We start from the raw sequence: 57,671 nt of genomic DNA, 5'->3' as shown, positions 1-57,671 counted from the left end.
TTAGGTGTCCGCCTGATTCAACGTAGCTCACGACATTTTGCTGTTACAGATATTGGTATGAATATCTACCGCCATGCACAAGTCATGATGAATGCCGCTCAAGCCGCACACGATTTGGTTGATCATCTCAGCACACAGCCGCGCGGCTTAATTAAAGTCAGCTTACCTGTTTCCATCGCGCAAAATGAAATGACCAAAATATTGCCTGAATTTTTAAAGCAATATCCAGAAATCAAAGTGCAAATGATGGTGACCAATCGGCGCGTAGATATCATTAATGAAGGCTTCGATCTTGCTCTACGTGTCCGTTCAAATTTAGACGATGACCCGAATTTAGTCATTCGTAAATTTGAAACAATTGAGCAGCACTTATTTGCCAGTCAGGCGTATCTGAATAAATTTGGTGAACTCAAACAACCTGAAGATTTATCTCAGCATCAAATATTAAGTATGGCGGATGAGCATCTCGATCAACATATTATTGTGACCGATGCACAGCATCATCAGAAAAAAATCAAAGTTAACCCAACCGTGATGGGCTCTGACCTGTCTATGTTAGCTGCACTGGCCTGCCAAGATTGTGGCGTGGTGTTATTACCCGACAGTATTGTGTCCGATCACGTGAAATCAGGTGCTTTGGTTCATGTACTACCTGAATGGAAAGCTGCACATGGTATTTTCCATGCAGTTTATCCATCTCGTCGTGGCTTACTACCTGCTGTACGTGTATTCATTGATTACTTAGTTGAAAAACTCAGCCAACATGAACACGCTAAATTTTAAGCAAAAAAAAAGCTTACCCATGTGATGGGTAAGCGAAAACTTAAAAACTAAGTAAAATCAGAAACTACAGCAGAATCTGTAGGGCTATTGTATAAATAAAATACATCTTTATTAAATCGTTAATAGCTCTAACTGATTTTTTGAGCTATAGGCAAAGCCTTACAAATTAAGGCTTAGATAAATCCAGTTAGTCTTAAAAACGATAACACCCATAACCACCACGAACTCCTAGACTAAAGTCAAAAAATATACAAATGTATAATTTTATTTAACTTCAATCATTTAGACACAGCAAATATGGCATTAACATCACTACAGAGCTTAGATCGCGGGATATGCGCCTGTACCCTCTGGCCATGGAGATAACAACTCAAAACCAGTATCGGTTACAACAACCATATGTTCCCACTGTGCCGATAAAGAACGGTCTGCAGTAATTACTGTCCAGCCGTCTTTTAACTCTTTAGTACGCGCTTTACCGCTATTAATCATCGGTTCAATGGTAAAGACCATGCCTTTTTTCAGAATGACACCTTGACCCGGTTGACCATAGTGTAAAACGCTTGGTTGCTCATGATAAACTTTACCAATCCCGTGACCACAGTATTCACGTACAATGCTGTAGCCTTCACGATGAGCAACTTGTTGAATGGCATAGCCTACATCACCCAATGTTGCTCCCGGTTTAACTGCATGAATCCCTGCAACCATCGCTTCGTAAGTAGTTTCGACTAACTTTTTAGCCGCAGGCGAAACCTCACCCACATAGTACATACGACTGGTATCACCGAAATAACCATCTTTAATGATAGCAACATCAATATTGATAATGTCACCGTCTTTCAATACGGTTTCTTTCGAAGGAATACCATGACAAACCACTTCATTCGGTGAAATGCAGGTGGTTTTGGTATAGCCATAGTAGCCAACGTTGGCAGGAATCACTTTAAGTGTGTTGACGATAAAATCATTGCAGATATCGTCTAGATATTCAGTGGTCACGCCCGGCTTGACATACTCCCCGATCATCTCTAAAACCTGAGCAGCTAAACGACCTGAAATGCGTAATTTTTCAATATCTTGCTCGGTTTTAATCGTGATTTTGGAAGCTTTCATCTGAATATCCTCAAATTTGAATACACCGAATTATAGACCTTTTAGATTTTTTTTGTTTTATTCAGCCAATATTTCTGCATTTATTCGGCTTATAGCATCCTATTTAGTGCTGAAAATTAGAACAATTGATTTATATCTGATAAATCTTAATAGCTAAACATATTCCTATAAAAAATTTATATACAATAAATTTCTTTTATTTATCATAAACATAAATAAAACATTATTTTATCTGTCAATATATTCATAATTCGTATTATAAAAACTATCTATACGATTTATAAATTTTGCTCCAAAAACGAGCTTAATTGCACTAAAATTGCCTTTTTTCACAGTTCATCTCCCCTTTATGACAAGTCTTCGTACACGGGATATTGTTGCCTTAGGTTTTATGACCTTTGCACTATTTATTGGTGCAGGTAACATTATTTTCCCACCAATTGTCGCACAGCAAGCGGGTGAACATGTTTGGTTAGCTGCATTTGGTTTCTTAATCACCGCAGTTGGTCTACCTGTCATCACGATTATTGCTTTGTCGCGTGTTGAAGGTTCTATTCAAGTTTTAAGTTCGCCTTTGGGTAAAGCAGCCAGCATTATCCTTACTGTCGCGTGTTACTTAGCTGTTGGACCTTTATTTGCAACACCTCGTACAGCTACCGTTTCTTATGAAATTGGTTTCTCTTCTTATTTTGGTAACAGCGCAAACAGTCTGCTGATTTATAGCGTGATTTATTTTGCATTGGTGACGATTGTTTCACTTTACCCAAATAAAATTTTAGATACCGTAGGTTATTTCCTTTCACCACTCAAGATTTTAGGCCTCGTTATACTGGGTATCTCTGCGTTCTTTATCCCTGCCGGTGTGATTCCACCTGCAATTGATAACTACGTAACTGCACCAGTTTCTGAAGGTGTAGTAAATGGTTATTTAACCATGGATACCTTAGGCGCTTTAGTTTTTGGTATTGTGATCGTCAAAGCCATTACTTCACGCGGCGTAACGGATAGTAAGCTCGTCACCAAATATGCTGTCATTGCCAGTATTATTTCTGGTATTGGTCTTACCCTGGTTTATATCAGCTTATTCAAACTCGGTATGGGCAGCCATGATATTGCTCCAAATGCAACAAATGGTGCAGTGATCCTGCATGCATATGTACAACATGCTTTTGGTGATATGGGCGCTTATTTCCTATCTGCAATGATCTTTGTTGCATGTATGGTGACCGCGATTGGCTTAACCTGCGCATGTGCTGAATATTTCTCAGAATTGACTAAAATTCCATACAAAGTTTTTGTGTTCATTTTAGTTGGTTTCTCACTGCTGATTTCAAACTTAGGTTTAACCAAACTCATTGCAGTTTCAGTGCCTGTTTTAAGTGCGATTTATCCACCTGCGATTGCCGTTATCCTACTGAGCTTCTGCTCTAAATGGTTTATTTCACCATCAAGAGTTATTGCGCCTGTTACCGCATGTGCGTTTATTTTCGGTATTTTTGACGGTTTAAAAGTGGCTGGTTTCGAAGATGCACTTCCAAGCTTTATTGCCAATCTACCGCTTGCTCAACAAAATTTAGCATGGCTGATCCCTTCTGCGATTGTGCTGATTATTGCTGCTGTAATTGACAAAGTTAAAAAATAACCTTTTTTGACCTGTCTAAAATCGGAGTTTTACCCGAATGACGATTTTACCTGTGACCAATAATTGTCGAGTTTTACCCAAACTGACATTTATTTGTCCTACTACAGCGCAATAACCCTAAGTCATTGAACTTTTAAATAAAGTTTTATTTTCATGATGAGAAAAAAAGCCAGCCCTTTGGCTACAAAATATAATAATAGTTAAAATACAAATACTTTCTGCAAAATACACCGTACACAAACTCCATGATTAAGCCCGATTCAGACTGTAAGCTAGGCGGTTTCTTGTCATAAAGCCGATATACCCGTGTTGGTATATATATTGCTTATTCATACATAGATATTATGCATCGACCATTTTACTCACCAGTCAACACCTTTAGATTCATAATATTTAGTATATGAATAAAATGATTATTCTTATATGATGATCTAACATAGTTTTATGACAAAATAATGACATTTACTATTGAAATACTTCTAGTTTCGAAGTACAACAGTAGTTCAAACCTGACCAAAATCATGGGTTTTGGCTAAACAACAACACGGAGGGGTGGAGATGTTATCAGTACATTTCAAAAAGCAATTCTTCATTAACGCTCTGAAGGCAAATAAGAACATGGTGACCTATACAAGCACCACTATTGCTCTCATGCTGACACTACTTATTCAAGGCTTAATACAAGGAAATTTAAGACCTGAATACTTTGCTTATGCGCTTATTGTCTCGGTGGCCTTTTATTTATGGGCAGTCATTGACCACAAATATCGAAAGCAAAAATCAACAGAATTTTAAGTTAGAAGATGGATGAGGCATCATCCATCTTGAAAAAAGAAAAGATGCCAATCCCTACCTTCTCGATCATTTAACCCTTTTTAAATAACAATACAAATAATCCCTAAAATAACCAGAAAATCATCAGCCTTTTCTCATGAATTTTCGATTCTATTTAACTTCAAATTTTGTTTTTATAAATTCTTCTACATAACCATCGTCTGCACTTTAAAAGCGTTTATCTCCTGATTAGCTTCCAATCTCATTCAAACCATTTCTGATTCATATACTTTGCTTAAAACCAAAATTTAACAATGACTCCGAAGAGCAATCCGAGTGTTGCAATTAATTCACCAATCACCAATCCAAGCATTGCCATACTCATCATCCATTTAGGCAAATGCCATTTACCTAAGACGTGAGGGACTTTAAATTGATTGGTGGTATCAGCTAAAAAGCCATGCAGTATATAGCTTAAAATCGAAAAGCTAAAAAAGAACAGATTGATGATTACAAAGAGTAAATTGAGTGTATGTGGAAGTGCTGAAAAATAGGCCAATACCGCCAAAATGAGTGTCGCTGGGGCGTATAACAAACTGCTCCGATGTGCTATATCGACATAATAATGCGCACGTGCCAGTTCAGACTGTCTTATTTGTGCATATTTCCACACACCCGTGAGCATACCTACCCATAAATAAATCCCACTAAAGACTATCGCAATTTTTACTGCACCCGAAAGTTGAAGCATGTCCATTTTTAATTTACATCCATTGTTCAATTACACGCATTATTTTTATCTGTATTTCTTCTCCAATAATACTTACTTCAAACCTGTTATGACATGACTTTAGAGTCATACTCTTTTCAGGTTTCTTTTTGGAACTTGTGTAAATTAGAGTCATCGGAACACACCCATGAAGTTTGAATCATGTCATCATCTGAAAAACTCACGATTCATTGCCAAGACGGCTATTCACTGAGTGCGCGCTATTATCCACACCAGACAGAGCTCAAACAGGTTTTACCTGTGTTGATTTGTCCAGCCACAGGCATTACCAAGCAATTTTATAATAGTTATGCAACATGGTTGAGCCAACAAGGCTATGACGTTTTAGTTTTTGATTTTCGTGGTATTGGTGAGTCGCTACACAGCCCTCTAAAAGAATCGACAGCAAGTATTGTTCAATGGGGGCAGCTTGATATCCCGGCGGCAATCGACGCTTTAATCAGTAAAACGCAAGCACCTAAAGTCATATTACTCGGCCATAGCGCAGGCGGACAATTATTAGGTATCGTGCCAAATTTTGACAAAGTTGCCAAAGTGGTTGCTGTTTCTGGCTCTACAGGTCATGTAAAAAAACTTAAAGGTCGTACCAAACTTTTAGCTCCAGTGATGTTTAATGTGATCTTCCCGATTGCACGCTATACCATTGGCTATGGCCCGACCAATGCAATTGGCATGGGTGAAAATTTGCCAAAAGATGTTGCTCGTGAATGGGCTGAATTTTGTAGCAAACCCGGTTATGTCATCAATGCCTTAGGCAAAACTGTTCAGCATGATTTTCATCAACAAGTGAGCTGCCCGATCACTGCCGTATGGAGCTCTGATGACGAAATCGCCACGGAAGCCAATGTCAAAGACTTGCTGCGCTTATACCCGAATGCTTCGACTCAAATGATTGAGTTAAAACCGAAAGAAACAGGTCATAAAGCCATCGGCCATATGTTGATGTTTAAATCGTCACATCAAAACCTATGGCCGATCATTGAACAACAGTTACACGCTTAAGTTTTTACCACTCAGTCAGTAATCCGGCTGAGTGGTCTTTTTATGGACTGCACAATAATTTCTACTTTTAGATTCATTCAAACTGCCTGACAGCTTACATATTCTATTTTCTATCTTTAAAATCTGCACTGAACGTCTAAGTGTACTTATTTTCATCAGCCGACCATTGCAAAAAATGATATAACTATTTTTTCTCAATTATATTCTATTTTGGCATGAGTGAAGCACGACACAACCTCGACAGAATTGATCGTTTAATATTATCCGCATTAAGAGAAGATGGACGACTCACCATAGCCCAGCTGTCTGAACGTGTTGGTCTCTCCTCTTCGCCGTGTTGGACACGCTTAAAGCGTTTAGAAAATTTAAAAATTATCGACGGCTATACAGCCAACATCAACCCAAAATCGATTGGGATCAATGAATTATTCTTTATTGAAATTACATTAGAACGTCACGACGATGAAATTTTAGATCAATTTAGTGAAACTTTAGCCAATATGCCAGAAGTAGTAGAAGCACATTTAGTCACTGGCGATTATGATTATTTGGTGAAAGTTGCAGTTAAAAATGCTGAACACTATGAGCGTTTTTTACGTAAAAATTTATATTCTATGAAAGGTATACGCCATACCCGCTCTATTTTTGCGCTACGACAATTAAAATCTGCCAGCAGTGCTGACCTTATGATGATTGAGTAATGAGCCAATATAGATCTAATCTATAAGATGACTTTAAAATTTAAAGGCAATTGAGTTCAGCACTCAATTACCCTATTTATGTGTTCTAATCTATATAGCCATCTTTTTTCAATTTTTTATCTGTCAAATACTCACGTATGACCAATGTTGCAATAATAATGATGGCTTCTAAGATCGCTACTGTGATGGTTATTTTGGTAAATACTTCGACACTGAGCAACACAAACCATAATTGAGAGATGGCTAATAAACCCCATAAAACTGAAATAATAAGTGCACTAAAGACACCGTATTTCATTTTTCTCTCTCCAAAACAACTACATAAGCTTCGCGCTTCCAAAAAAGCAGCATACGACGGATATCCTTTTCCATCGTAATCACCGCCCAACCTTGCTGTGCATTTTGATTTAAAAAATTGGTGAATTTAACAGGATCAACTTTTGAAGAGCCAAGCAGCAAAGATCCCAGCATACCTTCTTGATAGATAACAACTTTATATTCTTTCATCAATATAGTTCTTTATGGTTATAGTGAAGTGAACAAATGTTCATGGCAAAGTATAGCGATCGCTTTTTCCTAAAACAACAAAGTTTTAACTGTCAATTTACTCAGCATTTTTTTCAATTTTATGCTTTAATATACACAGTATGAGATGAGCCTTATATGAGTATCACGCGAGTGATACGACTAGCCCCAACCATGGGGCTTTTTATTGTTTTGTACTTAGCTCACATTGTTGTATTTCATTGTTCAATTTTGACAAAACAAGACTGTGAATTTCACATGTTTTCACAGGGTCTTGCTCATAAGCCGAATTAAACCATGCAGCAGCTTTTTCAAAATCTCGCTGTACGCCTAGCCCACCTAAATAAAAACTTGCAACGCTAATTTTTCCGTTCAAATCATTTGCTTCCGCAGCCTTTAAAAACCACGGATAAGCCTTTTTATAATCAGGCTTTGCATCAATACCTTGATAATAAATCATACCCAAACGGGACTGATATTGAGCCAAGCCTTGTTCAGCCAACAACATCGTTGGCTTTTCAGCAAGCTGCATATTTTGCTTCGTATAGTAATAATAGTCGGCCAATTGTTCGATATCTTCTTGCTTGCCTTTATTTGCAAATTCAATTAAAAGACTTTCCAATTTTTTCTCATTCCTTGGAATGAGTTCATATTTATTCATGATCAAAAGCATACGCTTTGAATCTTCTAAATTTCTTTCAGCACCAATCTCAAACCATTTTGCAGCTTCCACATAATCTACTTTTACACCGACACCTTTGTAATATATCAATCCCAAATTTTGATTTGCAGAGCGGTGCCCTAAGGCAGAAGCACGTTTATACAACGCTATGGCTTCGGGCAGATTAATCTCCACACCTTCTAGCCCCATATGTTTCAGTACAGCCAAATCATACAGCGCCTGCTTTTCGTTATTTTGCGCTTGAACTATGGTCTTTTGGACATCAATTTCAGCTGAATAGGTTATAGAAAATGGAAGTGCTGTTAATACAAATAGCATGAACAATTTGATGTAAGGCAAATGATATTTTAAAACTTTCATTGTTTATTATTCTTGATCAATAAGATGGTGAAAAATGAAATGCTAAAACACTCTATCTAGATGCTTTAGCATTTTTTAAAGCTATATATAGTATTAACCAAAGAAGCCTATCGTTGCCTGAATGACCACAGCATTGACAATATCTACAAAGAATGCCCCAGTCAAAGGTATGATTAAAAAGGCTTTATGTGATGGCCCATAAGTATTGGTTACTGCTTGAATATTAGCAATCGCTGTCGGTGTTGCACCCAAATTTACACCACATTGCCCTGCACAAAGTACTGCTGCGTCATAGCTTTTTCCCATGATCCTAAAAGTTACAAAGTACAGATACAGTGCTAAAACGAGGGTTTGTACCAGTAAAATAATCACCAGCGGGCCTGCAAGATCTGCCAATAACCAGAGCTGCAATGACATCAGCGCCATGGATAAAAATAATGCCAAGGATGCGTTACCAAATACATCGATACAGCGATCAAACATTTCAATTTTAAAGCCAAGTTCAAGGGTGTTTCTTAAAAATACACCACACGCTAAAGCCCAAACGAAGGTAGGTAATTCAAACCACTGTCCACGAGCAAACTCTGTCATGAAATAAGCAAAGCTGATACAGATGGCAAACATCCCCATCGTTTTGACGGCATCATCTGCGGTAATTAAACGAGTTTTTTCAGGATATTCGAAAGGCGCCGTTTCAGATGCAGGCGGTGCTTCATTACGTCCTGATGTGGGTACAAGTTCTTCTGCCAACTGAAAACGGCGGATGAGGAATTTCGCCACTGGCCCGCCCATCATGCCGCCAATGACCAAGCCGAAGGTTGCACTTGCCATACCGAGTACGACTGCACCTTGTATACCATGATCTTGTTCAAAGACTGTGCCCCATGCGCCTGCAGTGCCATGACCGCCCGTAAGCGTAACGGAACCTGTAATTAAGCCGATAAGTGGATCTAGTCCCAAAACTTTGGCCAAACTGATACCGACGATGTTTTGCAGCATGACAAATACAATGACACAGCCTAAAAATAGTACCAGCGCCTTTCCGCCTTCTTTGAGTTTTCCAAGACTTGCGCTCAAACCTACAGAGGTAAAGAACATCAACATGAATATTTGCTGAATTTTGGCATCAAAGTTTACGGTGATATTAAAGTTTTTAAATAATATAAATGTGATAACCGCAGCGACCAAACCGCCTGCTACAGGTTCAGGAATGTTGTATTTTTTCAGGATTGAAATTTTGTGTACGAAGAAATAACCGATAAATAAAACCAAAACCGCCACGACAATTGTCAAAAAAGCATCTAGCTCATAATTCATAATTTAATCTTAAGTGCTCAATTTTATTTACCTTTTTACATAATCATTGGAGTTTTTTCAGCTAGAAAAATGTAAATAAGCTATTTACCCCCCCTTCTTCTACTACACATTTTTGAAGCCTAATAAGTGAAATAAATAAAAATGCTCAGCGTATGTGATGTGCTAAGCATTGGTTATTTATGACTGAAAAACAGGAATTTTGAGACATTATTTGATATCGAATACCCAGTTATGCGCTTCTTTATCACTGGTGGTTTCACAGACATAGTAATCTTGATCCCACGCATCTTGGTTAAAGATTTCTTTTTTGTGGTAAGTCATCTGTTTGCCATTTTCGACGCAAACAAAGCTTTCACCTTGGTCTTTGACTTGGGTTCCGTTAAGGAAACCGCCAATGCAGAGGAAGCGAGATTGTTTAGGCATTCAATTTACTCATCATACGATTCATAAAATTATCATAATTACCTATTTGATGTTTCCAAAATTCATCTTTCTCAATATTTTTTATAAAATTAAGAGGGTCAATATTTTTCACATCACTTTCTTCATCGAATGAACTATTTACAATCGAATCCATAAAATCAACTTTTCCATTTAAAGATATAATTATTTCATCCATTGATATTTTTAAATGATTATCAAAATAGTGATGATCAAACTCTAAGGTTGTATCTATAATCCAAGAGTGAATTTTTACATCATCTAAATTTTCAAAAAATTGATTTAAAAAACCATTTTTCACAAATTCAACTTTTTTGGAAAGTTGATAAGCAGCCTTATTCAGAGTGAAATTTCGATATTCATAAATTTCTTGAATACTACTTTTAATATAAGTCGATTTAACTTCTACGACGATAACATGATTTTCACATATAGCAATAAGATCAATTTCACCAACTTCTCTATCTACAGGTTGATATTGGCAAAATACATTAAACCCAGCATTCTTAAACTTCTCAGCTAAATTTAATTCAATATTATCTGTTTCACTTTTAAGTTCTAAACGATTTTTATGCAGCTTACGCACATAATTAATCATCATCGTATTTACATTTTGAAATGCAGTTAGCCATGGAAATTGAAAAACGAAATTATCAATTTTGTAAAATGGCTTTTGTTGAAATGTTGAATGATAATCTTCACTATACAAATCACAAGTCCAAAAATTCAAAATTTGTTCCATTTTCTTTTTTTTGACAGTATTTGAACTGCCTTTTACCCATGATGACATTCTTTTAATCTTATCTTCTTGCCTTGCAAATGTGAAAGGCATTCTATTTTCACCTATTACAAAACCATGCATAGCTAGTTCTGTTAAAGCATGCAAATTACTTTCAGCATGAGGTAAAAAACCTATAAATTTTTCTATATGATCTTTTAAATAATGAGCTTGTGATAAAGTCATAGTAATCATGATTTCATATGCATCTAATTTTTGTTGATTAATACTGAAGTCTAAAATTCCATAAACTTGTTCTAATTGTTCTTTAACAGCAAAAGCCTTAGATAAAGCAACTGCATTAGCTTCTAAGTTATGACCAGTATTTATAATGCTATATATAACATCGGAATTTAACAGTTTTTTAGTACCAATACCCAACCAATAACTTATGAGTAATGAATTTTTCTCTGACCAATTATCTTTTTTATCTTTTGTATTAGTATAAATCAATTCTGAATTTTTCAGCTCGTAATTTACCTGCTTATCAAAACTAAACGACTCTAGTACATTTCTTTTATAATTAATAATCTCAATTTTGATAGCCACAAGCTTTTTATACAATTCATACTGCTCTTGAAGTAACGGAGTCATTCCTTCCCCGATTAAGAAAGGCATTAATTTATTTTTCAGTGCTAATCCTATTGATTGATCCGTCAGTTTTTTAGTATTTTTTTTAGAAAATTTAACTATTTCATCAAAAGCTTTCCAAACTGTTTCTGCTGAATTATTTTCATTTTCATCAAACTGATAAGGCAAATAATTAAAGTAATCCTGATTTGGAATCAAATATTCATATGCATATAAACTTCCAAAAGCCATAGCCGTAATTTGACCAATATTTAGCCTATTCTTAATATCTTCATAAATGTCTAATCGATGCTTATATTGTGATTGTAAATACTCTTCAGTCTGAAAAAATATAGACATTTTTTCTATATTAACTTCTTGTTTAATTTCATTTAGTACAGACCAGGAATGATGTTCCGTATTAAGGATTATGCCAGAATAACGCACAGCTAAAATAAAGCTTTGAACATCAAGTTTTAAATAATTTAGACAAATACTTTTATCAACCAAATTAAAGCGAATATATTGGCTTAGTGCGAGAATATAATTTTCGCTTTGTGCATCATCAACTGTCAAAAATTTAATAAAACTTGATTGCCAAAACATATCAAATTTATTTTTAAATGTACCAAGCTTGGGTTGTGAACTTTTATATAAGAGGTTTTGGACAATTTTTTCTTTTGCTACTTCAAAACCAAACTTTGCTACAAGAAATTCAAATTTATTTTCGTAATAATTTTGCATAAAAAATAAGGGCTGATTACTCAGCCCTCATTTTTAACTCAATTTAATTTATTTTTCAATAAATTAGCTTAATTGAGCAGCAGCAATTTTCTTAGTATCAACGTCTTTAGCAGCGTCAGTATAGTCGCCCATTTTGTCGAAGCTTAAGTATTGGTAGATGTCGGCAGACATGCTATCAATTTGAGCTGCGTATTCTTGGTACTCAGCTGGAGTTGGTAATTTACCAAGTACAGCAGCAACAGAAGCAAGCTCAGCAGAAGCTAAGTAAACGTTTGCGCCTTGACCTAAACGGTTCGGGAAGTTACGAGTAGAAGTCGATACACAAGTAGTGTTCGGAGCTACACGTGCTTGGTTACCCATACATAATGAACAACCTGGCATTTCTGTACGAGCGCCAGCTTTACCATAGATGTTATAGAAACCTTCTTCCATCAATTGACGTTCGTCCATACGAGTTGGAGGAGCCAACCATAGACGAGTAGATAAAGAACCACCAGGAACTTTGTCTAGAAGTTTACCAGCCGCACGGAAGTGACCAATGTTAGTCATACATGAACCAACAAATACTTCGTCAATTTTTGTACCAGCAACGTCAGAAAGCAATTTAGCGTCATCTGGGTCGTTCGGGCAGCAAAGAACTGGTTCAGTAATTGTAGAAAGGTCAATTTCATACACTTTAGTGTATTCAGCATCTGGATCTGCTTTGATTAGGCTTGGGTTAGCCAACCATTTTTCCATGTTCTCAACACGACGAGCCATAGTACGCGCATCGCCATAACCTTCAGAAATCATCCACTTAAGCATAGTGATGTTTGAACGAAGGTATTCAGCAACTTTCTCTTCAGAAAGTGTGATAGAACAACCAGCAGCTGAACGTTCAGCAGAAGCATCAGAAAGTTCGAACGCTTGCTCAACAGTTAAGTCAGTTTCCATTTCTGTTAAGTCGATTTCTAGAATACGACCAGAGAAGATGTTTTTCTTACCTTTCTTCTCTACAGTTAAGTCACCTTCTTGGATCGCTACGTAAGGAATTGCATGTACTAGGTCACGTAGAGTGATACCAGGTTGCATTTTACCTTTGAACTTAACAAGAACAGATTCAGGCATATCTAGTGGCATAACACCAGTCGCTGCAGCGAACGCTACAAGACCAGAACCCGCTGGGAACGAAATACCGATTGGGAAACGAGTATGCGAGTCACCACCAGTACCTACTGTATCTGGAAGAAGCATACGGTTTAACCAAGAGTGAATAATACCGTCACCTGGACGTAGAGAAACACCACCACGGTTCATGATGAAATCAGGAAGCGTGTGTTGCATTTGAACGTCAACTGGTTTTGGATAAGCAGCTGTATGACAGAATGACTGCATAACGAGGTCAGCAGAGAAGCCTAGGCAAGCAAGATCTTTAAGTTCGTCACGAGTCATTGGACCTGTTGTATCTTGAGAACCAACAGTAGTCATCTTAGGTTCACAGTAAGTACCTGGAAGTACACCTTGACCTTCAGGAAGACCACAAGCGCGACCAACCATTTTTTGAGCTTGAGTGAAGCCTTTACCAGTAGCTGCAGGTTGAACTGGAGTACGGAATAAAGTTGAAGGTGCAAGACCAAGAGCTTCACGAGCTTTAGTTGTTAAACCACGACCAACGATAAGGTTGATACGGCCACCAGCACGTACTTCATCTAAAAGAACTGGAGTTTTAAGTTCAGATTCAGCGATTTGAGCGCCGTCTTTGAACGCAGTTACTTTAGCAGCAGCGTGGTCGATTTTAAGCGTGATTTCGTCGCCCATGTTCATATTTTGAACATCGATTTCTACTGGCAATGCACCAGCATCTTCCATAGTGTTGAAGAAAATCGGAGCGATTTTAGAACCTAAGCAATAACCACCGTCTTTTTTGTTCGGAATGTGAGCAATTTCGTCACCAAAGAACCAAAGTACAGAGTTAGTTGCTGACTTACGAGAAGAACCAGTACCAACAACGTCACCTACGTAAGCAACTTGGTTGCCTTTCGCGATAAGCTCTTTGATTTGGCTAAGTGGACCAACTTCGCCAGGAACTTCTGGATTGATACCGTCACGTACGTTTTTAAGCATTGCGTTAGCATGTAACGGAATGTCTGGACGGCTCCACGCGTCTTGTGCAGGTGACAAGTCGTCTGTGTTCGTTTCGCCAGTTACTTTGAAAACTGTAAGTTTGATTTCTTCAGGAACGTCTTTACGGCTAGTGAACCATTCAGCATCTGCCCAAGATTGCATAACTGCTTGTGCATTCGCATTGCCCGCTTTTGCTTTATCAGCAACGTCGTGGAAGGCATCAAATACAAGAAGAGTTTTCTTAAGTGCGTCAGCAGCTAATTCACCAAGCTCTGCATCATCAAGAAGTGCAACTAAAGGAGCAACGTTATAACCACCAAGCATAGTACCTAGTAGGTAAACCGCACGTTCTTTAGTTACTAGTGGAGAAGTCGCTTCACCTTTTGCCAAAGCAGCTAAGAAAGCAGCTTTAACGTATGCAGCTTGGTCAACACCCGCTGGAACACGGTTTTCTAGTAAATCAACTAAAAATGCTTCTTCGCCAGCTGGTGGGTTTTTTAATAATTCAACTAATGCAGCTGTTTGAGCATCGTCAAGTGGCTTCGGTGGGACTCCGAGTGCGGCACGTTCTTCAACGTGTTGGCGGTAAGCTTCTAGCACGGTGTTATTCCTCTTTTTTAAAAAATTATTTACGCATTCCTGCTTTAAATAAAGCTACGCAAATAATATGGACTGCTAAATTTTACTAAAATTCCAGTTAAAAGTTAATGCACTACAAGTGTTTCTTCGTGATGCCCGTTATTTTATAAATAAATGATCCTCATATTGTTTATACATTAAGCAAAATCAATACTTAGAACACGCTTTTCTTGCGTATATTAACTTTTGACTAAAATTAACCATCAAAAAAAGGCAACTAAATGTTGCCTGTTTTTATCAGTATTGGATATTCCACCTTAGTGTACAGTGGTTGCAGTGATATATTGCTGAAGTTCTGCTCGATCGCCTGTAAATCTGAGGTACCATTCGTCCTGACATGTGGTTTGATGTTGATTACTTGCAAAGCTGATATCGACCAAATAGCGTTGAGAAAATTCATCTACTTTTTGGCGTAATGTGACTTTATCTCCAATGCTGAGCACGTAGTTCCCATCACCGATAATTGCTACGCCTTGTTCATCTTCTAGGAGTAGATCTGAGTGATGCATATAACCTATAACGTCCATATTCTGCTCCTCTACTGTTTTTTATTCTCCATTTCATTATTCATTAAAAAGATTTGCTTTTCTATATTTATGATTTAGCAAGTTGTCACAATTTGTATTTCGCTCTGCTTAGGCTATTTAAAAATCTTTAAGCATCTCATATTCAAAGTAACCCGAAGATAAATATGCATTCGCAAAATAAGCATGAACTCAATCATATGGCTAAACAACGGATAGTTGCCCCGTTGTAACTACTCACTGATGAATACAGCCTTTAGGTTTTGCTTTACGCGCTTTCTCGCATAAAAAACCGTTCCTTAGAACGGTTTATAATCTGGCATTTCAGTATGCGGTGTTGCGATACATTTTTCAGTAAACTCAGCACGAATTTTTTCACGTGCTTTTTCAACATCAGTATTAATCTCAGCTTGCGGCAAGGCATAAACTTCATCAATGATGTTCAGGATAAATCCTTTGGTGGTTTCATCCTCAATTTTGTTGGCATGCTCAACTGCTTTGTCTTTTTCAATTGCATTTTGACGATCTAACATAATCGTACGTGCAGCATTACCTACACTGCGGCAGTAACCCTGCCACTGCTCTTCAGGGGTTAATGGTTTTTTTTCAGCACAGCCGACCAAAGCCACCATAACGGATAAAGCAAATAACTTTTTCATGAACTTCTCCTTACGAGGGGCAATATAAAAGATCGTAATGGATTTGTCATTTAAATTAGTCGTAGCCGAACAAACAAAAAAAGCCCTTTCGGGCCTTTTTTATGTGTTTAAATTAACCACAAGTTGCTTGAATAATCTTTTTATTGATTGGATTTACAGTGACGGTGACGCGCTCTACACGATAATCCATTGTTACTGGCTGCCCAGGTTTTACTAAACGGACAATTTGAGCTTGGCTAATCGCCTTGATCTGATCTTCAGTCAATTTTGCTTGGCCAATCAGCGTCTTAGCCTTATCAGCTACACATTCAGTTTGGCTACTACGGAATAATGCCCACTCTTCAACCACTTGTCCGTTTGGCAGATGGCAATACCCGACCTGAGCATTTGCTTCATCACGAATTTCAAGTTTACCTTTTTGTTCTACACAATACTGGCTGGCTGGATTTGCCATACCAATTTTTTCTGGTGTCGTTTCAGTTTGCTGTGTTGTGCTACAACCCGCCATAAATGCTGTCAGTGCAGCTAAAATCCATATATTTTTCATCAAGTCTATTTCTGAATATAAAAATTTAACTTATCAAGTTTGTGCCAAATAAACGAGTTGTTTATTGAAATTTTTAGCTGTCATTCCACTTTCTGTAATTAGGCAGCAATGTGCCCTATGTTCAAAATACAGAACGTCATTTTCTTTGAACTGATGATGATTTTTGCAATATTTAAAACGACTAAACTTGTCGCAGCTTTGATTTTAAAGGTTTTATAAATTTGAAAAATGACCTGCTCAACGCGTATGCTAAAAAAAGTACTTTTCTTCAAACACGCCACGTTGCGTAGGAGCAAAATATGTCAAAAAAACTGCCGATTTATTTTTCGGACGAAGCTTGGTCGTCTTTGCAACAGCTCATGGGCGCAGATGGCAAACCCAGTCCCACCATCAATGCCCTGCTTGAAAGGCAATCTCAAGAACTATCTATGGATCCATTTTTGGATTCTTCGCTCAATGTTCAGCCTGTTCAGAAAAATACCCGTATTGAACTTCCCGTTGCCTTGGAACGTATTCCTGCTGGCCCAGCTTTCGCCAATAAAGATGTTTTTGAAAAAGTCTTAGACCTAAATGATTATTTGGTAATTAACCCGCTCGCTACATTTATTGCGCATGTCGATAGCGAGTCTTTACTCAATGCCGGTTTTGAAATTAATGATACTTTTTTAGTCGATCGTAGCTTAGAAGCCAAACATGGCGATATCGTGGTTGCACTGATTGATAATCGTGAAATCACCTTAAAGCGATTGATGATCACCGCAAAAATGTCAAAAGAAGAAATTGCCGACATTTTTGGTGACCCCAATAAAGTCTTACCCAAAATTTGGCTAAAAGCAGAAAATCCAGCCTATGCGCATATTATCCCTTCAGATAGCGAATCTATCGTTGTTCAGGGTGTTGTGACCTTTAATTTAAAGCAATTTTATAAGCGCTCATCACACACCTAAACACAAGAATTCACCATGAAAGCTGCAAATAAAATATTTGCGTTAGTTGACCTTAACAACTGCTACGTCAGTTGTGAGCGTGTCTTTAACCCAAAGCTCAATAATGTCCCTGTCGTCGTGCTGTCCAATAACGATGGCTGTGTTGTATCTCGAAGTCAGGAAGCCAAAGATCTCGGGATTAAAATGGCTGTGCCGGTCTATCAAATTCAGGATTTAATCCAACAGCATCATGTTCAGGTGTTGTCGAGTAACTATGCTCTCTACACCGAAATGTCTAATCGATTTATGAATATTTTAGGCCTGTATGTCGGCCCCGAAGACCGTGAAGTTTACTCGATCGATGAGTGTTTTTTAGATTTCACTGCCTATCAAGAACTGTTTGATTTGAGCCTATATGCTAAAGAAATACGAGATACGATCCTAAAATGGCTAGGTTTAACCTGCTGTGTCGGGATTGGTCGCTCTAAAACGGAAGCCAAAATGGCCAACCATTTTGCCAAAAAAAATGCGTATTTAAACGGTGTGTGCAATTTAGTTGAAATGGACCCTTGTTCCTCAGAACAACTCCTTGCGCAGACACCAGTCAATGAAGTTTGGGGCGTCGGTCGCAATCATACAAAAGCCCTGAATCAGCTTGGCATTCATTATGTTTTAGATCTAATCAATGCACAGCCTAAAGATATTCGAAAAAAATTTAGTGTGGTGATGGAAAAAACCGTCTTGGAACTGCAAGGTCTATCTTGTCTGTCTATTGAAGAAGAAGCGCCGAGCAAACAGCAAATTATCAGTAGTCGTTCCTATGGTCAGCCTGTCTACGAACTGGAAGATATTAAGGCCTCTATTCGTGTATATATCGCGCGAGCCGTCACACGTTTAAGAGCAGATCATTCTCTATGTCGTATGGTGGGAGTTTTTATTCAAACGAGTCGCTTTAATTCTGCTGAAAAATACGCACCTTATCTGGCCATTACACTGAATGAGCATACCGATGACTTAATTAGCATCACCCAAGCAGCAACGCGTGCCGTCGAAAAAATCTTTAAAGCGGGATTTAAATATAAAAAAGCCGGTGTGGTGTTATTAGAAATTATTCCAAAACAAAACTTTACCCCAGATTTGTTTTGCGATATGGCGTTAAGACAAAGCCGTTTGAAACTGTCCGACACCATCGACGATATTCAAAAAAAATTTGGGCATCATTTTGTCTCGATCGGCTTAGCGCAGGACGATGCTGCAACATGGCGGATGAAAAAAAATCTGTGTTCCCCCGCTTACCTGAGTAATTGGAACGAACTGCTTCGTGTAAAATGAAATACTATGTTGTAGCGCCTCTTAGTCCTTCTATTGTTTTAACCGAAATGATCATTTGCAATTGCTGAATATTTATTTAGTATTTAAATGAATATTCATTTTTATATTCTCCTATTTTAAATTATGTCTGATGTTCAATTAACGCTGAGCGAATACCTATCTGCGGTCAAAGAAGTCATTCAGTTGGCTTTTGATGATGCCGTGTGGGTCAAAGCCGAGATTCGAAATTTAAACATCAAAGGTGGACATTACTATCTAGAATTAGCTGAAAAAGAACAAGAAAGCGATAAAGTCATTGCCAGTTGTAAGGCCACAATTTGGAAATTTACCGCAAATAAAGTTGTCGGAAAATTTGAACGTGAAAGCGGCATTGAGCTCAGTCGCGACTTAAATGTCTTGGTTAAAGTGCGTGCCAAATTTGACCCGCAGTACGGCTTTTCAGTCAATATCGAAGAAATTGACTCGAGTTTTACTTTGGGTGATCTGGCTCGACGCTATCAACAAATTTTAGAAAAACTCACCAGCGAAGGTCTGATTCATAAAAATCGAAACTTGCCTGCGCCATTTGATATTCAGCATGTTTTGGTTATTGCGCCTGAAAATGCGGCTGGCTTAGGTGACTTTAAAAAAGATGCAGATGCACTACAACATGCTGGTGTGTGTGAATTTGTCTATCATGCTGCAACCTTTCAAGGAAATACCGCAGCACAAAGTATCCGAGATGCTTTAGCACTGGGTTTAAGACAATGGGCCAATGACTTTCAAACTGCGCCAGATTTGATCGTGATTATTCGTGGTGGCGGTGCCGTTAATGATCTTGCCTATCTGAATGATTATGATTTGGCTGCCCTTCTATCTAAGCGTAGCGTACCGATTTGGGTCGGTATCGGCCATGAAAAAGACCGCACGATCTTAGATGAAATTGCACATCGCTCTTTCGACACCCCGAGTAAAGTGATTGGGGGGATTCGTAATCATATTGTTGAGCGAACACAGGAGGTTTTAGAGGCATTACAAAGCATTCAACTGCGCTCTCAACATCAAATTGCCCTGTATCAAAGTCAAAATGATCAGTTACTACAGCTCATAAAGACCTTGGCTCAAAGTCAAATCAATGACTCAACTCGGCTCTTACAGCAATACAAAGATAACACTGCTTATTTTGCTCAGTTACACCTTAAAACAGCTGCACAGAATATTGAAATACTCATGCGTGAGACTTTGTTGCAAAACCCTGCACATGTGCTCTCCAAAGGTTATGCCATCGTCCGGCAGCAAGGTCACGCCATTCGCGCAACGAAAAATCTTCAGCCTTCAACGCATTCACCGATTGAAATTGAAATGCAAGACGGCGTCATTACGGCTGACATTCAACATATACAGGTAAAAAATCATGACGACTGATACTCAAAGTTTTAAAGAAGGCTATGAAGTTTTAAAACGTAATGCTGAATTACTCGAATCTCAGCAAGAACCCGATATTGATAATCTTATGAAAATCGTTGAAGAGTCGATGCAAGCCTATAAAGCCTGTAAGTCTCGTGTTGAAGCGGTACAACAGGCACTGAATGATACGTTTAAAGATTGATTTCTCAGCTCATCATTTGTATAAAAAACGCAGCCTAAGCTGCGTTTTTTATACTCAAATTTTGACTTCTCTTAGAAGCGCCAGTTATAGAACAAGTCGATTGCACGCTCTAAAGACTGACTCGCTTCCAAGTACAAACGTTGATTCATTTGATAACGTAAGGTCAGTTTATTCACAGGTGTAAATACTCCGACGCCATAACGAATGAATAAGTCAGGTGTGATATAACCCGTCACAGAAACCTGAGTATCATCCCCTGTTCCTTGAGCATCCAATGCCAAACCACTCAAACCAAATGTACGACCAATTTGATTGGTCAATGCACGTGTACCACCCAAGCCCATACTAATACCCGCTGCAGCAATTGTATTGTTCACATCAGAACGGAAACCTTCCGCCTGACTTAAACCTGAACTTCCTTCATTGATACGACCTGTAATTAAGGCATTTAAGGCTTCTTGTTCAGACAGACCTGCATCGTTATACACCTGAATTGCAGGACTTGATGCCGTACCCGTCACACGAACCCCAACAGTACTACCTTGCACGGCTTTATTGGCATCGATATCTAAAGTTGGGTTTGCCAATGGTCCATTGAAACGAGCAATCGCACGGTTCAAGTCCAGACTTTGACCATAAGCTTCAATTTTCACACGTTGAGAAACACCGATTGCACCATTGGCACGCATTGCTGTTTCTAAACCACGTTGTGTCAAATTCAAACGACCAATCAACGGAATTCGGCTATCAAAACCTTGGAAAATCACTTGATTACCAATATTCACCTGTACGTCAGCGCGAATATCCCAAGGACGTGCCGATTTTAAGATCTCAAGTTGGTTATCACCTTCATGTACCACACGTACATCTGAAGATACCCCAACCACTGTTGCAGAAGATTCCGGCATCGAAATCAATGCGCGCGGCACATCAATTTTACCTTTTAAGGTTAATTTCTTACTGAAAGGCAGCACATCTAAAGATAAATCAGGCGTTACAACAGCGGTGATCAATGGCGCTTGACGGACCAACATTTCATTACCCGTTAAATTCAACTGGATACGTGGATCATTTTTCCAGTCAATATTTCCGGTTAATTTGCCTACACCACGCCCACTGTTAAATGCACCATCAATCGTCGCGTGGTTTTGACGTACAGCAGAATACAACTGAATATTGGTCAAGTTCACAGGTAATGAAATCATGCTAATCGAGCCATTTTTCACTCGAATCTCACCATCCATTAAAGGCTGAGACAATGTTCCACTAATTTTTGCCGCATAAGACAACGTGCCGCCCATTGAACGGACATCTTGTATAAATGGTTTTAAGATTTTCAATTGAACTTGGTTAAAGGCCACTTCACCGCGGATCGGTTTGTTGGCTTTATACGGATCAATAATAATATTGGCATAACCTGTACCAATATCAGGAGCTTTGGTATCGAGTCGAATTTGTAGCCCTTCAGCGACACTTTTCGCAATCAAACCTACTTCATCATATTTTAAAGTAGATGCTAAATACTGTGGATCTTCAGCTGCTAAACCGAGTAAACCGTCACGAGTCACTAATCGTGCATCAATTTTAGGTTTTGCACCTTTCGCCCAAGACGCTTTCGCATAACCGTTCACTTTACCGGTAATCGCCAGGCCTTCAGGCATAAAGGCAGCAAAGTCATTTAGGTCTAGGTTTTTTGTCACAAAAGATACATTGCCGCGGTTTTTATTCACACGAATCGGCTGATCAAAACATAATTCACTTTGCTGACTCATCCAACAATGCGCGCCAACAAATAAGTCAGACTGTGCAGTGTTGTAAATAATTGATGCATTTTGACGCTGTACGAGACGTGTACGCAAGGAGTCAAAATCGCCTTTTTGAATCTGACCGAGCCAATTATTTTGTGCGTTGAAACCACCAGCTAACTGCACATAAAATTTTGATAATTTATTTTCAGCACTGACTTTTAATAAATGCGCATTACGTGTACCGGCCAGTGAAATTTGACCTTTCAGAATCTCACGGTTGTTACTGCGTAAATTATCCATCGTTGCCGTTAATAAACTTGGTGAAGTCGCAGAAGTTGGCAACTCGCCTTGCACCCGTATTTTTTTCACACTGAATAAATTATTAAAAGCAAAATCATCTATTGCGATATTGGCAGATGCTTGCAGTCGTGGCTGTGCTTGAACATTTAAGTAGCCATAAGCACGTCCACGTAGGCCTGCATAAATTTCATATAACGCTGGTGCATTAATTTTCAATTGTAAATTTTGTGCATTACCAGTGGCTTGAATTTGGTTATTGGCATAAGCCAACAGCAAATTATTCGCTTCAAACTGTTTTGGCATAAAGCCGGATTGATTTGAATTAATCACCATCGCCAAGTTACCTTGACCACGGACAGGTTTGTTATTGATCATACCTGCCAAATTCAGACGTTCAATTTGAATTCGTTTTAGCGCATCTGACCACACACCATTGGTTTTTAAATTTCCAGATAATTCACCCCGTACATTTGAGGCAAAATAATGCGGCTTAAAATGCACCAGTGATGCATTAATATCCCAACCAATGGCTTTTTGTAGTAAAACTTGTCCATTGGCAGAAATTTTACCTGCCACGCCATCATGACGCAGCTCGGCTATTTTAATTAATTCAGGTGTGCCAGATACTTTGAAAATCAAACTGCCTTTACTTGCGGCAACTTGGCTTGCATTGAGGCCACCATCATAATTCACAGCAAAAGCTTTAAAGCCTCCACCTTGTTTCTCATCATGGAAAGTCAGCGCAGCAGTAGATTGACCTGTTAAATGAACTGTTTCATTTTGCTGTGCTAGTCGGCCTAACAAATCAATATTATTAAGCTGAATAATCTGTTGATTTGGTTTTGCATAACCATTGGCTTTTAATGACCCTGTAATTTGATCGACAGGCGCAGCAGCCACGATGGTTTGTGGATTGAACTGCTGTGCTTGTACATTGGCTTGCCATTTCAGCATACGTTTTTCATCAGGCAATTCTACAACCGCGTTACCTTTGAGCTGACCTTTGTCGGCCACATAACTAAAGGCAGGGACATTGAGATTGTTATTTTTCAGATTGAGTTTGGCTTGATATTGTCCAGCAGGCAGAGCACCTTTTTCATGTCGTGACACGGTGGTCGCCACATTAATGTTTTGCTGACCTTCTGTAAGCGCCAATTGCACATTGCCCGAATCACTACTCAACCATCCAACATATGGCACTGCACGGTCTATATTTTTCCAAGACACATCCATCAGCATCGGCTGAGCTTTATTATTTTTAGCAGGCGCTTGATCGAGTTTTAAATTCCAAGTTTCATATTGATCAAAATCCACCAACGCCGTCAGGTGCATGCCTTTTTCAAGGGTTCCTTTAGAAGCAATCTTACTATTTAAACTCACAGGTAGAAAATCTTGAACCACCTGCGGAATCAACTTATGTTTTGGATTAATTTTATCTAAACGACCGCTTACATCCCAAGTGACCTGATCTTTCCAACTCACCACGCCGCCCAAGTTGACAGCGCCGCCCATTACTTGTCCATTTAGGTTAGTAATATCAAGTTGGTTGACCAAGTCCGTACTCATGAGCGCAGTATATTTACCTTCAGGGATATTGGCACCGCTCAGGTCCGTGTCTAAATCTAAATTAAGACGCTGAATATCCCCTTTGAATTTTGCCAGACCATTTTTAGCAAAAAGCTTTTGCTCAGTCAGTAAAGGTAAATGATAGTTTTTAAATTTGAGTGCACCAAACATTGGAACATGTGGACGCATTGGATGAACCACAGCCCAACCAGTTAAAAGATCTGGGGTATGAGTTGCCACACCAGCTTGAATCGTATCAAGAGATCCTTTAGCCACCACTTGAATATCATGAATGTTCAAGCTTTCACGTAGTGAAGGTAAATTGACAATCCCCACAGCATTTAGCGGATACTTGCCTTCAAATTTCATATTCCCAGACGCTTGGCGCACAGATAAATAGCCCATATCCATACGGGTATCTTCAAATTTTAATTCCGTCCCTGACCAAAGCGCTTCATTCAATTCAATGTCATAAAAATCCACACCTGAACTATGGGTTTTAATCAGCATATGATCTAGATCTGCATGATCGACACGAAGTACGAACGGCAGACGGATTTCACTAAATGCAAAAGGTTTATCGCTAGGTGGGGTCTTGGTAATAATTTGCAGATTTTTAACATCTGCTTTATTTAAATGAATTTCTTTATTAATAATGGCGCGCCAACCGAGTGTAATATCGGCACGGTCAATTTTTACATCGACAGGTTTTAGCGTAACGAGGACATTTCGTAAAATAATGCCCCGCCACAGGTTACCACCTTCATATTCATAGTGAATGATTTGCTGACGTTCCAGAACACGGTCAAGTAAAAACTTACTGCCTTTGTCTGTAGAGAACATGACTGCTAATGCAGCCACCAAAAAGATAAGCACGAACACGAAGGTCAAAATGACACTTCGAAGAATACGACGCTTCTTCGGCAGTTGCTCTACCGGCGTTTCGTTTTCTGGTTCTTGCTGTTCTTGTTCAGTCATAAAAAACACATCACCTAAAAATTATAATTGTGAACCAATAAAGAAATGTAAACGAATTGGTTTGCTGTCGTCAGAAAGTCCGGTAGCGACATCTAAACGAATTGGGCCAATTGGAGAAGCCCAACGTATCCCCACACCTGCGCTATATGCAGTCGGTGTATTGAAGTCTTTATCGTACGCATTACCAAAGTCACTAAAGACCGCAGCACGCCAGCCTTCTTTAAATTGGTAGTTATATTCTAATGAACCCGTTGCCAAGACTTGACCACCAATTTTATAGCCATTTTCTTCGGCAGCTAAACTCTTATAGTCAAAGCCACGAATGGTTTGGTCACCACCGGTAAAGTAGCGTAAGTTATAAGGAACTTTATCAAAGTTCTCTGTCAGAATATAACCTAAATCACTGCGCCCCACGAACTGGTGATTATCATTTTCACCCAATGAATAAATAAAGCGCCAGCCCGCATTCAAGATCGCCATATCAGCATCTGAAAGTAAGCTTTCACTTCCGACTTCAACTTTATAGGTTTGCTTGATCCCTTTACTCGGATTCACACGTTTATCAGAGTCAGTTCGAGAAATTTCATAACCAAACATCAAGGACTGCTGTTCATTATTGGTATTCACCAAGAACGCATCCGGAATGTCATCACTAGGATTAAGTCCGTCATCAGTAACACGGTCTAAACGGTAACGTAAACCAAAAGTATGCTGCCAATTACCACGTGGGTTTTTAATAATCCGGTCAACCCCAGCTACAGCAGATTCAATCGAAAGATTAACACCCTGACCGACATCGTCACGTTCTTCACGCTCATAACCACCAACCAAACTGACATAGTCATTTAATGGATGGTTATATGGAATGTTATAGCGACCATCAATCGATTGACGGATTTTGGATACTTCCATGTTGGCGTCAAAAGAATGACCACGTTTGTTTACAATGGCACGGCGATACTGCCCACGAACACGTGTACCGGTGTCGGTACCAAAACCAGCACCAATTTCTGCACTATTCAACTTATCTGCATTTAGTGTCACGATCACAGGGACTTTTTTATCTTCACGTGCTTGCGCTTTTAAACGTTCTTGTTCTGCTTGTTTAGCATCTTGCGTATCTTGCAAACTGCGTAATTTAGAGGATTGCTCTGCATCATTCACCCCCGCAAATTGGTCTTCATCAACCACTTTTTGCGTGACTTCTTTATTCGACATCACTTCAGTTTTATCTTTCACCACTTGTGAACTTTCAGACAACTGATTTTGATCAACCAAGGTCTGAATATCTGGTGGCAGTTCAAGCGGCTTTTCAATCGGGTCTGGTCGAATCGCATCAACCAAGGTGTAGTTAAAATAGCGCGAGTTCGTCAGGTTATTGGCCAAACCATTCACACGCCAGAAAGTATAGTCAGCACCGTCTTTCCACGTCACCAAGCTTTCTAAAATATCGCGATCCAATGGAAACTCTGCATTCGGATCACTCATTCTAAATTCGACTTCGCCCAGCTTATAACGCTCGCCCGTTTCAAAGCGCAAATTGATATCGGCTGTATTTTGTGGTTGAGCCACTCTTACATCGTGCAAACGCCAGTACGAGTCGAAATAACCGTTATTAGTTGCTGCATCATTAATTCGGCCTTTCGTCGTTTCGTATTCACCATGATTAAGAATGTCACCTTCTTCCTGATCTGGTAAAACACCAATCACCTGAAACTGAGCTTGATTAGCTCCAGCCCCTGAAAATTCAATATTTTGCTTTTGAATTTGCACAGGCGTATTTGGTGTAACCAATACACGAACTTTACTATCAGACACTTTTTCAAATTTGAATTCAGACTGATAGAAGCCCACAGCTTGTGCAGCCTGATTGGACAAGCTGCGTAATTGAGGCAAAGCCGATGGAAAATCGCTAAAAGACTCTTGAGTAAAACTTGAAAGCTTGCCTTTAATATTGGCTTTGAGATCTTCCAGCGCCGCACCATAAGCCTTACTCGAAGTCTGACTGGTATTATGTGCTGAGGTAATTTCAACATCCGCACTAATTCGTGGCACTTTTGCCGTATTCATCTGACGTGGCGGACGTACTTTATATAATAAGCGCTTAAAAATACCCGGCTCTGCATCATCTTCCACGGTTGGATTATTCAGCTCTTGCAGAGTATTGGCATTTTCATTTCGTGTCGCGGTAATTTCATTATCCGAACGAATTTCACCCATGAGCTGATCAATATTGACTGGCGCTTGGTTAATTTCCGTTAACTCTTTTTGGGTAATATCTGCAACAGCAACTTCTGTTTGCTGTGTTGCACGGTACTCCTGCGCTTGACGTTTGGCTTCTTCAGCAACTTGGAAGATTTCATTCGCCATGTTTTGATCAACAGGTGTCACGGGTAAGTTTTCTAAATCTTCAAACTCAATGGGTTTAAATTCTTGTAGTTGAGTTCCTGCTTGCTGCTGTTCTTGCAGCATTTTCATGCTATCAACAGATTCTTCTGGTTCATTTATATTTTCAATTTTTTCAATTGCTTCAGGCGTCGATAGCCCTTGCTTTACAGCCTCATCCTTGATTTCAGCAACAATCTCTGCTTTTGTATCGGTAGATGTTGGAACCGTTTCTGCGGGAGTTTGGGCGAAACTATGCTGAGCACACAAGGTCAAAAAGATGCTCATATATAGACTTTTATTGCTATGATGCTGTCGTATGCAGTGAGCCATACTGTGATGAAGCATTGTTTTTTTAAACTTGATTTTTGCAGGCATAGCAAACTCTAACAAATTTCATTATGTAATGGACTTAGTCAACCAGATGTAGAGCTAAAGATCTTATATCTATTGGTTTTTCGCCATCTCCAAACTCAAAAACATATTACATGATTTTTTTAGAGATTTTACCAATCACTCACATTTCTTAATAAAACTTAATGTAGCAAGACGCTTATGAATAACAACGAACATCTGCTAGGTACACGCCGTTTCCTGCCTATGTTTTTGACCCAATTTTTTGGGGCGCTCAATGACAATGTCTATAAACAGGCTTTATTGTTGGTCATTACCTATGGATTAATCCAACAACAGGCATTACCCATCAGCACGCTAAACAATCTGGCTGCATTATTGTTTATTTTACCCTACTTTATTTTTTCAGCGACAGCGGGACAGATCGCAGATAAGTTTGAACGTTCACAACTTGTCCGTGGCATCAAAATTTTAGAAATTATCATCATGATCATCGGCAGTATTGGCTTTCTGACCGGTCATTTATGGTTATTGTTGCTGGCTTTATTTTTGATGGGGACCCATTCGACATTTTTTGGTCCAATCAAATATGCAATTTTGCCTGAAATTTTAAAGCCCAATGAGCTGATGTCAGGCAATGCGCTCTTCCAATCGGCAACATCCATGGCAATTTTATTCGGGATGATTTTGGGCGGTGCAGTGATTGCTTCATCTCAAGGCAATTTAATGTGGATCAGCCTGACGGTAATGACCATCGCCATTTTAGGTTATATCACCAGTCGTTTTATTCTTAAGCAAAATGTCACAACACCTGATTTAAAAATCGATTGGAACTTTTTCCGAACTAGTTACCAAACGATGAAATATGCCAAAAGTTTGCCACTAATTTTTACTATTTTATTGGGGAACTCGTGGTATTGGTTTTATGGTGCAACCTACCTTACCCAAATTCCACAAATGACTCAGCAAAATCTACATGCCTCTGAAAATGTCGTTAGCTTGCTATTGACCTTTTTCTCTGTCGGTGTGGGCGTAGGTTCATTGCTTTGTCGTAAATTGGGCGGCACTCAAGTCAATATTAAGATGGTTCCCATCGGTGCTGTCGGTTTAACGGTATTTGCACTGTATTTAGCGTTTAGTTTGACCCTCGTCCCGACTCAAACTGGCCCACTTATTACCCTTTCAGAAGTATTTCACCAAGGGTGGAGCTATTACCATGTCATGATTGCCGTGACTTTATTGGGTATTAGTGGTGGTTTTTACATCGTTCCACTCTATGCAATGATGCAAGCTTACTCTCCACGCTCACATCGTGCGCGAGTCGTTGCCGCAAACAACATTTTAAATGCAGTATTTATGGTATCTTCTGCTATATTTTCAATTATCATTCTGAGTATTTTAAAGATTGATATTAAAATACTTTTTTGTATAACCGCATTGCTGAGTGCAATCTTTTGTATTTGGCTGCTATTACGCATCAAACCTTTGCTTCAAACTACGCAAGTCTCTCTGGAGGATTAATCCATGCGTCAATTTACAGGTGTCGACAAACTTATTCACTCATTTGATCAAGCCTTACGTAGTTTAGTACCTGGGGCGACTGCCGCACATCGAGAAAACCCTGCTAACATTGAAGAAACACAATTAGCAGTGAGTGAAGCGCGTCATGTTGCAGGTTTAATGCGGGTCAATCATAGTGGTGAAGTATGTGCCCAAGCGCTCTATCATGGGCAAGCACTGACAGCAAAACTACCGAATGTACGCCGTGAAATGGAACAAGCAGCGATTGAAGAACAAGACCATTTAGCATGGTGTGAAGATCGCTTAAAAGAATTAGACAGCCATACCAGTCTGCTCAACCCTGTTTGGTACGGCCTTTCTTTTGGGATGGGTGCATTGGCAGGTATTGCCGGTGATAAATACAGCTTAGGTTTTGTCGCTGAAACTGAGCGTCAGGTGAGTCTGCATTTAGAAGACCACATCCGCCAACTTCCTGAACAAGACGAACGTTCACGTAAAATCTTAGTGCAAATGAATGAAGATGAGCTTCATCACCGTGATACAGCACTCAATGCAGGTGGTGTAGACCTTCCTGTTCCAGTTCGTATTGCCATGACTGGTATTTCAAAGCTGATGACCAAAACCAGTTATTACATTTAATGCTTTTCTAATGATTGTCGCTAAGTTTTATAAATAGTGAACAAAAAGCCTGCAATGATGCAGGCTTTTTCATAAGTAATGTTTTGACTCTAATACAATAATTCCTTCGCCATCAAAACAGTTTATAGGCTGCCATCGACTTGGTGTAAACCAATCAAAATTCAAACTATAAAGTTGCTCAGTGGACGGATAACCTGATCCACCTAATTCAAGCAGCCATCCTGCCGGACAAATTTCCTTTTGGTTATTAATCACAACAGTATGATCATGTGCCAATTCCAGCAATAAATGACGATCCAGCTCAAATGCAATAACATCAAATCCAGCTATTTGAATAAGCTCTGGAAAACGAGCCGAAGTCAGACCTTGACGAATATCAGTCATCTCTTCAAGAGAATAGTTGGTTTCAAATGATCGGTTGATCCATGTCCCCTGAGGCAATATCACCTCACCATAAACTAAAGGTTGTTTAAGCTGAATAATAATTTGTGCCATATACTCTTGATAAGCACGATCTGATTGATGATTTGAAAAAGCAATCTCTGCATAACTCAAGAGAACAAAAATTGGAAAAATGAGTAAAGTCGATAGCCCCCATTTTACAGTTTTATCTAGTTTAGGATGATACTTGCTTAATTTTTGTTGTTTTTTCTGCCATGCATTCCAATACAACCAAGCAGGAATCACGAATATGACCAGCAACACCGAAAAACACATAATGATAAAGGCAATCGCGCCCGCACCATAACCTAAACCCATATTGCTCTCACTGAATATCCTTTTAAATCTTTTGATTATGTTTTGACGATTTTATCAGATCAGCCACGTTCACTTTATCAATGTTGATGATGCTTACGCCACCACTTCAACACCGTATAGAGCACACGTAAAAATACGATACATAATACAACGGCAATAACGATGTAAATATCTTGATGATAAGACAACATTTTCGCCCAAAACAGATGTAAATAATGACTCATTTGAAAGCCAATCGTAGCGACCAACATCGCCCAAATAAAACAGGCGACCAGATTAATCAGCACATATTTCCAAACAGGATAAGCACGCACACCTACAACAATAGGTAAAATGGTTCTAAAGCCCCAAGCAAAGCGCATAAATAAAATGGTCAAAATAGGATAACGTTCAATAAACTGGCTCGCATGATCGAATTTTTGTGCAAATTCTGCATTCGACTGGATAAGTTTTTGCCCATAGCGAGCGCCCATTTGATAATAAAACTGATCACCAATAAAACTGCCTAGCATCGCCACTGCAATCAACATTGGAAAATGAAGTATGTGTTGATGGACGGCATAGGCGCCAATCAGCAGCACTGTTTCCCCCTCAAACAATGTGCCAATAAAATCGCAATATAGCCATAGTGCTGAATCAGATCCGTCCAGTTCATATCAGTATTTTGAAGCTAAAAAGATAATGTAATCCTGCGACAGCCTATACGCTAGCTCATACCATGACAGGATTGAATATTTTTGTTATTGTTTATCTAGCGTATTTAAGGTCAGTTTGAAATATCACTCATGTTCATTGAAAACATTTCGTTTCATTCGCTCAATCCACTAAAACTTTTTGGCAACTCACCATAGGAAATTGATGTGCTGGATGTTCAAACATTTCATTTTTCCAAATGTCGAACATTGGTATTTTAACATCGAGTGCTAAAGGCAGTTTTTTCGGATTAAATTGCATGTGCGCTAAGCTTTCGCCCCACGCGATCAGATCCAGATCCAAAGCGATATTATGAGACGGACGAACACGACCTGAGTCTGCTTCCATTTTTTTCAGTAAGGTGCTGATTTCATCTACAGATAAACTGCTTTTCACCAAACAAGCTGCATTCCAATAATCCGCCCCAATGCCATCACGACAAGGAATCACATAAATTTTGGAAAATTCAACATGACCCAAAGCCTGAATTTGACGTAAAGCCTGTTGAAAATGCGGTTTGGGATTGAAATTACTCGCCAGAGCTAGGGCGAAAATCGTTTCGGTGGCGTTCAAGACGAATTCCTACAGAATTGGCTTGCGCGATAATGGCAGGCTTCCGGATGCTAATCATAATAGATTCAATGCTGTCATAGGTAGCAAAAAGTGCATCAATCACCAGTTTTGCTGCATGTTCGATCAATTTAGGTTGAGCAGTTTGAATGACTTTGGCTGATATTTCGCAAATTTCAGCATAATTCAAGGTATCTTCAAGCTCATCTGACTGAGCCGCCTGCGCTAAACTGGTTTGAATATTGAGGTCGAGCATCAAAGGCTGAATAATCTGACGCTCCCAATTGAAACAGCCGATGACAGTCTCAACTTTCAAACCTTCAATGATAATTGCGTCCATTCTTACACTCAAAATAAAATCTTAAACATCGATAAAATCCTCCTGTTTAAGCAAGAGGATTTTATTTATATCTTGCGGCTAAATTATTGCTTCAACAATAAATTAGGGTCCATAGTCTGCACCATCTGAATACGCTGGTCTGCATAAATATCAGTATATGGCGCAAGGATGCGCATAAAGCGATCGAAGTACAACATTTGTTTGAATAATAAAGCGAAGTCACGTGGGAAGCGAATACCATGACGCTCTCCGACTTGTACCATATCCATCATGATGTCATTCAAATCGGCAGGATTTGAGGTTAATAACTCTTGCGGATCGGCCAAAAGCACACCGCTAAATAAGCGCTCTAAGTCGGCAGCTAAGACTTGTGTGTCAATTTTGACAGCCGTCATACCCATTTTCAGCATATTTTCAGCCATCAAGTTGTAGTCAGTTTTTTGTAGGGCATCCATAAACGCAATACATGCTGTCCACACTTCAGGTTTCAACTGGCCCACGATACCAAAATCGATGAAGCCAACTCGACCATCTTCAAGCAGCATCAGGTTGCCTGCATGTAAGTCTGCATGGAAACTATTACATAACATCAAGCTGCCAAACCATGTATTCATCGCTGTCACCAAAACTTGCGATGGATCTTTAGCGACTTTCTTGACCACATCAAAATCAGTCAATGGTACGCCGTATAAACGCTCCATGGTTAAGACGCGACGTGTTGAATATTGGTGATAAACCTTTGGTGCTGTTGCGGCTTTGTTTTGAGTTACGTTCAGATAATTCACAAAGTCGTCAAGATTTTGAGCTTCTTCAATAAAGTCCACCTCACGTACCATGCGAACTTTAATTTCCTCAACGATATCTGCAAGTGAAGCAAATTTGACTTTAGGTACAGCTTTTTCAACCAGTTTGGTTGCCCAATGTAAAACGTTTAAATCTGTATAGAGAATCGTCTCGACACCCGGTTTTTGCACTTTAATAACGACATTTTCACCACTGACCAATTTAGCAGCGTGTACCTGTGCTATCGATGCAGAAGCTAAGGGCTTTTCATCAATTGAAGCAAATATTTCATCTAAATTACGACCAGCAAATTCTGAAGCCAATACCTGCTGCACATAACTAAACGGCAATGAAGGTGTCTGATCTAAACAGCCTTGGAACTCTTCGACATATTCACGTGGAAATAAAGAAGGTGTACTTGCAATAAATTGACCTAATTTAATATAGGTTGAACCCAGTGATTCAAAAGTTTCACGCATGAGTTTTGCGTTACTTGGTTTTTCTGTCGCGTATTTAAAACCGGCTTTAGCCGCGACCACTGCTGTTTCACCCATTCGGGCAACCGAGCGAATTCCATCTAACCAGATATTGTTTTTCATAATGTCTTAGAAAAAAATAATTAACGTGAGTGTAGCAAAAAAATAAGGGCTTGCTGCTTTATCTTGCCTGACAGATTGGACAATCGGGATCTTTTTCAAAAGCGAGAATTTTTTGTTTCATTGACAGACCATCCCACAACAAAAGTTTTTGTTTCAATACTGTCTTTCCTAAACCCAAATAAAGCAAAGCATGATGAGCTTGCAAACTTGCCATAACATTTGGTGTGGTTGCAAGCACACCCGAGTCTGCACAGCGCAAACTTTCATTGGCTTGTTGTTCTTTTGGAAATAGACATTCATAACATGCCGCGTTTCCTTCGACCATAAACAGTTGCCCTTGGAAACCAATCGCTGAAGCACTAATCAGCGCCACATTATTTTCTACGCAGCTCACATTGACCAAATAACGCGTGCTGAAATTATCACAACCGTCGAGAACCAAATCTTGCTGTGAAATCAATGCCTTTGCGTTGCTTTCATCTAATTTTGTGGTATAGCTTTGCACTCGGATATGAGGGTTAATCGCTTGTAAGCGTTTAGCCAAAATTTCCGATTTATAAAAACCTACGTCATTTTTGGTATACGCGATTTGTCGTTGCAAATTACTGATTTCAATTCGATCTGCATCGATTAAAGTAATTTGTCCGACGCCTGCACGTGCCAATAATTCGGCTGTGGTACACCCAATTCCACCACACCCTACGATGAGTACATTGGCAAGTTTTAGCTTCTCTTGTGCATCGATGTCCCATCCATCAAGCAATATTTGACGGCTGTATAAATGCATTTCATCATCACTTAATTCAAATTCAGATGTTGATTCATTCGATTTAAACGTAGACAAAGTATTTCCTTATTAAAATTCGTCAAGCATAAAAAATGGGCGAGTTTATATCGCACGCAAAAGATTAAAACACCGATATCCATCAAATGTTGTTCGAGTACAAACCCGAAACAGTGTAAAAACACCCTGCTATTTGAGCAAGACAATATACAGCTTAAAGTTAAAATAAATGCTCTGTAGACATGGCATTTTTCTCAGTTAGCGTATCTTCAATTACACTATTTAAAATACAGTATCTCAGACACCTTAGTATGTAGAAACATCATAGAGGTATAGCGTATACATGTTTTAAAAATAATAAATAAAAAATATAGTTATATTTTTAAACATATTTAGTTGCACTAGAGCTGCTTATATTAGGTTAATTTTAATGATTCTTTTCTACCTTAGCCTCAGAAAATAAAACTTAATCCAAGACATTTTAAGCGTTTATGTATGCAAAGAGATTTAATCCGTAGGTATATGTATGAATTCAGTGAGAATTAAATTGCTGACACAATATGTTCGATAAACTTATGACCTAACACACATTATTCAAATACTTTGTGCTCAGTCATATTTACCCCTTTACCCCAAAGTGATTACTTAAAAGTGGAGAATAAAAATGTCACAAGAATACGTTGAACAAGATCAGCGACAAAAATTATGGGAACTCATTAAAGACGTGCGTTTCACCATGATTAGCCATGTCACTGACAAGCAAGAAATTCATTCTCAACCTATGACTATGCTTAATTCTGATAAGATGAATGAGCATGAAAATATCTATTTTCTTATGAAAGAAAACAATGACCTTGTAGAGGCAGTCAATGCAGGTCGTAATCATCTTGGATTAGCATTAGCTAAACCTTCAGACGATATTTATGTATCAATTAGTGCTCATGGAGAAATCAGTACAGATGCGACCCTAATCGATAAATTATGGAATCCTTGGGCTGAAAACTGGTTCGATGGCAAGACTGATCCTACTGTTCGCGTTTTGATAGCTAATGCTATTAGTGCAGAATTCTGGAATGTCAAAGACAATAAAGTCACCCATTTATTCAAAGTTTTGAAGGGCAATTTAACGGGTAAAACTCAAGAACTTGATACTGAACATAATACCCTGAACTTAAAATAAATGATTTTATTGATTTGAATTAATGCTTTAATTTTAGGTTAATTTGGATTGTCCCACAGTTACTCAAGTGCATATATGATCTCGAATGAATGGTTTCACCAGCTCAAACATCAATTTAAAAAAGGCTGCATCAAGCAGCCTTTTTTGCGTATATAAATTGATTCAACTTACCTTTTGAATTAATTGCGCTTTGGCCACTTCTTGTTGCTTCAATAAATTACGTTGGATTTTTCCACTCGATGTTTTAGGCAACCCATCCACAAATTCAATTTCTTTTGGATAAGCATGCTTGGATAAGCGAGATCGTACATAGGCTTGTAGTTTATCCATGAGTTCAGAACTTGCTTGATATTGTGGTTTCAATACCACAAAAGCTTTGACCAATTCAGTTCGCTCAGGATCAGGCTTACCAACAACTGCCGACTCTAAAACCTCTTCACACTCTAATAATGTGCTTTCCACATCGAAAGGCCCTACACGATAGCCTGACGTTGTAATGACATCGTCTGCACGACCTACAAAATCAATGCCGCCTTCTTCGTTTAAACGAACGGTATCACCGGTTAAATAGTAGTTCCCGACAAAGGCTTTACGATTATTGCCACCATAGCCTGTGAACCACATGAGTGGAGATTGCGACCAGTCTAATGCCAATGTTCCAATGCCACCACGTTCAATTTCTTGATAGTCTTTATTAAGCACCGCGAAACGATGGCCCGGTATAGCAAAACCGGCTGAACCCACTTTTTTGTAGTGTTCTAAAGCGTGATGATTTGCAATCACCATACCGAGTTCTGTTTGCCCATATTGGTCATAAATATTGACGTTTAAATCGTGATTAAACCATTGAATCACTTCGGGCGTTAGTGGCTCTCCTGCACTACTCACAACCCGTAAATGTGATTTTAGGGATGCGTCAAATTTTTCTTTGAAGCCAAAGAACATACGAAAAGCCGTTGGTGAACCAGTCAAATTACTGACTTTATATTTTTTGATGACTTGAAGTGCATGATCAACACTAAAAGCACGTTCATCCATAATAATACTGTGTCCTAAACTTAATGGCCCTGCAATTCCATAGTACAAACCATAAGCCCAACCCGGATCTGCCAAATTCCAAAATGAATCTTCATCACGCAAATCAACCGCATGTGTCATATACCCTTTAAATGCCAATAACGCTTTGTGTGGCACAGGTACAGACTTGGCCAAACCGGTCGTTCCCGATGTAAACATCATTAAAAATTCATCGTCAAATGAACGTGGTACTGAGTTATATGTGGTGTCATGAAGTTGCAGCTCTGACCAAAAGTCAGGATCTGTCTGAATTGCTTGATCGGCATGCACGGTTAAAATATGTGGTAAATCAATATGATTGAGTTTTGATCGTTGCTCAGTGTTGGTTACAATCAGCTTTGTTCCCGCAGTTTGCAGCCGATGCTCAATCGCTTTGGACTCAAATGCCGTAAACAAAGGCTGATAAATTGCCCCTATACGCCATGTTGCCAATACGGTGATCAATAACTCTGCAGTACGGGGTAATAGACCTGCAATGCAATCACCTGCTTTTAGCCCAATGCGCTGATAATAATTTGCCAATTGTGCAGAAGCTAAATCTAATTGCTCAAAAGTCCATTGTTCAGATTCACCATTTTTACCTTCCCAGATCAGTGCAGTTCGATTTTGCCCAACATAGCGCCCACAACATTCATCATAAGCATTGATTGAACTTGGCGTACCGACCAATTGTTCTGCAACCATTTTTTCAAAATTAAAATCACGATATGCTTGTTCTAGTGTCTTCATGACGACAATTCCTATCCTGTTCTCTATGATTCAAAGTGCAAGACTTTGAGGTTTATTGATCTTGTTGTTGTACCGCTGCGTACTAGTGACGATTCCTTTGCCACATCCGCTTTTACTGCTTTTCTATACACCGATTGCAATGTCGGCTTTTTAGTTTTGAAACTTATACTCTTCGACAATCTATTCGTAAATTACCTATTCTTAGACTGTCTATACCTAGATAACCATGTTTGGATGTGCCCTGCAATTTCCATAAGCATCAACGCCATTGCAGGGTTTGAACATCGACTAAAGTCTATTTTTTAACCTTTCACCCTTTGGTGACTTCACGTGCAATCACCAGCCGCTGAATGTCCGATGCACCTTCATAGATTTGACTGACACGCACATCACGATAAATTCTTTCTACTGGAAAATCAGATACATAACCATAACCCCCATGGATCTGAATCGCATCTGAACACACCCGTTCAGCCATCGTCGATGCAAAAAGTTTCGCCATCGAGGCTTCTTTTAAACATGGAAAACCTGCATCTTTTAACGTCGCTGCATGGAAAATCAATTGGCGAGCCGCCTCAATTTGGGTAGCCATATCCGCGAGGCGAAATGCCACGGCCTGATGCTGTACAATCTCTACGCCGAATGCCTTGCGTTCATTGGCATATTCAACGGCTGCATCTAATGCTGCTCGTGCCATACCCACAGACTGCGCAGCAATACCAATTCGACCTGACTCTAAGTTCGATAAGGCAATTTTATAGCCTTCCCCCTCTTGGCCTAAAAGACTATCCGCAGGAATACGACAGTCATCTAAAACAATAGTTGCTGTATCGGAACAATGCTGACCCATTTTGTCTTCTAATCGCGATACGATATAACCCGGCACATCCGTTGGTACTAAAAAGCACGAAATCCCTTTTTTACCTGCAGACTTATCCGTTACCGCAAAAACCAAGGCTACTTGGGCATGCTTTCCTGTGGTAATAAATTGCTTGGTGCCATTTAACACCCACTCATCACCATCACGCTCCGCTTTACATTCCAACGCACTCGCATCTGAACCCACTTGTGGTTCTGTTAGGCAAAAACAACCTAACCATTCGCCAGTGGCTAATTTTTTTAAGTATTTTTCTTTTTGTGCTTCAGTACCATAACGCTGCGTAATGCCACATGGCAGGGAGTTTTGTACGCTAACAATTGTGGAAATCGCACCATCACCTGCAGCAATTTCTTCTAAGGCAACAACCAAAGACACATAGTCTAAACCTGCACCACCCCATTCGTCCGAAACCGTCATGCCTAAAGCACCCAGCTCACCAAGTTCCTTTAGCTCTTGTTCAGGAAATGCTGCCGTTTTATCACGCTCTGCAGCCGTCGGTTTCAGTTTTTCTTGCGAATAGCTTCGCATCATGTCCTGAACCATTTTTTGTTCATCATTTAAAATCATGAGACTTCCTTTTCTAAATCTTTTATAGCGCGTATAGCTTTAAATTTTGGATAACTGCGGAATTAAAAATACTTTGGCTGTATAAAGCAAAGTTGGATACACGCCGACGTCATTTGCAACTGTCTGAGGCAGGACGCCATTAATCTCTAATGTTTCTGTAATCGGTAAATCAATAAATACTTGATGACGAGTTTTACAAATGACTATGGTTTTGGTTACTTTTGCCGAAACAAAAGTAACGAGATAAGCTACTGTCAACGAAGTTATTCTCGATCAGACTCCGTCGTAGAAGCCTGAATAAGCAGTTTTAATAAATAACTATTTAGGCTGCATACGGATCGCGCCATCAAGACGTATCACTTCACCATTGAGATAGGCATTTTCAAAAATATGTGTCACTAATTTTGCAAACTCTTGTGGTTTTGCTAAACGTGGTGGGAAAGGCACCATTTGCCCCAAAGCATCTTGTACATTTTGTGCTAAGCCTTTGAGCATCGGCGTTTCCATAATACCCGGAGCAATGGTCATCACACGGATTGATTCACGTGCAAGCTCACGTGCAAGAGGTAATGTCATTGCAACCACTGCCCCTTTGGATGCTGCATAAGCCGACTGACCAATTTGACCATCGAAAGCCGCAACCGACGCCGTATTCACAATCACGCCACGCTCTTCTTCACCCGCTTTTAATTCATATTTAGCAATCAGTTGTGCCGCATAGCGCAGCATATTGAATGTACCTGAAACATTTATATTTAATACTTTTTGGAACATCGCCAAATCATGTAATCCGTCACGACCTAAAACTTTTGCAGAGGGTGCGATACCTGCGCAGTTCACTAAGCCATTAAGTTGACCAAATTCCGCTTCAACTTGTGCAAAGAAAGCGCTTACCGCTTGTTCATCGGTAACATCCAATTGAACAAATTTTGCATGATCACCGAGTTGACGTTGCATTGCTTCGCCATGCTCATGATTCATATCCACAATAATCACTTTGGCACCCAAGCCAATCAGATGTGTTGCTGTCGCAGCGCCTAAACCCGATGCACCACCGGTCACGACGAAAACTTTTCCTTTAATGTCCATAGCATTTCCCTATTTATGATGTCTTGTTTTAAATTCGACTTAAGATGCAGAGTAAACAGAGAATTTATTCAGTACAATTTCCAAATGTTGCATCTTTTCTGATGTATTTGGACAATTCTGAACAAGGACCTATCCGAACATATGCCGAAGCATGGACTCGAATACAGTAAAGGGACGATTTCTATCGACTTGGTGCATGAAGCATTACACGATGCGCAAAAAAAGCACTTTGATATTTCTGCTATTTTGCATAAGTCTGGTATACCCTCAGAGTTACTGCTATCGCGTAAAACCAGAGTTTCTGTTTCTCAATATGCAGCTTTATGGACTCATCTTGCAGATGTGATGGATGATGAATTTTTTGGCATGGATCGGCATGCCATGCGACGTGGTAGTTTTAAGCTACTGTCGAAAATGGTCATGCACAACAGCACCGTGGGTGATGCACTCAAGCAAATCCTACAATTTTTAAATCTGGTTTTAGATGACTTGCATAGTGACTTAACCATTGAAGATCACTTCGCTTATATCGTGATCTATGACCAACAAGCGCCTAAACGCATGTTCAGCTATGCAACATATTTGATGCTCATCCACACGCTACTGTGCTGGCTAAGTGGTCAACGGATTTTATTAAACCAAATCCAATTTAAATGTGATGCACCTATTGATGATCACGACTACAAAGTTCGCTTCTGTGAAAATATTCATTACCAAGCCAGTCAAAACTACATACAGCTCGATGCCAGTTATTTAAGTCTACCAATCAAGCAAGACACACGTTCGTGGTATCAATTCTTACAACAAACACCTGAAAACCTTTTGGTACGCTTTAAAAACCCGTATGCGCTCAGCAGCCAAATTCGTAAACAACTGTTAGACGTTCCTCCTGCCGAATGGTTAGAGTTTTATGAGTTGGCGGTCAAAATGAATATGTCGGAAGCCACAATGCATCGCCGTCTTAAAAGTGAAGGTGTGAGTTATCAACAACTCAAAAATGATATCCGACGAGATACCGCCATCGATTTTTTAACCCATACCGATAAAAGCTTACAAGATATCAGTGAAGAACTGAATTTTCATGATCCGAGTGCTTTTCATCGGGCTTTTAAAAAATGGACAGGCGTCAGTCCCGGTGCATATCGACAAAATAATGCGCCTGAATTCAAGGCCTAAAATTTGATATTCGCTATTTATAAATTGAATATTCATCTAATTAATAGAAAATCAATAACTTAAAAATATTCAATAAATAGACTGACCATTCATCCTTGAACGATTGCTACTTTAGTCTAATTAGGTTATTTTTCACTCAATTTAAAGCACTTTGCTTATTTTTTTCTAATTCTCCTGCATCTCCTTGAAAGGCTTTCCTATGCTTAAGATGATTGATGTTCTTGAACAACAACTTGTTCAAAACTTTTCAGATTCTCTTTTCACTCAGATTGACGCAATTGATGACCTGTTTCATGAACAGCTTAAAACTGTCGCAGATATCGATTTGCAAAATTTAATCTCACAATTTTTTAGCACTGAAAATGCAGTTGAAGTTGCTCATGCGCTGGATATTCAAGCGGATGACATTGAAGCAATTCAAGCGGGTGCAAATCTAAAAGATGAAAATTTAGTGAGTGCAACTGCAAAAATTATTGCTTACTGTCTTGCAGTAGAAACAGCAGCTTTAGAACAAGTTGAAGTTTTCGATAGCTTACAAGATTACCCAATGTAAGTATTGATCACATATAAAAAGCAGCGAGAGCTGCTTTTTTATTGGAAAAGTTATTTTAAGTCTGTAATTCACTATAATTTTTGAATATTCTTTACACTAAAATATCTAAGCATTTTTCATGCAAGTTTACACATTAATTTATATAACGAAATTTCATCACAATTAAATCCAATAAAGTATTTTAAATCAAATACCTATATTTGATTTATACGCTTATCTCGATTTCTATTATTCTTAGCATTTATTCTGTTTTGTTTCTGAAATATTTCCGTCGTATCTATGTGCTCATAATTCAACACTTGATTGTGAACGATATGACTTCCCTATTTAAAAGCTCAAAACTAATTTTTTCTACGCTGACATTCAGCCTATTCAGTAGCTCTATCTTTGCTGCTATTCCTTCGACACTTAAACTGGATTATGCCTACTATGCACCGACCAGTTTAGTGGTGAAGGAACAAAAACTCTTAGAAAAAGCATTACCCAAAACACAAATTAAATGGGTCTTTAGCCAAGGTAGTAATCGCTCACTCGAATATCTCAATAGTGGCAGTGTGGATTTTGCCTCAACAGCAGGACTTGCAGCCGTTTTGAGTCGTGCCAATGGCAGTCCGATTAAAACCGTATATATACAGTCACAGCCTGAATGGACGGCATTGCTTGTGGCAAAAAACTCTCCGATTAAAAGTCTGAAAGACCTCAAAGGCAAAAAAATTGCAGCGACCAAAGGAACCGATCCATTCATGTTTACATTGCAGTCGTTGGAAACAGTCGGCCTCAATAAACGTGATGTGCAATTGGTACATTTACAACATCCTGATGGAAAAACAGCTTTAGAACGTGGTCAAGTCGATGCATGGGCGGGATTAGATCCACTCATGGCATCGGCACAGGTACAATCAGGCGCGCGTTTACTTTATCGAAATGTGGGTTTTAACAGCTATAGCGTTTTAAGTACCAAACAACAATTTAGCCAGCAAAGTCCTGAAGCCGTTGAAGCTGTGATTAAAGCCTATGAACAAGCACGACAATGGGCCAAAGCCAATCCAGATAAATTAGCCGAATTATTAGCACGTGAGTCCAAGCTTCCATTGGCTGTTGCCAAGCTTCAGTTGAGTCGTACCAACTTTGATCAAAATATCCCAACAGCTAAACACATTGCGGCCTTAAAGAAATCTGGCACGATTTTGACTGAAGAAGATTTAGTTCGTAAAGGAACCAATGTCAATCAAGTCATTGACCAACTTTTTGAAGCACGTTATGCGAAAAAGGTTGTGAAATAACATGTCATCATCACTGACTCAACCCAAAATCGATACAGCGGTTTCGACCGCTTCCGATTCATCAAACCATATAAAACCCAAGTTGATCTTGATTTTAAAAGGTCTTGCTCTACCTGTGGTTTTATTGCTGCTATGTGAAATCTTGGTCAAAAATGGTGTTATCGAACCGTATCTACTCCCCGCTCCGAGTAGTCTTTGGCAGTCATTTATAGAGTTATCTGAAGGTGAACTTTGGCAGCATATCTGGACCAGTACTTGGCGGGTATTTTTAGGCTTTTTTATTGGTAGCGGACTTGCTCTGATTTTTGCACTCTTAGTCGGTTTGAACAAACAAGCCGAAGCATTTTTGGAACCTACATTTTCAGCAATTAAATCTATCCCTAGTTTGGCATGGATTCCCTTACTGCTCTTATGGTTAGGTATTGATGAATCATCAAAAATCACCCTCATTGCCATAGGTGCTTTTTTCCCGACCTATACCAATACCGTTGCAGCGATTCAAGGTGTAGACCGAAAACTTGTTGAAGTTGCTCAAGTTTATCGTTTGAAATATTTGATGCAGATTCGTGAAATTATTTTACCTGCAGCATCGCCGGGTATACTTACAGGCTTACGCAATAGTTTAAGTTTGGCATGGATGTTTATGATTGCAGCAGAGCTGATTGCAGCCACGCAAGGTATTGGCTATTTGCTCAGTGATGGTCGTGAAACCTCACGTCCAGATATCGTGATTATTGCGATTATTCTATTGGCGCTCTTAGGGAAAATCACCGATAGCCTGATGAAATATCTAGAACAATATCTATTGCGTTGGCGTGATGTGGTGAAGTAACGTATTTTTCCACACTTGCAAATATTCACATGTGAATTGAAAAACAAAAAATAAAGCGCATTCAATGCGCTTTATTTTTGACTATTTCTCTAACACCAAATCAGTGTTGCCACTGGCCTAAACTGACACGGTCATTGCCACCATAATCTTTTACAGTCCGAACATTTCGATAACCAGCTTGTAAGAACAAATGTCTGACTGCTTCCCCTTGGTCATAACCATGTTCGAGCACCACCCAACCATTCACGGTTAAATGTTTTTTGGCTTGAAGAATGATTTGCTCAAGATCTGCAAGCCCATGATTGTCTGCAACCAAAGCACGTTCAGGCTCTGTCGCCAAATCCTTCATGTGTACATCATCAGCATCGATATACGGCGGATTTGACACAATTACATCAAAGAAAGCACGACCAAAGGGTTTCAACCAAGAACCTAAGACAAACTGCACATGTTCAAGATCATGCTTTTTGGCATTAAACTCAGCAACTTCCAATGTAGGTTCGTAAATATCTGAAGCCACAATTGACCAATCTGGACGTTCACTGGCTAATGACAATGCTACAGCACCAGTTCCTGTTCCTAAATCCACCACACGAGCATCTTCAGGAAGTTCTAAACGCAGTACAGTTTCAACAAGTACTTCCGTATCAGGACGTGGCACCAAAGTGTCTTTAGTCACTTTTAAGTCTAGCGTCCAAAATGGCTGAGAACCTGTGACATAAGCCAAAGGCTCACCTGCTGCAATACGTGCAAGTGATGCGACATATTGTTGTTCTTGCTCAGCTGTTAATTCTTGATCCTTTTTCATGATTAAATCAAAAGAATCAATCTTGATGATATGCTCTAACAACCACGCATTTTCCTGACGTTCATAACTTTCAGGTTCCCCACGATAGGCCAAAGCCTCTGCAATATTCATTAGCCACCATTCTGCTGTGCTAATAACGCCAACTGATCGGCTTGATATTCACGATGCAAACTATCTAGCAATTCAGTCAAATCACCTTCCATCACTGCATCCAACTTATACAGTGTTAGGTTAATACGATGATCAGTCATACGACCTTGTGGATAGTTATAGGTACGAATACGCTCAGAACGGTCACCAGAACCCACCAAGTCACGACGCATTTCAGACGTCGCGGCATCTGCCGCTGCGCGTTTGGCATTTTCTAAACGAGAAACCAACAGCGCCATCGCTTTGGCTTTGTTTTTATGCTGTGAACGTTCGTCCTGACATTCTACAACTGTACCCGTTGGAATATGGGTAATACGTACAGCAGAGTCAGTTTTGTTAATGTGCTGACCACCCGCACCAGATGCACGATAGGTATCGATACGTAATTCTGAAGGATTAATTTCAACACTGGTGTCTACATCAATTTCCGGCAAAATCGCAACAGTACATGCCGAAGTATGAACACGACCTTGTGACTCTGTTGCAGGAACACGCTGTACACGATGTGCACCACTTTCAAATTTCAAACGACCATATACGCCTTCACCATTGATGAGGCAAATCACTTCTTTATAACCGCCATGTTCGCCGTCATTTTCAGACAGCACTTCAATACGCCAACCTTGTGATTCAGCATATTTACTGTACATTCGATACAAGTCACCAGAGAAAATTGCAGCTTCATCACCACCTGTTCCGGCACGAATTTCTAAATAAGCAGAGTTCGCATCATTCGGATCTTTTGGAATCATCAGAATGTTTAAGTCTGCTTCAAGCTGACCGATCAAAGCTTTATTTTCTTTGATTTCCTCAACGGCCATCTCTTTAAAATCTGGATCCGTCATCATTACTTCAGCAGTCTCAATATCTTCTTCAGCTTGACGGTATTTTTTCCAAACTTCAGTGATTTCAGATAAATCACTATGCTCACGTGACAACTGACGGAAACGTTTGTTGTCTGAAATGACTTCTACATCTGCGAGTAATGCATTTAATTCTTCGTGACGGTCAGAGAGCTGATCTAATCGTAAACGTAACGATTCTTTCATTTTTCAAAAAATCTCAATACACAGGCTCTACCGCTAAACTTTCACGGATATGCCAAAATTCAAAATAATGGCGCTAGTGTACCGAGAATGGGTCTGAAATGACATAATTATTGTTTTTTGGCCTATCTATGAGCCTGAATATCAAAGTGTGAACTTCATCACTCCTACCTTTCTCCACAAAGTCGTACAGATTTTCTGCATTCGACCATTTTTTTCACAATATTAATAAAACTTATACAAACTAGACACTCAAATCACCAAATAAAGAGAAAGCTCTCCATATTTATAGCGAATAGTTTTGTTACATTTACTGCCATCGAAATGATTATGAAAAAGTCCTCGCGTTTATGAAGGACATGGAGTGAACTATGAAACTGAATACTCTTTTAATGACAGCCACTCTAGCAACTGCTTCTATGTTCACTGTGTCTGCAAATGCAGATAGTACAACACGCGTTGCTGCAGCTAGTGCATTAGGTAGTGTTGCAGGTACTGCAATTGGTAAAAACATGGGCGGTAATACCGGCGCTACAATTGGTGCAGCTCTTGGTGGTGCTGGTGGTGCTGCGGTAGCAAGTAATAAACGCAACCGTACAGAATCTGCTATCGGCGGTGCTTTAGGTGGTGGTACAGGTTATACTGTTGGTAAAAGCATGGGCGGTACAAACGGTGGTTACATCGGCTCTGCACTAGGTGCTGCTGGTGGTGCTGCTCTAGGTAATAAAATCTCTAAAGATAAAGCTTACGACAAACACCAAGAACGTAAATACAAAAAACGTTACCGTCGTCGTCACTAATTCAAAATTAGTGAGTCCTTATTGAATAGTGAAAATAGCACCTTCGGGTGCTTTTTTTATGTATCGCCTTTTTTCAAATGATAAAGACAACTTTATTTATTGCTCCTGATAAATATTTAGATTTGCCTTCCCTCCAACCAAGTCATCAATCATGTAGAAATAAAGTGCAAAATTTACATTGCAGCAACGGAACACGTATTTTATTTCACAACACGCTCCAAATATTCGCTATGTGTTTTCATATATTGATATCAACAGATAAACATCATGCTTCGTAAGGAGTTTAAAAATGAAAATTAATAAAATTCTATTCAGTGCAGCAATTGCCGCTTCAGCACTTACTATGACTGCAACACATGCAGGTAATAGCACCAATACTGCATTAACATCTGCTTTAGGTGGTGTTGTTGGTGCAGCAATCGGTAACCAAGTTGGCGGCCAAACTGGCGCAATGATTGGTTCAGCAATTGGTGGCGGTGCAGGTGCAGCAGCATCGGCAAACAAACGTGACCGTAATGGTGCCATCATCGGTGGTGCACTTGGTGGCGCAGGTGGTTATACCGTAGGTAAAAACATGGGCGGCACAAACGGTGGTTATATCGGTGCTGCACTTGGTTCAGCCGGTGGTTCTGCACTAGGTAAAAAAGTGTCTGAAGACCGTCGCTATGATGACCGTTATAATGGTCGTTATGATGATCGCTATGACCGTCGTTATAACAACCGTGGCTATCGTACCAATAATTATAGCTACAACGACCGAGGCTACCGTGGAGACAATGGTCGTCACTTAGGTTGGTACAAAAACGGTAAACGTTAATCGATATATTTCAATGGAAAAAAATCAGCACCTTCGGGTGCTTTTTTTGTATATAAAAAAAGTTTAGATATATCTAAAGTTGTCTTTTCACACCGCCCCACGACCATATCGAGTTTATTCGATATACATTAGGCTTTTTATATCGTATTATTTCGATATAAAGATCTCTGAGAGAAAACATGCGTACTCTAGCCGATACAAAATTTTCAATACTTGAACTCGCACCTGTTCGAGATGATAAAACCATCGAATTTTCACTCAAACATGCACTCCAGTTAGCGCAGAGAGCAGAAGAGCTTGGCTATGAACGTCTATGGTTAGCCGAACACCACAATATGGACGGCATCGCAAGTTCTGCAACTGCGGTTTTACTCGGTTATCTCTTAGCAAATACACAATCCATCAAGCTCGGTTCAGGCGGGATTATGTTGCCCAACCATGCGCCTTTAGTTGTCGCTGAACAATTTGGCACACTTGAAACGTTATATCCCGGCCGTATTGAACTCGGTTTAGGTCGCGCACCAGGTACTGACCAAACCACCATGCGCGCTTTACGCCGTGGCCGTCAGGAAACCGAAGATCAATTTCCACAAGATGTCCTTGAGATATTGCAATACTTTAAAGCACCTGAGCCACAGCAGCGCATCATTGCTACACCGGGACAAAATACACATGTTCCTGTATGGCTTTTAGGTTCAAGTCTTTTCAGTGCACAACTCGCTGCACGTTTAGGTCTACCCTATTCATTTGCTTCACATTTCGCACCACGCATGCTTGGACAAGCAATTCAGCTCTATCGTGAAAATTTCCAAGCATCCGAATATTTAGATCAACCTTATGTGTCTATGGGCGTACCAACGGTTGTTGCTGAAACAGATGAAGAAGCAGAATATCTAGCAACGAGTGCTTACCAACGGGTTTTAGGTTTAATGCGCGGTCAAAGTTTAAAACTCAAGGCTCCAGTCGACAGTATGCAAGGCTTATGGTCTGCTGCAGAAAAGCTGTCTGTTGATAATTTCTACGCTATGGGACAAGTCGGTTCAAATGCAACTGTTCGAACAGGTTTAGAAAACCTACTCACCAAATATGACGTTGATGAGTTTATTTTCACCTGCGACATTTACGATACCGATAAGCGCATTGAAAACTTCGAGCGTTTAATGCAAATCAAAAATGATCTCGCTTAAGACTCTAAACTTAATGATCTAATCCAAGCGTTTAATCCGTCTAAAGGTAGAATTGTGATTGCGTCTTTTGTGGCTCTTTAGACGGATAGCAGTCAACAGATAATATGGTTTCGGCTAACAACGACCAAACCTGTACTTAAAAACCATCATTGCCTCAACGAAATAATTGCTTTACTCATTTTTATTGCTGTATAAATATTACACATAAGCAAAACAAAGAGAAAAATAAGCAGATGAGCCAATATATTAATAAACCCACACCCGCATTTATCGCAGCAAGTTGGTGTGCACTGATCTTAGGCGCTGTGGTGTTTTGCATAGGTTTATTCAATGCAAATATGATGTTGAATGAAAAAGGCTTTTATCTCATTTTATTGCTTTATGGATTATTTTCATCGGTTTCACTACAAAAAATCATTCGTGACCGTTTAGAAGGAATGCATGTCACTGCAATCTACTTTGGACTGTGCTGGGCATCCGTCATTATTTGCCTCGTACTTCTTGCCATTGGTCTATGGAATGCTGAACTGGCATTAAGTGAAAAAGGTTTTTACATGATGGCTTTCCTAATGAGTCTGTTTGGTGCAGTTGCTGTACAAAAAAATATTCGTGATATGGACTATTTACGTACACATACCGACCAACCCGAACTTAAACATTCAACCACGAGTCAGCTTGACTATAACTCATCAGATGATGAACCACTTTAAAACTCACAAAATTTATAGATCTCAAAAGCTGTTCATGCAGGTCGCTCGTTGTTTTATCGATCTACTTGAGCGGTTAATGAACTACAACGCATAAAAAAATCAGTTCAATCCTAGAAATGTATAAATGACAAGGGCCAAGCAAATCAATTCTAGACAAATTGTATGACTCATCAGACTGAAAAAACGCTTTACCCCGACTGGCCCATCACAGAATATATTCCTATCTAAGACTCAACTAAAAAAACAAAAGACAAGGAATAAATATGGCCAACAAGCAGGATGCAACCCACCATATTTTTAATAATCATCTAGAGGATTTTGAACACTTTCGTGGAACGATCATCAGTTCAGAACAGATCAAAGATTATGATTTTAAGAATCAAAAAATCGCCATTATTGGGATAGATCAGCATGTGGTCTCTGAATTACATCATCTATGTCAGGTTGCAGATAACATCATGGTCTATCAAATCAAACCGCAATTTGTTTTACCACGCACCGAACGTCTACTGAATAAATTAATCCAGCACCCACTGATTGCAAAAAATCGACGTTTATTTAGCAATCGTATTAAGAGTATTTTGGCGATTCGCTTTTTAGAAGATCAAGTGCCGAACCATTGGTTAAGACATTTACTCAGTCCAAATACCGCAATTCAGAACAAAACCTTCCTAAAATCTGATCATTATTATGCAGCATTACAGCAGCCAAACTGCATCTTAAATACTTGGCCAATTGCGAATATTCAGAATAATTCAATCACGGCTTTAGATGAGCATACGTTTGAGTGTGATGTCATTGTGCGCAGCGAACCTAACCAGCCTAAAGAAAAGTAATTACAATGAAATGATTTTCACATGACATTTACTAAAATTTATCCAGTTGATCAAAACTCACAACACCAATAGCCATCTCTGGTGGCTTTTGGTAGATCCCCTACTTTATTGAATACTTTCATTCGATAAGGCGAAGGATTCTTAAAAATCCATAAATGAAAATAGCTTTATCAGCTCTATTGCATAAATCATGCATCAGCACTACACCTGTAGATAGAGCGAGTTTATAGAGGTGTAACTTTGAAATAATTATGATCAATATAGCTATAAGAAGATTAGTCAAACCAATAATTTTTTCAGTGCTTATTTTTTTACACAGCTCTATTTACTCCTTAACTGTAAGTTGAAAAATTTATATTGATGCTTATGTTCAACCGATATTTACCTATATTGTTATCTATATTTAATAGGAAAATAACAGATTGAAATCCAGTTTAAATATCAATTTATATCGGAGTTTAGAGCCTGAATGTTATTAATTTGACTATTTTTCACCCACATCAATTAAATAAATGGTGCCATTTTTTTATATTTAGTATCCAAAAGCAACTGTTTGATTATTTTTTATTCTATTTTTTGCCTATTTTTTTAGCAGTTAAATCAGTATTTTTTGAAAAGTTGATTAAATATTAAACTAAATCAGCTAAATCTTGTATTTACACAACTCATATCAAGAGGATTATTCAGGCTTAATTCATAGATAAAAATACAACAAAACACGGATTCTTTTAAAAGATTCATGCTGTCAATTTGGCGATATTTTATAAATTTCCATCCAAAGAAATTTATCGAATTGGTACACAAATGAATGCAAAAATTGCTTAAAATTTAAGTCTAAATATTGAGGAAAATTTTCATCAATATCTTAAATATTTATCATTCATTAAAAGTATGACAAACCAGAAATTAATACTATTTTTATATAATTTATACGGTAATTTATTATTATCAGAAGAGCCACCAAAGTGGCTCAATTTACACTTAACCAATGCGACGCTTCAGTCCGGTCATTTGTAAAACACGTGTTGAAATTTCTTCAATCGACATTTCAGACACGTTTAAGTATTTGATTCCCTCAGAAATATAAATACCTTCAATCGCACGTAGTTCCATTTGGCACTGACTAAAACTTGCATAACGACTATTGGCCTTACGCTCTGAACGAATTGCTACAAGGCGCTCTGCATCAATCATCAAGCCAAACAACTTATGTTTGTGCTCACGTAAAACTGCAGGTAAACGGTTGTCATCCAAATCTTCTTCTGTCAAAGGATAATTAGCTACACGAATACCAAATTGCAAAGAGAGATAGATGGAAGTTGGTGTTTTACCCGAACGTGATACTCCAATTAAAATCAAATCGGCTTTATCATAATGACGAGTACGTGCCCCATCATCGTTATCTAAAGCAAAATGCACCGCATCAATACGTGCTTTATAAGACTCAGAATCTGTAACTGCATGGGTTTGACCGACTAAAGTCGTAGGAGCTGTACCCAACTCGTCCGACAATTTACTAATAAGCCCTTCAAAAACATCAAGATTTATCGCATTTGCAGTATTAATAATGTCACGTACATACGGGTCTACAAGGGTATCAAACACCAAAGGCTTTTGACCGTCTTGCTGCGCTCTAAGATTGATCTCTGCAACCACATTTGTAGCTGCTTCTTCAGAGGTAATATATGGAATAATATGAATGTCAAAATCTACATGAGGGAACTGGGCTAACAGTGAGTGTCCAAGTGTTTCTGCGGTAATCGCGGTACCATCCGAAACAAAGAAAACACTACGCTGAATCTGTTTACCTTCTGACATTAAAATTCTCCTCCAAAATTTGTCTTAGTGCTATATAATCTTTATAGTAAACCATCTTACATGACTGTCACTTAGTAAATTTAGAATGCTAAGTAATTTGTTATAATTTCATGCCAAGATAGTGATTAATACTGCAAAAGTGGAGTAACAACTTTGGAAGCGCGCGTAATTGGTCTAGAAAAATTAGGGAAACACGACGTAGAACTCGTGGGTGGTAAAAACTCATCATTAGGTGAAATGATCAGCCATCTAGCAAATGCTGGTGTATCTGTTCCTGGTGGTTTTGCTACTACAGCTCAAGCATATCGTGAATTCCTCGAGCAAAGTGGCCTAAACGCTAAAATTAACGCTGAACTTGCTGCACTCAATGTTGACGATGTAAATGCACTTGCTGAAACCGGTGCAAAAATCCGTCAATGGATTGTAGACACTCCGCTTACTGCTGAACTTGAAAAAGAAATTCGTGAGGCTTTCACAGCTCTTTCAAACGGCAACCCTGATATCGCGGTTGCCGTTCGCTCATCTGCAACAGCAGAAGACTTACCAGATGCTTCATTTGCTGGCCAACAAGAAACTTTCTTGAACATTCGTGGTATCGACAACGTCCTTATTGCGATTAAAGAAGTATTTGCTTCACTTTATAACGACCGCGCAATTTCTTACCGTGTACACCAAAACTTCGCACATGACGTTGTTGCGTTATCTGCTGGTGTTCAACGTATGGTTCGCTCTGAAACAGGTGCTGCTGGTGTAATGTTTACACTAGATACAGAATCTGGTTTCCGCGACGCAGTTTTCATCACAGCTTCTTATGGCTTGGGTGAAATGGTTGTACAAGGTGCTGTTAACCCTGACGAATTCTATGTATCTAAACCACTTTTAAATGCAGGCAAACACGCTGTATTACGCCGTAACCTTGGCTCTAAACACCAAAAAATGATTTATGGTGAAGAAGGCGCTGCAGGTAAGTCAGTGGTTGTTGTAGACGTTGAAAAAGCAGATCGCCAACAATTCGCTTTAAATGACCACGAACTTCAAGAACTTGCTAAACAAGCATTGATCATTGAAAACCATTACGGTTCAGCAATGGACATCGAATGGGCGAAAGATGGCGATGATGGCCAAATCTATATCGTTCAAGCACGTCCTGAAACTGTGAAGAGCCGCCAAAACGTAGGCACAATGGAGCGTTACCTGCTTAAACAAAAAGGTAATGTGATTTGTGAAGGTCGTTCAATCGGTCAACGTATTGGTTCTGGTCGCGTTCGTATCGTGACTTCGATCAAAGAAATGGACAAAGTTCAAGACGGCGACGTACTTGTATCTGACATGACTGACCCAGATTGGGAACCAGTAATGAAACGTGCAGCTGCGATTGTCACTAACCGTGGTGGCCGTACTTGTCACGCTGCGATTATTGCACGTGAGCTTGGTGTTCCTGCAATCGTAGGTTGTGGTAATGCGACTGAAGTATTGACTGACGGTCAAGAAGTGACTGTTTCTTGTGCTGAAGGTGACACAGGCTTTATTTACGAAGGTGCTTTGGACTTTGAAATCCAACGTAATTCTATCGAATCTATGCCTAAACTTCCGTTCAAAATTATGATGAACGTAGGTAACCCTGACCGCGCATTTGACTTTGCTCAAATTCCTAACGAAGGTGTTGGTCTTGCTCGTCTTGAGTTCATCATCAACCGTATGATCGGCGTACATCCTAAAGCATTGCTTAATATTGACAGCCTACCACGTGAAACTCGTGCTGCTGTAATGTCACGTACTGCGGGTTATGCATCTCCTATCGAATTCTATGTTGAAAAACTAGTTGAAGGTATTTCTACACTTGCTGCAGCGTTTGCTGACAAACCAGTGATTGTTCGTATGTCTGACTTTAAGTCAAACGAATATGCAAACTTAATCGGTGGTAAGTTATACGAACCTGAAGAAGAAAACCCAATGCTTGGCTTCCGTGGTGCAAGCCGTTATGTGTCTGACAATTTCCGTGACTGCTTCGAACTTGAATGCCGCGCACTGAAAAAAGCACGTGACGAAATGGGCTTAACGAACATTCAAATCATGATTCCTTTCGTACGTACTGTTGCTGAAGCGAAACGTGTTATTGAATTGTTAGCGCTTAACGGTCTTAAACGTGGTGAAAACGGTCTTAAAGTGATCATGATGTGTGAACTTCCAACTAACGCATTATTGGCTGAACAGTTCCTTGAACACTTCGACGGTTTCTCTATCGGTTCTAACGACTTAACTCAGTTAACACTCGGTCTAGACCGTGACTCTGGTATCGTTTCTCACCTATTTGATGAACGTGATCCAGCCGTTAAAGCACTTCTTTCTATGGCAATCCATGCTTGTCGTAAAGCTGGCAAATACGTAGGTATTTGTGGTCAAGGCCCTTCAGATCACCCTGACCTAGCTAAATGGTTAATGGAACAAGGCATTGAGTCTGTTTCGCTTAACCCAGACTCAGTATTAGACACTTGGTTCTTCCTTTCTGAAGAAAAAGCTCAACAAGCTTAATAAACTGTGTTAAAAAAAGACCCACATGTGGGTCTTTTTTTTTATTTATACTTTTACAGACGTTTTTTGAGATTTTAGTTTTATGCAGATTTACTTGGCACGAAATAACCAACAAGCTGGTCCCTATACCTTAGAACAACTTAACCAAATGCTCGCGAGCCAACAAGTGTTACTCACGGACTTGGTTTGGCACCAAGGTATGACCGAATGGAAAGCTTTGGGTGAACTCACTCAAGGTCAGTTGGTTTATATGCCTGCAGGTTATATAGCACCGATAGCATTCGAATCAAATCAAACTACAACTACGCCATCAAATACCTATACACAACCTCAGGCTGTACAATTGCAAACAAGCCTAGCCAGTATTCCTAAACGTGTTTTGGCTAAGATCGTTGATTTACTGCTTTGGATACCTGCTACTTTTATCTTAACGGCATTTTTTAATCCAAGTGAAAAGACACAATTTGCCAATCTAAATGAACAGTTTATGCAAGCTGTGATGACCCCAAATGCAGACCCTAATGTTTTACAAGCACTACAAACACAAATGGTTGAGATGTTTCCCAACCAAGCTTGGATTGCAATGTTTGCTTACCTCTTCATTATGCTTTTCATTCAAGCGTATTTGATTGCTAAATCTGGTCAAAGTATTGGTAAAAAAATCACCAAAATTAAAATCGTAGATGCTGAAACCAGCCAACCTGTAAACCTCATGCGTGGCTTCACTTTACGTAGTGTTTTATTTATTTTTCTGAACTTTTTATCGATGCCTTTAAGTGCAATCATTGATTCCGTTTTTATTTTCGGCAAAAAGCGTCAAACTTTGCATGACAAGTTAGCAAAAACCAAGGTAATAAACCAATAACTTTCACTTTTATTGAGGGATGAATTTCTCATCCCTTTTTTGTGCATTACATTGAAATTAAAAAAAAATTCAGATAAAAAAAACACAATCCCGACCAACAAAATAGGGTTTTAATACAGTCATTTAAAGCATCTTTATGTATAGCTTAGTTTGCCGATATCAGGCATAATGCCCTACAACGTAGCGGTGTCACATCATTGTGAACTTTTTTTCATATCTGAAAAATCACAATCATGCGACACTTTATTCGCTATCCCAATTTTAAAAATTAGGGAATGGGACTCTTCACCGAGGTTGTAAAATGAGACAAACAATTTTAGCTGTATTGTCTTTATCTGCGATCGCTGCACTCTTAACTGGGTGTGGTGGTGATATGGTACTTCTAAACTCAAAAGGTCCAGTTGCTGAAGGTCAGTCAAACCTCATGCTTACTGCGATCTACCTAATGTTGTTGGTAGTTATTCCATCAGCACTTATGGCTCTTTGGTTTGGTTGGAAATATCGCGCGTCAAATAAAGATGCAGACTATGCACCTACATGGGCACACTCGACTGCAATTGAAGTTGTAGTTTGGGGTATTCCCGTAATTATTATCGCTATTTTAGCTTGGTTAACTTGGTGGGGTTCCCACAAGTATGACCCTTACCGTCCACTCGAGTCAGATAAAGCTCCTTTAACTGTTCAAGTTATTGCTGAACAATTTAAATGGATCTTCATCTACCCTGAACAAGGCATCGCGACTGTCAACGAGATCCGCTTCCCTGAGAAAACTCCTGTAAGCCTTCGTTTAACATCTAACTTCACAATGAACTCATTTTTCATTCCGGCGTTAGGTGGTCAGATTTATGCTATGGCAGGTATGCAAACTCACTTGAACTTATTAGCTGATGAAACTAGTCCTGCTGAAGGCTTCCGTGGTTTCTCTTCTAACTATTCAGGTTATGGCTTCTCACAAATGCGCTTCCGTGCACATGCTGTGACTGATGCTCAGTTTGCTGAATGGGTTTCTGCTGTTAAAGCTGGTAATGGTTCTTCAGTTAATCCTGAAGCGGTTCAAAAAACTGTTTTAGACCAAGCTGAATTTGCAACCTTACGTGACGGCAACCGTTCTAAACACCAGATCGAAGTTTTAGTTGCCAAAGCAACTACTCCTGAAGAGAAGGCTCTAGCTGAAGCAATGAAGCCTTACCCTACTAAGCCACACCCAGTGACTTACTATTCTTCAGTTGAACCTAAATTGTTCGAATCAGTGATTAACAAATACATGAGCAACTACCACGGTGCTGATCATACAGCTACTGTTGGACACGAAGCTGCTGCTTCTGAAGCTCATGCAGGCGTTGAACATGCGACTGTTGCAGGGGAATAAGACATGAGCTTATTAGGTAAGTTAGGACCAGATGCAATTCCACACGACCCAATCGTGTTGGTTACTGTTGCAATGATGATCCTTGGCGGTATCGCAATTGTTGCTGGTATCACCTACTTTAAAAAATGGGGCTACTTGTGGAACGAATGGTTCACATCTGTAGACCATAAAAAAATTGGTATCATGTATATCCTCGTGTCAATTGTCATGCTTGTGCGTGGTTTTGCCGATGCGATTATGATGCGTCTTCAACTGTTCCTTGCAAAAGGTGGCGGTGAAGGTTACTTACACCCAGAACACTATGACCAGATCTTTACTGCCCATGGCGTAATCATGATCTTCTTCGTAGCAATGGGTCTAGTTGTTGGTTTAATGAACGTTGCTGTACCACTTCAAATTGGTGCACGTGACGTAGCATTTCCATTATTAAACTCTCTTAGCTTCTGGTTATTCGCCGGCGCTGCGGGCTTGATGATGGCTTCTCTTGCAATTGGTGAATTCGCTGCAACAGGTTGGATGGCTTACCCTCCACTTTCTGGCATCGAATACTCTCCAGGCGTAGGTGTAGACTACTATATCTGGGCACTTCAGGTTTCTGGTCTAGGTACGCTTCTTACTGGTGTTAACTTCTTCGTTACCATCATCAAAATGCGTGCGCCTGGCATGAAACTTATGGACATGCCTATTTTCACTTGGACTGCATTAGTTACTGTAGTGCTTATCGTTGCAACTTTCCCAGTTTTGACTGCGACTATTGCAATGCTTTCACTTGACCGTTACTTCGGCTTCCACTTCTTTACAAATG

52 protein-coding genes (2 of these 52 running past the window's edge) are annotated in these 57,671 nt (G+C 39.3%); 25 read left to right on the top strand and 27 right to left on the bottom strand.

Going from position 1 to position 57,671, the window contains the following annotated elements; translation table 11 throughout:
- Positions 1-783, top strand: the 3' portion of a protein-coding gene (locus FTV27_RS02895; protein ID WP_180011275.1) for a LysR substrate-binding domain-containing protein. It extends 132 nt beyond the left edge of the window; 783 of the gene's 915 nt are visible here — the last part of the coding sequence; its start codon lies beyond the left edge, outside the window; it ends in the stop codon at positions 781-783.
- Positions 784-1,104: 321 nt separating this feature from the next.
- On the opposite strand, the gene map is transcribed toward FTV27_RS02895, so the two are convergent.
- On the bottom strand, positions 1,105-1,899 hold the full coding sequence (gene map / locus FTV27_RS02890) for a type I methionyl aminopeptidase (protein WP_078188532.1): 795 nt from the start codon (positions 1,897-1,899) through the stop codon (positions 1,105-1,107).
- A 349-nt stretch (positions 1,900-2,248) separates the two neighbouring features.
- Between map and brnQ the strand changes: the two genes are divergently transcribed.
- On the top strand, positions 2,249-3,541 hold the full coding sequence (brnQ, locus tag FTV27_RS02885) for a branched-chain amino acid transport system II carrier protein (protein ID WP_180077021.1): 1,293 nt from the start codon (positions 2,249-2,251) through the stop codon (positions 3,539-3,541).
- Between the two features lie 558 nt (positions 3,542-4,099).
- Positions 4,100-4,336 (top strand): hypothetical protein, encoded by a 237-nt coding sequence (locus FTV27_RS02880; RefSeq protein ID WP_078188534.1) that lies wholly within the window; start codon positions 4,100-4,102, stop codon positions 4,334-4,336.
- A gap of 274 nt (positions 4,337-4,610) precedes the next feature.
- Here FTV27_RS02880 and FTV27_RS02875 read toward each other — a convergent pair whose 3' ends face one another.
- Positions 4,611-5,072 (bottom strand): hypothetical protein, encoded by a 462-nt coding sequence (locus FTV27_RS02875; protein WP_180077020.1) that lies wholly within the window; start codon positions 5,070-5,072, stop codon positions 4,611-4,613.
- 174 nt (positions 5,073-5,246) lie between these two features.
- Between FTV27_RS02875 and FTV27_RS02870 the strand changes: the two genes are divergently transcribed.
- Both FTV27_RS02870 and FTV27_RS02865 read left to right on the top strand, forming a co-directional pair.
- Complete coding sequence (locus FTV27_RS02870) at positions 5,247-6,107, top strand: alpha/beta fold hydrolase (RefSeq protein WP_180063817.1); 861 nt, start codon at positions 5,247-5,249, stop codon at positions 6,105-6,107.
- 215 nt (positions 6,108-6,322) lie between these two features.
- Positions 6,323-6,808: an Lrp/AsnC family transcriptional regulator gene (locus FTV27_RS02865; protein WP_078188537.1), complete on the top strand. Its 486-nt coding sequence runs from the start codon at positions 6,323-6,325 to the stop codon at positions 6,806-6,808.
- 85 nt (positions 6,809-6,893) lie between these two features.
- On the opposite strand, the gene FTV27_RS02860 is transcribed toward FTV27_RS02865, so the two are convergent.
- From FTV27_RS02860 to FTV27_RS02815, 10 genes are all read right to left on the bottom strand, one after another.
- Positions 6,894-7,106: a hypothetical protein gene (locus FTV27_RS02860; RefSeq protein WP_111884970.1), complete on the bottom strand. Its 213-nt coding sequence runs from the start codon at positions 7,104-7,106 to the stop codon at positions 6,894-6,896.
- A complete protein-coding gene (locus FTV27_RS02855; RefSeq protein WP_078193931.1) occupies positions 7,103-7,315 on the bottom strand; it encodes a DUF4177 domain-containing protein in 213 nt (70 codons plus the stop codon). The genes FTV27_RS02860 and FTV27_RS02855 overlap by 4 nt, the downstream gene beginning before the upstream one ends.
- A 202-nt stretch (positions 7,316-7,517) precedes the next feature.
- Complete coding sequence (locus FTV27_RS02850; protein ID WP_078193932.1) at positions 7,518-8,375, bottom strand: tetratricopeptide repeat protein; 858 nt, start codon at positions 8,373-8,375, stop codon at positions 7,518-7,520.
- Positions 8,376-8,468: 93 nt separating this feature from the next.
- Positions 8,469-9,692: a sodium/glutamate symporter gene (gene gltS / locus FTV27_RS02845; RefSeq protein WP_180077019.1), complete on the bottom strand. Its 1,224-nt coding sequence runs from the start codon at positions 9,690-9,692 to the stop codon at positions 8,469-8,471.
- 207 nt (positions 9,693-9,899) lie between these two features.
- Positions 9,900-10,115, bottom strand: a complete 216-nt coding sequence (locus FTV27_RS02840; protein ID WP_078193934.1) for a hypothetical protein — start codon at positions 10,113-10,115, stop codon at positions 9,900-9,902.
- Positions 10,108-12,225 (bottom strand): NERD domain-containing protein, encoded by a 2,118-nt coding sequence (locus FTV27_RS02835; protein ID WP_180077018.1) that lies wholly within the window; start codon positions 12,223-12,225, stop codon positions 10,108-10,110. Before FTV27_RS02835 ends, FTV27_RS02840 begins: the two co-directional genes overlap by 8 nt.
- 63 nt (positions 12,226-12,288) lie before the next feature.
- Positions 12,289-14,928 (bottom strand): bifunctional aconitate hydratase 2/2-methylisocitrate dehydratase, encoded by a 2,640-nt coding sequence (locus FTV27_RS02830; protein ID WP_180077017.1) that lies wholly within the window; start codon positions 14,926-14,928, stop codon positions 12,289-12,291.
- Positions 14,929-15,224: 296 nt separating this feature from the next.
- On the bottom strand, positions 15,225-15,494 hold the full coding sequence (locus FTV27_RS02825; protein WP_180077016.1) for a hypothetical protein: 270 nt from the start codon (positions 15,492-15,494) through the stop codon (positions 15,225-15,227).
- A gap of 296 nt (positions 15,495-15,790) precedes the next feature.
- Positions 15,791-16,150 carry a hypothetical protein gene (locus tag FTV27_RS02820; protein ID WP_078193938.1) on the bottom strand — a complete coding sequence of 120 codons (360 nt, stop codon included), beginning with the start codon at positions 16,148-16,150 and terminating at the stop codon, positions 15,791-15,793.
- 112 nt (positions 16,151-16,262) lie between these two features.
- Positions 16,263-16,697 (bottom strand): I78 family peptidase inhibitor, encoded by a 435-nt coding sequence (locus FTV27_RS02815; protein ID WP_180004959.1) that lies wholly within the window; start codon positions 16,695-16,697, stop codon positions 16,263-16,265.
- 299 nt (positions 16,698-16,996) lie between these two features.
- Between FTV27_RS02815 and FTV27_RS02810 the strand changes: the two genes are divergently transcribed.
- The 4 genes from FTV27_RS02810 to xseB all read left to right on the top strand — a co-directional run bounded on the left by FTV27_RS02810 (position 16,997) and on the right by xseB (position 20,543).
- Positions 16,997-17,644, top strand: a complete 648-nt coding sequence (locus tag FTV27_RS02810; protein ID WP_078193940.1) for a LexA family transcriptional regulator — start codon at positions 16,997-16,999, stop codon at positions 17,642-17,644.
- Positions 17,645-17,659: 15 nt separating this feature from the next.
- The gene (locus tag FTV27_RS02805) at positions 17,660-18,955 is read left to right on the top strand and encodes a Y-family DNA polymerase (protein ID WP_180040392.1); all 1,296 of its coding nucleotides are present in this window, start codon (positions 17,660-17,662) and stop codon (positions 18,953-18,955) included.
- 123 nt (positions 18,956-19,078) lie between these two features.
- Positions 19,079-20,359: an exodeoxyribonuclease VII large subunit gene (gene xseA, locus FTV27_RS02800; protein ID WP_180077015.1), complete on the top strand. Its 1,281-nt coding sequence runs from the start codon at positions 19,079-19,081 to the stop codon at positions 20,357-20,359.
- Positions 20,349-20,543, top strand: a complete 195-nt coding sequence (gene xseB / locus FTV27_RS02795) for an exodeoxyribonuclease VII small subunit (protein WP_180077014.1) — start codon at positions 20,349-20,351, stop codon at positions 20,541-20,543. The genes xseA and xseB overlap by 11 nt, the downstream gene beginning before the upstream one ends.
- Positions 20,544-20,614: 71 nt before the next feature.
- On the opposite strand, the gene FTV27_RS02790 is transcribed toward xseB, so the two are convergent.
- A complete protein-coding gene (locus tag FTV27_RS02790; protein WP_180077013.1) occupies positions 20,615-25,135 on the bottom strand; it encodes a translocation/assembly module TamB domain-containing protein in 4,521 nt (1,506 codons plus the stop codon).
- 21 nt (positions 25,136-25,156) lie between these two features.
- Positions 25,157-27,898, bottom strand: coding sequence for an autotransporter assembly complex family protein (locus tag FTV27_RS02785; RefSeq protein WP_180077012.1), 2,742 nt, complete (start codon positions 27,896-27,898; stop codon positions 25,157-25,159).
- A 177-nt stretch (positions 27,899-28,075) separates the two neighbouring features.
- On the opposite strand from FTV27_RS02785, the gene FTV27_RS02780 reads away from it, so the two are divergent.
- Complete coding sequence (locus FTV27_RS02780) at positions 28,076-29,395, top strand: MFS transporter (RefSeq protein ID WP_180077011.1); 1,320 nt, start codon at positions 28,076-28,078, stop codon at positions 29,393-29,395.
- 3 nt (positions 29,396-29,398) lie between these two features.
- Positions 29,399-30,034 (top strand): 2-polyprenyl-3-methyl-6-methoxy-1,4-benzoquinone monooxygenase, encoded by a 636-nt coding sequence (gene coq7 / locus FTV27_RS02775; RefSeq protein WP_180023519.1) that lies wholly within the window; start codon positions 29,399-29,401, stop codon positions 30,032-30,034.
- Between the two features lie 69 nt (positions 30,035-30,103).
- Here coq7 and FTV27_RS02770 read toward each other — a convergent pair whose 3' ends face one another.
- The 6 genes from FTV27_RS02770 to FTV27_RS02745 form a co-directional block, all read right to left on the bottom strand.
- Positions 30,104-30,793, bottom strand: coding sequence for a hypothetical protein (locus FTV27_RS02770; RefSeq protein WP_180077010.1), 690 nt, complete (start codon positions 30,791-30,793; stop codon positions 30,104-30,106).
- 77 nt (positions 30,794-30,870) lie between these two features.
- Entirely contained in the window at positions 30,871-31,374 is a 504-nt protein-coding gene (locus FTV27_RS02765; protein WP_373687139.1) for a DedA family protein, read from the bottom strand.
- Between the two features lie 235 nt (positions 31,375-31,609).
- Positions 31,610-32,059 carry a 2-amino-4-hydroxy-6-hydroxymethyldihydropteridine diphosphokinase gene (locus tag FTV27_RS02760; RefSeq protein WP_078193947.1) on the bottom strand — a complete coding sequence of 150 codons (450 nt, stop codon included), beginning with the start codon at positions 32,057-32,059 and terminating at the stop codon, positions 31,610-31,612.
- Complete coding sequence (gene folB, locus FTV27_RS02755) at positions 32,016-32,396, bottom strand: dihydroneopterin aldolase (protein ID WP_168377722.1); 381 nt, start codon at positions 32,394-32,396, stop codon at positions 32,016-32,018. The genes FTV27_RS02760 and folB overlap by 44 nt, the downstream gene beginning before the upstream one ends.
- 83 nt (positions 32,397-32,479) lie before the next feature.
- Positions 32,480-33,778 (bottom strand): AarF/ABC1/UbiB kinase family protein, encoded by a 1,299-nt coding sequence (locus FTV27_RS02750; protein WP_078193949.1) that lies wholly within the window; start codon positions 33,776-33,778, stop codon positions 32,480-32,482.
- A gap of 58 nt (positions 33,779-33,836) precedes the next feature.
- Entirely contained in the window at positions 33,837-34,565 is a 729-nt protein-coding gene (locus FTV27_RS02745; RefSeq protein ID WP_180077058.1) for a HesA/MoeB/ThiF family protein, read from the bottom strand.
- Between the two features lie 661 nt (positions 34,566-35,226).
- Here FTV27_RS02745 and FTV27_RS02740 point away from each other — a divergent pair.
- Entirely contained in the window at positions 35,227-35,742 is a 516-nt protein-coding gene (locus FTV27_RS02740) for a pyridoxamine 5'-phosphate oxidase family protein (protein ID WP_180077009.1), read from the top strand.
- Positions 35,743-35,904: 162 nt separating this feature from the next.
- Here the strand turns inward: FTV27_RS02740 and FTV27_RS02735 are convergent, their stop codons facing one another.
- The 4 genes from FTV27_RS02735 to FTV27_RS02720 form a co-directional block, all read right to left on the bottom strand.
- A complete protein-coding gene (locus tag FTV27_RS02735) occupies positions 35,905-37,548 on the bottom strand; it encodes an AMP-binding protein (RefSeq protein ID WP_180077008.1) in 1,644 nt (547 codons plus the stop codon).
- A 310-nt stretch (positions 37,549-37,858) separates the two neighbouring features.
- The gene (locus FTV27_RS02730; protein WP_180077007.1) at positions 37,859-38,995 is read right to left on the bottom strand and encodes an acyl-CoA dehydrogenase family protein; all 1,137 of its coding nucleotides are present in this window, start codon (positions 38,993-38,995) and stop codon (positions 37,859-37,861) included.
- Between the two features lie 39 nt (positions 38,996-39,034).
- Positions 39,035-39,253 carry a hypothetical protein gene (locus tag FTV27_RS02725; protein WP_180077006.1) on the bottom strand — a complete coding sequence of 73 codons (219 nt, stop codon included), beginning with the start codon at positions 39,251-39,253 and terminating at the stop codon, positions 39,035-39,037.
- A 60-nt stretch (positions 39,254-39,313) separates the two neighbouring features.
- The gene (locus tag FTV27_RS02720; protein WP_180077005.1) at positions 39,314-40,084 is read right to left on the bottom strand and encodes a 3-hydroxyacyl-CoA dehydrogenase; all 771 of its coding nucleotides are present in this window, start codon (positions 40,082-40,084) and stop codon (positions 39,314-39,316) included.
- A 141-nt stretch (positions 40,085-40,225) separates the two neighbouring features.
- On the opposite strand from FTV27_RS02720, the gene FTV27_RS02715 reads away from it, so the two are divergent.
- From FTV27_RS02715 to FTV27_RS02700, 4 genes are all read left to right on the top strand, one after another.
- Complete coding sequence (locus FTV27_RS02715; protein ID WP_180077004.1) at positions 40,226-41,260, top strand: AraC family transcriptional regulator; 1,035 nt, start codon at positions 40,226-40,228, stop codon at positions 41,258-41,260.
- Positions 41,261-41,459: 199 nt separating this feature from the next.
- Positions 41,460-41,813: a hypothetical protein gene (locus FTV27_RS02710; RefSeq protein WP_111884287.1), complete on the top strand. Its 354-nt coding sequence runs from the start codon at positions 41,460-41,462 to the stop codon at positions 41,811-41,813.
- A gap of 314 nt (positions 41,814-42,127) precedes the next feature.
- Entirely contained in the window at positions 42,128-43,096 is a 969-nt protein-coding gene (locus FTV27_RS02705; protein ID WP_078194005.1) for an aliphatic sulfonate ABC transporter substrate-binding protein, read from the top strand.
- Positions 43,097-43,166: 70 nt separating this feature from the next.
- Positions 43,167-43,928, top strand: coding sequence for an ABC transporter permease (locus FTV27_RS02700; RefSeq protein ID WP_373687141.1), 762 nt, complete (start codon positions 43,167-43,169; stop codon positions 43,926-43,928).
- A gap of 100 nt (positions 43,929-44,028) precedes the next feature.
- Here FTV27_RS02700 and prmC read toward each other — a convergent pair whose 3' ends face one another.
- The gene (gene prmC, locus FTV27_RS02695; RefSeq protein ID WP_180077002.1) at positions 44,029-44,847 is read right to left on the bottom strand and encodes a peptide chain release factor N(5)-glutamine methyltransferase; all 819 of its coding nucleotides are present in this window, start codon (positions 44,845-44,847) and stop codon (positions 44,029-44,031) included.
- A complete protein-coding gene (prfA, locus tag FTV27_RS02690; protein ID WP_078188570.1) occupies positions 44,847-45,935 on the bottom strand; it encodes a peptide chain release factor 1 in 1,089 nt (362 codons plus the stop codon). Before prfA ends, prmC begins: the two co-directional genes overlap by 1 nt.
- Positions 45,936-46,303: 368 nt before the next feature.
- Here prfA and FTV27_RS02685 point away from each other — a divergent pair, with 368 nt between their 5' ends.
- From FTV27_RS02685 to FTV27_RS02665, 5 genes are all read left to right on the top strand, one after another.
- A complete protein-coding gene (locus FTV27_RS02685) occupies positions 46,304-46,732 on the top strand; it encodes a glycine zipper domain-containing protein (protein WP_078193959.1) in 429 nt (142 codons plus the stop codon).
- Positions 46,733-47,021: 289 nt separating this feature from the next.
- On the top strand, positions 47,022-47,549 hold the full coding sequence (locus tag FTV27_RS02680) for a hypothetical protein (protein WP_168377731.1): 528 nt from the start codon (positions 47,022-47,024) through the stop codon (positions 47,547-47,549).
- A 179-nt stretch (positions 47,550-47,728) separates the two neighbouring features.
- On the top strand, positions 47,729-48,736 hold the full coding sequence (locus tag FTV27_RS02675; protein ID WP_180077001.1) for an LLM class flavin-dependent oxidoreductase: 1,008 nt from the start codon (positions 47,729-47,731) through the stop codon (positions 48,734-48,736).
- A gap of 233 nt (positions 48,737-48,969) precedes the next feature.
- Positions 48,970-49,446 (top strand): inner membrane protein YiaA, encoded by a 477-nt coding sequence (yiaA, locus tag FTV27_RS02670; RefSeq protein WP_180007913.1) that lies wholly within the window; start codon positions 48,970-48,972, stop codon positions 49,444-49,446.
- Positions 49,447-49,709: 263 nt separating this feature from the next.
- A complete protein-coding gene (locus FTV27_RS02665) occupies positions 49,710-50,282 on the top strand; it encodes a flavoprotein (protein WP_180077000.1) in 573 nt (190 codons plus the stop codon).
- 981 nt (positions 50,283-51,263) lie between these two features.
- Here FTV27_RS02665 and FTV27_RS02660 read toward each other — a convergent pair.
- Positions 51,264-52,100 (bottom strand): pyruvate, water dikinase regulatory protein, encoded by an 837-nt coding sequence (locus FTV27_RS02660; RefSeq protein WP_078193964.1) that lies wholly within the window; start codon positions 52,098-52,100, stop codon positions 51,264-51,266.
- A gap of 153 nt (positions 52,101-52,253) precedes the next feature.
- Here FTV27_RS02660 and ppsA point away from each other — a divergent pair, with 153 nt between their 5' ends.
- The 4 genes from ppsA to cyoB form a co-directional block, all read left to right on the top strand.
- Positions 52,254-54,632 carry a phosphoenolpyruvate synthase gene (gene ppsA, locus FTV27_RS02655; protein ID WP_078193965.1) on the top strand — a complete coding sequence of 793 codons (2,379 nt, stop codon included), beginning with the start codon at positions 52,254-52,256 and terminating at the stop codon, positions 54,630-54,632.
- Positions 54,633-54,714: 82 nt separating this feature from the next.
- The gene (locus FTV27_RS02650; RefSeq protein ID WP_180076999.1) at positions 54,715-55,497 is read left to right on the top strand and encodes an RDD family protein; all 783 of its coding nucleotides are present in this window, start codon (positions 54,715-54,717) and stop codon (positions 55,495-55,497) included.
- A gap of 301 nt (positions 55,498-55,798) precedes the next feature.
- Entirely contained in the window at positions 55,799-56,866 is a 1,068-nt protein-coding gene (gene cyoA, locus FTV27_RS02645) for a ubiquinol oxidase subunit II (protein ID WP_078193967.1), read from the top strand.
- Between the two features lie 3 nt (positions 56,867-56,869).
- A protein-coding gene (gene cyoB, locus FTV27_RS02640) for a cytochrome o ubiquinol oxidase subunit I (RefSeq protein ID WP_078193968.1) crosses the window boundary here: on the top strand, positions 56,870-57,671 show its 5' portion. The gene runs 1,187 nt beyond the window's last position; the window shows 802 of its 1,989 coding nt (coding positions 1-802); the start codon lies at positions 56,870-56,872; its stop codon lies off the right edge, out of view.

Source organism: Acinetobacter sp. YH12251 (assembly GCF_013417465.1).
Lineage (GTDB): Bacteria > Pseudomonadota > Gammaproteobacteria > Pseudomonadales > Moraxellaceae > Acinetobacter > Acinetobacter amyesii.
The sequence above is the reverse complement of the archived record's forward strand: the minus strand, read 5'-3'. Positions and strand labels throughout refer to the sequence as shown.

Excerpts from the sequence above, each read along its gene's own strand:
- FTV27_RS02820 (WP_078193938.1), bottom strand. The coding sequence starts at position 16,150 with ATGAAAAAGTTATTTGCTTTATCCGTTATGGTGGCTTTGGTCGGCTGT.
- FTV27_RS02815 (WP_180004959.1), bottom strand. The coding sequence starts at position 16,697 with ATGAAAAATATATGGATTTTAGCTGCACTGACAGCATTTATGGCGGGT.
- FTV27_RS02665 (WP_180077000.1), top strand. The coding sequence starts at position 49,710 with ATGGCCAACAAGCAGGATGCAACCCACCATATTTTTAATAATCATCTA.
- FTV27_RS02810 (WP_078193940.1), top strand. The coding sequence starts at position 16,997 with ATGTCAAAAAAACTGCCGATTTATTTTTCGGACGAAGCTTGGTCGTCT.
- coq7 (WP_180023519.1), top strand. The coding sequence starts at position 29,399 with ATGCGTCAATTTACAGGTGTCGACAAACTTATTCACTCATTTGATCAA.
- FTV27_RS02705 (WP_078194005.1), top strand. The coding sequence starts at position 42,128 with ATGACTTCCCTATTTAAAAGCTCAAAACTAATTTTTTCTACGCTGACA.
- xseB (WP_180077014.1), top strand. The coding sequence starts at position 20,349 with ATGACGACTGATACTCAAAGTTTTAAAGAAGGCTATGAAGTTTTAAAA.
- FTV27_RS02880 (WP_078188534.1), top strand. The coding sequence starts at position 4,100 with ATGTTATCAGTACATTTCAAAAAGCAATTCTTCATTAACGCTCTGAAG.
- xseA (WP_180077015.1), top strand. The coding sequence starts at position 19,079 with ATGTCTGATGTTCAATTAACGCTGAGCGAATACCTATCTGCGGTCAAA.
- FTV27_RS02675 (WP_180077001.1), top strand. The coding sequence starts at position 47,729 with ATGCGTACTCTAGCCGATACAAAATTTTCAATACTTGAACTCGCACCT.
- FTV27_RS02780 (WP_180077011.1), top strand. The coding sequence starts at position 28,076 with ATGAATAACAACGAACATCTGCTAGGTACACGCCGTTTCCTGCCTATG.
- FTV27_RS02685 (WP_078193959.1), top strand. The coding sequence starts at position 46,304 with ATGAAACTGAATACTCTTTTAATGACAGCCACTCTAGCAACTGCTTCT.
- FTV27_RS02745 (WP_180077058.1), bottom strand. The coding sequence starts at position 34,565 with ATGCATTTATACAGCCGTCAAATATTGCTTGATGGATGGGACATCGAT.
- FTV27_RS02835 (WP_180077018.1), bottom strand. The coding sequence starts at position 12,225 with ATGCAAAATTATTACGAAAATAAATTTGAATTTCTTGTAGCAAAGTTT.
- FTV27_RS02735 (WP_180077008.1), bottom strand. The coding sequence starts at position 37,548 with ATGAAGACACTAGAACAAGCATATCGTGATTTTAATTTTGAAAAAATG.
- map (WP_078188532.1), bottom strand. The coding sequence starts at position 1,899 with ATGAAAGCTTCCAAAATCACGATTAAAACCGAGCAAGATATTGAAAAA.
- gltS (WP_180077019.1), bottom strand. The coding sequence starts at position 9,692 with ATGAATTATGAGCTAGATGCTTTTTTGACAATTGTCGTGGCGGTTTTG.
- FTV27_RS02720 (WP_180077005.1), bottom strand. The coding sequence starts at position 40,084 with ATGGACATTAAAGGAAAAGTTTTCGTCGTGACCGGTGGTGCATCGGGT.
- yiaA (WP_180007913.1), top strand. The coding sequence starts at position 48,970 with ATGAGCCAATATATTAATAAACCCACACCCGCATTTATCGCAGCAAGT.
- folB (WP_168377722.1), bottom strand. The coding sequence starts at position 32,396 with ATGGACGCAATTATCATTGAAGGTTTGAAAGTTGAGACTGTCATCGGC.
- FTV27_RS02740 (WP_180077009.1), top strand. The coding sequence starts at position 35,227 with ATGTCACAAGAATACGTTGAACAAGATCAGCGACAAAAATTATGGGAA.
- FTV27_RS02840 (WP_078193934.1), bottom strand. The coding sequence starts at position 10,115 with ATGCCTAAACAATCTCGCTTCCTCTGCATTGGCGGTTTCCTTAACGGA.
- prfA (WP_078188570.1), bottom strand. The coding sequence starts at position 45,935 with ATGAAAGAATCGTTACGTTTACGATTAGATCAGCTCTCTGACCGTCAC.
- FTV27_RS02785 (WP_180077012.1), bottom strand. The coding sequence starts at position 27,898 with ATGCCTGCAAAAATCAAGTTTAAAAAAACAATGCTTCATCACAGTATG.
- prmC (WP_180077002.1), bottom strand. The coding sequence starts at position 44,847 with ATGAATATTGCAGAGGCTTTGGCCTATCGTGGGGAACCTGAAAGTTAT.
- FTV27_RS02680 (WP_168377731.1), top strand. The coding sequence starts at position 47,022 with ATGAAAATTAATAAAATTCTATTCAGTGCAGCAATTGCCGCTTCAGCA.
- FTV27_RS02750 (WP_078193949.1), bottom strand. The coding sequence starts at position 33,778 with ATGAAAAACAATATCTGGTTAGATGGAATTCGCTCGGTTGCCCGAATG.
- FTV27_RS02710 (WP_111884287.1), top strand. The coding sequence starts at position 41,460 with ATGCTTAAGATGATTGATGTTCTTGAACAACAACTTGTTCAAAACTTT.
- FTV27_RS02790 (WP_180077013.1), bottom strand. The coding sequence starts at position 25,135 with ATGACTGAACAAGAACAGCAAGAACCAGAAAACGAAACGCCGGTAGAG.
- brnQ (WP_180077021.1), top strand. The coding sequence starts at position 2,249 with ATGACAAGTCTTCGTACACGGGATATTGTTGCCTTAGGTTTTATGACC.
- FTV27_RS02865 (WP_078188537.1), top strand. The coding sequence starts at position 6,323 with ATGAGTGAAGCACGACACAACCTCGACAGAATTGATCGTTTAATATTA.
- FTV27_RS02650 (WP_180076999.1), top strand. The coding sequence starts at position 54,715 with ATGCAGATTTACTTGGCACGAAATAACCAACAAGCTGGTCCCTATACC.
- FTV27_RS02825 (WP_180077016.1), bottom strand. The coding sequence starts at position 15,494 with ATGGACGTTATAGGTTATATGCATCACTCAGATCTACTCCTAGAAGAT.
- FTV27_RS02860 (WP_111884970.1), bottom strand. The coding sequence starts at position 7,106 with ATGAAATACGGTGTCTTTAGTGCACTTATTATTTCAGTTTTATGGGGT.
- FTV27_RS02715 (WP_180077004.1), top strand. The coding sequence starts at position 40,226 with ATGCCGAAGCATGGACTCGAATACAGTAAAGGGACGATTTCTATCGAC.
- FTV27_RS02730 (WP_180077007.1), bottom strand. The coding sequence starts at position 38,995 with ATGATTTTAAATGATGAACAAAAAATGGTTCAGGACATGATGCGAAGC.
- FTV27_RS02805 (WP_180040392.1), top strand. The coding sequence starts at position 17,660 with ATGAAAGCTGCAAATAAAATATTTGCGTTAGTTGACCTTAACAACTGC.
- FTV27_RS02850 (WP_078193932.1), bottom strand. The coding sequence starts at position 8,375 with ATGAAAGTTTTAAAATATCATTTGCCTTACATCAAATTGTTCATGCTA.
- FTV27_RS02870 (WP_180063817.1), top strand. The coding sequence starts at position 5,247 with ATGTCATCATCTGAAAAACTCACGATTCATTGCCAAGACGGCTATTCA.
- cyoA (WP_078193967.1), top strand. The coding sequence starts at position 55,799 with ATGAGACAAACAATTTTAGCTGTATTGTCTTTATCTGCGATCGCTGCA.
- FTV27_RS02770 (WP_180077010.1), bottom strand. The coding sequence starts at position 30,793 with ATGGGTTTAGGTTATGGTGCGGGCGCGATTGCCTTTATCATTATGTGT.
- FTV27_RS02875 (WP_180077020.1), bottom strand. The coding sequence starts at position 5,072 with ATGGACATGCTTCAACTTTCGGGTGCAGTAAAAATTGCGATAGTCTTT.
- FTV27_RS02660 (WP_078193964.1), bottom strand. The coding sequence starts at position 52,100 with ATGTCAGAAGGTAAACAGATTCAGCGTAGTGTTTTCTTTGTTTCGGAT.
- FTV27_RS02855 (WP_078193931.1), bottom strand. The coding sequence starts at position 7,315 with ATGAAAGAATATAAAGTTGTTATCTATCAAGAAGGTATGCTGGGATCT.